This window comes from Saprospiraceae bacterium, from assembly GCA_016719615.1.
Classification (GTDB): Bacteria; Bacteroidota; Bacteroidia; order Chitinophagales; family Saprospiraceae; genus Vicinibacter.
The window spans coordinates 453186-510856 of sequence record JADJYQ010000001.1 but is presented as its reverse complement, the minus strand read 5'-3'; the positions used below and the strand labels follow the sequence as shown (position 1 = coordinate 510856).

Sequence of the window (57671 nt, the reverse complement as noted above, 5' to 3'; positions counted from 1 at the left end):
CAATAAAATAGAAAAAATCAACTTACGTCTATGGCCTCTAATTGATAAACCCCGAAGCACGGATATAGGCATCACACCTGTTATTAATTTCAATAATTATGATGGAATTTCTACAGGCTTGTATATTTCAAGTGCGCTGCTTCCCTTCCGGAAATTTAAAATGCATGTCATGCCATTTTATGGTTTTCGATCAAAAGAGATTTCCGGTTCAGCAGGTTTAAGTTACCATTGGTTTAGACCAGACACCAGAATACATCATTGGAAGTTTGACATAGATTTTAAAAAATACGCCTATGCCAAAAATAAGGATGCTTCTTTCCTCAATTACTATCAACTAAAACCAAGTGTCACTTGTGTTTTTTATCATCTTCCGTCTAGCCAGGTCAAATCACAGATCAGGTATACCATTTTCGCTGAAAAAAATGAGTACGTCGATTATTCAGATACTACAACACCCGGATTTTCCCAAGAACATTTGAATACATATACGCATGTAATCGATTATTCAAGATCAAAAACATCGATATTGGGCAATACCTCGCTTGACATTCGTCTGATCTATTTTAATCAAAAAATGATTTCGCCTCTTCAGCAAAATTTCCTGCGAACGGATATCAGCTTGCAAAAATCATTTTTAATAGCCAAAAACAGATATGCAAACATACGTTCGTATGTTTCGTTCTTTCCGATTAATTCCGAGAGACATTCTACCTCTATAAGTTCCCGCACTTCGCCCTATTACTTCCGTGGTTCAACCGGGCTCACTTTTCAAAATTATCAGGATGAACTTAACGAGTATTATTTTAAAGGACGCACTGAAATTTCAGGCTTTGCATCACAACAGCTATACCTTAAACAAGGTGCTTTTAAATTGCCTTTGGGCTATTCTTACAGGGAAAACATTGGCAATAGCAATTCACTTGCAGCAGCTTTAAATCTGTCAACAGATCTTCCGATTCCCAAAATTGGAAATTATCTTAAACCATATTTCGATTTGGGCTATTACCAAACAAAACCTGTTTCACCCGACGGCAATTGGATTTGGAGCGGTGGCATAGAGCTGGAGTTGATACCAGATATACTTAGTTTTTATTTTCCAATGGCACACTCTACTAATATCCGGAATTTACTTAAAGCAAAGACCGAAAATAATTATTGGAAACAGATCAGTTTTACTCTGAATATTCATATTTCAGAAACAGAGCTTCTGCAAAAAATATTGAGATTCTAGCCGTTTATTTATTAACGATAATATTATGACTAGCCTTCGGTGTTTGTCCGACGAGGCCGGTCATTAATATTGAATATTTTTTGCCCGGTAACAGATTAAAGTTGGTAATATTAGACACCACCGTAGCACCTGCAACAATCGTAAAATCCGTTTTACCCGGAGAAATAGGATTGAATGTGGATACAGCTTTAAAAGCGACCCCTGAAGCCACCGTAGCACCGGATGTAATGTTCAAACTCATGTTATTCCCATTGGGTACGAGGTTGATCAATCGCAAATAGCTTTTTGAAGTATCTGCAAGCTCTAGATCATCTGATACCAATAGCAACTCAGATCCTGCATCTTTATTCGTCAACATAAGCGTATTGTTCGAATTCTTTTTTAAATTAAAGGAATTGGATGCGATGATTGAATCGAGCGTATTATCCCTTATTTTAAACGAGGAATTGCCCGATGCCAGTGATTGGTACAAAGTAAAATTTCCAAAACCGGCTGTTAAAGGAAGCATCAATGAATCATTAACCAATACCGTAGCATTTTTGCCTGAAGTATAGGCATGAATGAACATCAAATTGGCAAGCCCACCTGAATCATCCTCATCTTTAGCGCAGCCAAGGAATCCTGAAAAACATAAGGCCAATAGGAGCAAGCCAAAAAGAAAACGTGTCTTTTTCATGGTAAAAATTTTAGAGTGAAAAAATAGAATAGCTGAAAAGGGTGTAAAGAGGGCTCTAAAGATACGATGCAATTCTGGAAACTTGAAAAATTATATCCATAATTTTATCCTTAACTTTATCATTTAAAATTAAAATAGAAGATTAATAAATCTCAATTATGAATAAAAGAACAAGTGGAACATTGGTCATTGCCTTGCTATTAGCAGGATTTTCATATTTTAAATATTGCAGTTCAAAAAGTTTTAATGAGTATACGCAACAGTATCAACATGTAGGCATAAGTCCTGACCAGGAAATCGCTCTTGGTCTGAATTCTGCACCTTCAATGATCGAACAATATGGAGGATTGCATCCGGACCAGAGGGCACAGGACCTCGTAAAGTCTGTAGGCCGAAAGTTGGTGCAAAATACGATTGCTGCAAAGACTCCCTACCAATATGATTTTCATTTGTTGGCTGATGGAGAGACGATTAACGCCTTCGCATTACCTGGAGGACAGGTATTTATCACAACTGCATTGTTTACAAAACTTGAAAATGAAGACCAACTAGCTGGAGTTCTTGGCCACGAAATAGGACACGTCATCGCCAGGCATGGCGGGGAGCGCATCACCCAGAACGAATTATTCCAGGGGCTTTCGGGGGCAACTACTATTGCAACAGGAGATCATCATGCGGGACAAAGTATGGCTGCGGCCTTAAATCAATTTTTTGCAATGCCCTATGGCAGGGAGCAAGAGTTGCAATCAGACGATATCGGAGTGCAGCTCATGCTAAAATCGGGATATGATCCTGAAGCTATGATTGGAGTTATGGAAATTCTAAAAGCAAATGCAGGCCCGAACCGGGTACCGGAGCGGATGAGTACCCACCCGGATCCGGAAAACCGCATGGCCAAGATTCGAGAAGCCATCCAAAAGCATCAGGCTAAAATTCAATAAATTGAATATTATACATATATATAGTTAATTGATTTACAATTATTTGAATTAAATATTAAAATATGAAAGTTCTTTGCACTTAAATTTGGATTGTTTTTATCTTTGCAGCCTTGAAATTTCCAGTAAGCTGGAATGAAGGATCGGTAGTTCAGTTGGTTAGAATACGTGCCTGTCACGCACGGGGTCGCGGGTTCGAGTCCCGTCCGATCCGCAAGATAAAAAAGCCTCCTTAGGGAGGCTTTTTTTGTTAACCAAATATTTATTTATTTTCTTTTCGTCCGACGATGAACAATTCACTTTGTGCTCATTATAATTTATTCCCAATCGTTGAAGCGAATTGAATTCATATAGCTATAGCCTTTTCGAATTTCCTTCATTATGGAGCTTCAAGTTTGGTCAGCAACTTGAAGTATATCCATTATTTTACGCTCTACAAAGTCCAAATTTGCTGTTTTTTCAACGCACATTTATGTGCGCCTCATTAACTAACATTTGTTAGCTACTCAAGTATTCTCCAACCTCAAATTTATAATTTTCCTGCAAGGCCATTAGAACCAAACAATTTTCCAATCTTGGTACAATTGATAACAATCATGTTGGAGACTGATCAATATCAATGGCCGACATTAAAACTAAAAATACTTTTAGGATGCAATAGCAAATTATTTCACAAAAAAAATACTTCCTATGAAATCTAAATTTTTTGCATTTTTGGCTTTAATTGCATTAGCCGCAGTTTATTGGACCTGTACTCATGACGATGGTGATATTACACCTTCCGGACCTAAAATTACCAGGGGTACAAACATACATCTGCCAGGTTTGACCACAGGAAATCCGGATCAATGGAAATTTGATAAATCACACTCCAGTGCACTTTGGCAAACCAAATATGTTGGTGCTTCAGGCTTATTAACAGGTCGTTTCAATCAATTTGGACTGGCTGAAGTAACAGACGCACTTGCCATAAAGTATGCAGTAACCACTCAGCCTTTACCAGATACATCTTGGGCTTTTTATGAAAACGAACCGGCAAAATCCTATTTTAATGGCTACGTTCAAATCAATACTTCCAACACCGGAGAACCCGGAAGAGATGCAGGATGTAATGTATCTGGAATGGGTACAGTAGCCATTGAAGCGGGTACACAGAATTTGAGCTATCCAAATCTGGCCAAGATCAAAACAAAAGAAATTAAATTTGATCCTTTGAGCAATGGATATATCGTAACACTGGATCTCACTTATCAGGGAAAATTGGCTGCTCCCCTCACAAAGACTTTAATTGGAAAACTTACCTATACTCCAAAACAAAGAGTTCAGTTTGGTACAGCTGCTGCCTATGATGTATTCGGACTTCAGTTAAATTTCCAGTTCAATTGCAGGGACTTTGGAATTACCAGCACAAGTGTGGCAGATGTAATTGAAATCACCTGCAACGCAAACTTCCACAATAAATAATTTAAAAATTAAAAGCCATGAAAAAATTCATTTTAAGTTTCTTTGGCGTATTGTTTATCGGGTTGTTTGTAACATCTTGTTATAAAGATATCATCAGTCCGGAATCAGATCCCGAAGGAACTCCGCAAGCCGTAAGCTTTAAGGAAGACTTGGCTCCACTTTTCAAATCCAAATGCACCAATGCCGGATGCCATGTTGCTGGAGCTCATAAACCTTATATGGAAAAACCAGAAGAGTCCTTTAGAAACATTGTAAATGGTGGCTTCGTAAATACATTCATTCCAAAGGAAAGTATACTATATAAACAAGTAAATGGCGGAATGACTGAGTTTATACCCTCCAAGAGTGACAAACAGTTGGTTTACGATTGGATACGCAATGGAGCACCCAATAATTAATCTCTTAATTTTAAAACAATGAAACTAAATAAATTATATAAATCCAAAATGGCTGCGATCGGTTTGTGTATCATGGCAGTGCTGTTAAGTCAGTTTGCCTTTGCACAAGAAATTGAAGTAGCTCCGGTGGAAACCACCAAAAAGTACGCAAAAAATACTTTTGAAAGTGTTTGGATCATAGATAATCAAACGGTCATCGTTCCAGTGCAGGGTACCTTTGAATTTGATATTGCACATAGATTTGGTATCGTCAATAATGGCTTTGAAGATCTTTATGGACTTTTTGCTCCATCCAATATCAGGTTTGGGGTAAGTTATGTCCCCATTGAGAATTTAAACATTGGTGTAGGATTGACCAAAGAACGCATGATTCTGGATGGAAGTGTGAAATACGCACTGTTGAAACAAACCAGAGATGATTGGTCCATGCCCTTCAGTGTGACTTACTATGGCAATATGGGCTATGATCTGAAAGAAGATCCCGACAACAGTCTTTATAAATACAATACGGATCGATTGCGGTTCTTCAATCAATTGATCATTGCCAGAAAAATCACCGATAAACTTTCTTTGCAGGTTGCACCTAGTATTTCGCATCAAAATTTCACTTACGGATATTTCCATAATATCGACAGTGTAAACAAAGAAGTTCTTGGCGAGATGAAACACGATCATTTTGCAATAGCATTCTCTGGTAGATATAAAATTACTGAATCCATTGCGTTTATTGCAAATTATGATCAGCCGATTACCAAACACACTACAAATAATCCAAATCCAAATCTTTCATTCGGATTTGAATTTAGTACCAGCGGACACTCCTTCCAGTTCTTTGCTGGTAATTATGCGTCCTTGAATCCACAACGGAACAATATGTTCAATAAAAACAGTCCGTTAAACTACACGAATGCACAAGGCAATGAAATAGAAGGTGGAAAATTCCTCATTGGATTTAATATCACCCGTTTGTGGAATTAAAAATATAAAAAGGCTTTGTGTAATTGAAGTCTGGTAAATTAGGAAGGTCCCCGGTTCAAATAAAGCCGGGGATTTTTTTTATAATTGTTTAATTTTAAATCCAATTTGAGTTAATTTTTTTTCAATGAATATTCAAAATCAAAGCAAAATAAATTTGCTATTACTTCTACAGCTTATTTTTATAGTTGCTTGCAAAAATAAAAGTGAAACAACCTTGTCTAGCACACTCCATTCAAAATCAGAGTCCACCAAACCTCCTTCAAGTTTTACTGATACATTTAAAATAACACACGCAGCTGCCATCATATATAAACCGGATTCAATCCAGCTCGAAAAAATAAAAATTGCAACCGAATTCCTAATATTTGACGGGCAGATGCATGAATACGAATATCAGATAAAATATTCAAAAAAAGTGCTCCAAAGTGAATGGCCTGAAATTGATGTTTTAGAACCGATAAATGTCCGCTTCCTGTTATTTCAAACAGATCTGGGCGATTTATTTACGATTGATTTGAATGAATGTAACGACCCATATGGTGTCATTTTATTTAACTTCAAAGAAAAGCCGGTCCTCGCAGACATGACCAATTTTGAACAAGCCATTTATCAATATTTCAAAAACTAAGGCGGTTTAAAATTTACTATATTGCCTCTGGATCTAATCCACAGCTATTCTAACCAAATGAAACATAACAGGTCTTTTCCACTTATCATAGACTTTGGCATCTTGTTGATGACCCTGTTGGCATTCATACAAATCCCAAACATCAAGTTTGATCATAGTTTTAGTAGGCTTTATCCGACTGGAAAAAGTGAATTTATTTTGTTTGAAAAGTTCAAAGAAACGTTTCAAATCCATGATGAAGAACATATAATATTTATTTGTGTAACACCCAAAGCAGGCATATTTAATAAAGAATTTTTAATAAAACTGGATTCCTTTACAAAACAGATTTTACAAAATAAGGACGTTTTTAAAATATATGGACTCACGCAAATTTCGCAATTATACTACGATCAAAATGGATTTGTTTCAAAACCTCTCATCAATATTAATGCAGAAGAAAGCTGGACAAGTGACTCGGTTTTTATTTTTAATTCAATGGAATATTCAAAAACTCTTTTTTCTATTGATAAAAAATCAGTATTAGTAAGTGTATTTCCCAATTTGTACATCCCAGATCCGGATTACAAATCATTACTAAAAAGCATTGAGCAGGAAGCGCAATCGATTTTCTCGAAAACCTATCATGTACTTTCAAAAACAAAATTAGAATCAGCCTATCAGTTGGAAGTCAAAAAGAACATCCAAAGAATATCAGCATTGGCCCTATTGATCATATCCATTTCCTTGATTCTGCTGAGCCGCTCTGTCAAGACTTTATTGACTTCATACCTCGTTATATTTCTTACGATTGCCTGGACATTTGGAATCATTGGACTTTTGGGTGGTATTGTAGATTATCTAACCAGCCTGCTTCCCATCATCCTTGGAATTATTACACTGACGAATGTCGTCCATTTCAGAAACCATTTTCAAAACACTTTATCTGAGATTCACCCATTCAAGAAATCTTTCAGATACATTGGATGGAGTGTTTTATTTGCAAACCTAACAACCGCTCTCGGATTCCTGACTCTTTCCTTATCTGACATTCCCACCTTAAATCAATTTGGTCAATATGCATCCGTAGGTATTCTCATTGGTTATGTATTGAGTTATTACATCGTTTCCCGTGAAGCCAAATCCAATCCATCAACTGAATTTTCATTTATCATTTCAGATAAAAATTTGGTGTCACTTATTCAATACATTATTGGCAAACGCATTTATATTATTGTTGTATTCGGAATGATCACTGGTTTATCCATTTTTTACGCTCAAAAAATCGAAATAAATGGAAGTCTTCTAAACGAATTGCAAGCATCTAACCCCATTGTACAAGATTTTAATTTTTTTGATACTGCATTTGGTGGGTCGAGGATGGTAGAGTTATACGTAAGAAATAACCAAAATAAAAGCAGCTTTAATGAACTCGATGATCTGCTTTTATTGGATACCATCATTCAATACCTCGAGGACAGACTTCAAGTTCATTCAATCCTGTCCCCGCTTACAATGATCCGTGCAGCTCACAAAGCTTATAAGGGTGGAAATCCTTTAGAATATCGTATTCCGGAAACCCAGGCTGAAGTGCAGCGTTACATTTCAGATATTTATCAAACTCCTTACGGAGATGAATTTAAAAGATATTTTAAAGAAGATGGAAAGGAGGTACGAATAAGCGGTCGGCTTAAAGATATGAAACTGTTGGAATCCTATAATTTCGAAAGGAAACTTCAAACATTCATTCAAGAACAGGGGTATGATTTAAAATTAAATTGCGTTCTCACCGGAGAATCTTTCTTAATGGATAAAGTTCCTAAATTTTTGATAAACAATTTGGCGTATGGTCTCCTGTTTTCTGTATTGATAATGAGTCTTATCGGTTATTACATGTTGGGTCGGGTAAAATATATCTTGATCACTCTTCTGCCGAATATCATTCCTCTTATCCTTGTTGCCGGACTCATGGGTATGCTGCAAATATATCTTAAGACAGATACGGCTATTCTGTTTTCAATTGCATTTGGAATGTCGGTAGACAATACTATTCATTTGCTGAATCGATTTCGCCTTGAAAAACAAACTCAAAATTGGAGTACATCTCTTATCAAAAGTTATCAACACACCATTCGACCCATCACTCTGACTACCTGTCTTTTATGCGCCGGATTTGCCAGTTTGATTTTCTCGGATTTCACCAGTTGTAAAAACATGGGCATCTTACTCACCTCCGCTTTGGTGTCTTCATGGCTTACCAATGCTGTACTTTTACCAGCCTTATTGTCGGTTTTCGTTCGATCTAAAACAAGCTATAGTAATGAAAATCATGAAGTTACATGACTTCGATCATCAAGCCCAATTCAAAATACCTGTACATTGCACATGTATTTATGAATTGAACGAATTTATAAAGCAATTTTAATTCCTTTTATCATTCTAAATTAACTGCCGTGAAAATGAAATTATTAACCATTATGACCATTGGTGTTTATTTTTTGACAACAACGGGCTACAATTATGCTCAGGAGCCTTGGGATGCTCCTGCGAAATTTGCCAAAATGGCAAATCCTGTAAAACAAGATGCTGCTGCCATTGCAGAAGGCAAGACTCTATGGGTTAAACATTGTCAGTCCTGTCATGGTAAAAAAGGATTGGGAGATGGCAGCAAAGCTGCACAACTTAAAACTGAACCCGGAAATTTTACCAAAGCAAGCTTTCAAAGCCAAACTGATGGTACACTTTTTTACAAAACACTTGAAGGTCGCGATGACATGCCAAGTTTCAAAAAGAAAATACCAGATCAGGAAGATATTTGGAAACTCATACATTTTATGCGCACGCTGAAATAAGCTAGGATCAAGGCAAAAGGCCTTTCGGTCTTTTTATCAGAATTTAGAAATTTTCAATTTTTTCAAACAGCACAAGGGGCTGGTGAGGTGAAGTGTAGTTCATACTCCCGGGACTTTATTTAGCAACATTTTGGCCTTAAATATTTAATTATAATGTTACCACAAATTAGTCGAAAAAAATTCATCTTGTTTGGAACGGCTGTATTGGGTTTTGCAAGTTTATTTAAACTGAAATTCTTTGGAAGTCCAACACCAAGCAAAAATTCAAAATATCTAACACAAGATGGGAAACTGGTAGAAGTAGAAGATCAGCATGTCACTTCCAGAAATAAAATTTATACTTCCGAAATCCAACATTGGATTTCAAAACGCACAAACTAAAATTAACAACCGTGAAGGAAGAAAAAAATCAAATCTCCGGCAGAAGGGATTTTTTAAAAACAGGCCTTCTTGCAGGTTCGCTTTTAAGCGGATGCAATGCAGATCAAAATCCATTTCAACCATCTGAGCCCGTAATGCCATCTGGTGAAAAGGTTAAATTGCTTTCTGTAAATGGCGAGATTATAGAAGTTGATAAAGCATTTTTAAAACCTGTACCGGATCTGCCTCCCATACCTAATGAAGAAGCGAGAGTAGGTATAGAAGGTAAAAAATTTGTCATGGTCATCGATCTTTCAAGATGCAAAAATCTGAAGCGATGCCAACAAGCCTGTAACCACATGCACCATGTTCATCCGGGCCAGAGTTGGATCAAAATATATTCCATGCAGGATACTGAACATACTGCACCTTACTGGCAGCCAACGACCTGCATGCATTGCGACGAGCCGCCATGTGTAAAAGTTTGTCCGGTTGATGCAACGTTTAAGCGACAGGATGGAATCGTTTTAATAGACAGTGATCGCTGCGTAGGTTGCCGTTTTTGCATGGCGGCATGTCCCTATTCTTCAAGGGTATTTAACTGGGAAGAACCCGATATTCCACTTGAAATAGCGCAACAAGCTTATCAATGTGAAACAAGTACACCACAAAAAAAGGGTACCGTAGGTAAATGCGACTTTTGTCCCGACATGGTTCGCAAAGGTGAACTTCCACATTGCATTACGGCTTGTCCCAACGGAGTATTTTTCTTTGGAGACATCAATGAAGACAGCGTCACCAATGGATCTGAAACATTTAAGTTTTCAGAACTCATCAAAGACAAAGCGGGATATCGACTGATGGAAGATCTCGGAACAAAACCCAATGTTTATTATTTGCCACCGGTCAATCGAAATTTTGAGTATGAAATTGGTTTAGAAAATGAACCAGCTAATAAATCATAGAAAAATTCATCAACGTGAAAGCGGAATCAACAAATCCTTCTAAAAAAATTATACATGACCTGATGCCAAGAGAATTTGGCACGGCAGGAATGATTTGGGTTGCCATCCTCATAGCAAATTGCATTCTGGGAATGTACGCATACTACACCCAATTAAGAGATGGCCTCGTCGTCACAGCCATGGGAGATTATGTATCCTGGGGAATTTATATTTCAAACTTTGTATTCTTTGTGGCGATCAGCCTCGTAGGTTCTTTAATAACAGCCATATTCAGATTGGCTGATATAAAATGGAGTACGCCTCTAACCAGAATTGCTGAGATTATTGCAGTATCTGCCATATTTTTTGCATCCCTGATCATCATCGTTGATATGGGGCGACCAGAAAGATTGATCAATTTATTTTTCCATCCACGACTACAGTCGCCTATCATATGGGATGTAGTTGTAATCGCCACATATTTTCTGATCAGTATATTATTACTCTACCTTCCACTTTTGCCCGACTTAAAGATCATGATCAAAAATCAAGATCCGAAAAATAAATGGCAATTGAAAATGTACAAATTTCTTGGCTCGTTCTGGAAAGGCTCAACAGATCAAAAAAATATAAATGCAAAGTCCATCATGATTTTGTGTATCATGATCATTCCCGTTGCATTCTGTATTCACACCGTGACGTCTTGGTTATTTGCGACAACCTACAGACCTGGATGGGATAGTACAAATTTTGGTGCATATTTCGTGTCAGGAGCATTTCTGGTGGGATCCGGAGCAGTAGTAACGGCTATGTATGTGTTTAGAAAAGTGTATAAACTTGAAGCCTATATTACAGATTTGCATTTTGACAGAATGGGTAAAGCCGTGGTTCTTTTAGCATTTTTATACTTATATTTTAATATCAATGAATATCTAGTACCAGCATTTAAAATGAAAAAACCAGAAGAGGTCCATTTACATGAACTCTTTTCAGGGCATTATGCACCTATGTTTTGGTTCGCCATTTTCGTAGGGATGTTGATACCGATTATGATTCTCGTGACCAAAAAAGGAAGACGTCCACACATGGTCTTTATTGCAGGAATTATGGTGGTGGTGGGTGCCTGGTTTAAGAGATATCTCATTGTAACACCAACACTACTTCATCCATTTTTACCAATGAAAGATGTCCCTGAAAAATTTATGAAATATTTTCCAAGTTGGCAAGAATGGGCCATTGCCAGCGGTTCACTAGCAGGAGCTTTGCTCATCATTACAATTTTTGCAAGATTATTCCCTATCATTCCTATTCATTCAACGATAACAGGAGAAGATGAAAATTCTGAACAACTTATTTAAAACAGCATACATCGCGTGTTGCATACTTTGCTTACAAAGTGATTTGTTAGCACAGGAAGATTCGGTCAAACAAATAATAAGAAAACCTTTTTTGAGTCTGAACTACCACAATGTTCAAAATCAAATTCAAACAATCACATTCAAAGGTTTTATTAAATCTAAGAATAAACTGGAACCTATATCGTCGAGAAATGTAAAAATTTATTTTAATGAAGCTGGTGAGGCCGAAAATCTGATCGGTGAAGTTAAAACTGATTTTTCAGGTAAAGCTGTATTTACTATCCCGCCCAAATTCAATGAAATTTGGAAAGCTTCAAATACACAAACAATAGTAGGAGTCATGGATCCTTTTGATGAATTTGAAAATTTAGAAGCTGAAATAGAAATCACCAAATCAAAAATGTTAGTCGATACTTTAACTGAAGATGATCAAAAAAAGATCGTCATCAAATTTTATGAACAGTCTGATACATCATGGTTGCCGGTAACAGATGTTGAAATGAAAGTAGGCGTGAAACGTTTGGGGTCTATTTTGCCTATTGGTGAAGAAGTAACTTTTACCACCGATTCTACAGGAACCATCATCGCAGATTATATGCTCGATTCTATTCCGGGCAATGAAGCAGGAGAGATTATATTAATAGCTAAAATTGAAGAACACGAAATGTATGGGACAGTCGAAAATGAAATTTCTGTTCCTTGGGGAAATGCATTCCAAACGCACTTCAAATTAGATCATCGGTCACTATGGGCAACCGGAGATAAAGTTCCCATTTGGTTGTTATTTTTGGCTATTACAATTATTTCATCTGTATGGGGAACCATGATCTATATTCTTTTTCAACTCTTTAAAATTATTAAACTGGGCAAGGCCTAAGTCTTAAAATCCATCCAAACAGAAGCCCTGAAACTCAAAACAGGAAGAATTTAAAATTTAATTTATAAATGTAAATATTAAATAATATGTAATATATTGGTTATATTCAATTTACAAATAATATATTTTAACTATAAGTAAAAATTAGTTGGGATTAATTCGGTTTCCACTAAATTGCCCTTTGATTCAGGCTTTCTAAGATTATCGATACCTACTAATATTTTCTTATGATCTTCATGGATTTTGAAAAACCCCTCGAGAACCTCTACGACCAGTTGAGCAAACTTCAGAAAATTGCTGAGGACAGCAAGATTGATATGTCTGAAAAAATTGCGGAACTCGAAGAAAAAATAAAAGAGACTCGTAAACAGATTTACAGCAATTTAACCGGCTGGCAGAAAGTTTCCTTATCGAGACATCCCAATCGTCCTTATACTTTAGATTACATCAAACTGATAGCTAAAAAGTTTATTGAGTTGCATGGCGACCGTTGTGTAAAAGATGATAAAGCCATCGTAGGTGGTCTTGCTAAAATTGACCAATTTGATGTCGTCATTATAGGTCATCAAAAAGGAAATACAACCAAACTCAGACAATACCGGAATTTTGGAATGGCCAATCCGGAAGGTTACCGAAAAGCATTGCGACTGATGAAATTGGCAGAAAAATTTAATTTGCCGGTCATTACGTTTATTGACACCCCGGGTGCTTATCCTGGCATTGAAGCGGAAGAGCGCGGACAGGCAGAAGCTATCGCAAGAAACCTGTTTGAAATGGCCAAACTCGAAGTACCTATACTTTGTTATATCATAGGCGAAGGAGCCTCCGGTGGTGCATTGGGCATTGGCGTTGGCGATAGGGTGTTTATGCTCGAAAATACCTGGTATTCAGTGATATCACCAGAGTCTTGTTCTTCTATACTTTGGCGGAGTTGGAATTTCAAAGAACAAGCTGCAGAAGCACTTAAACTAACAGCAGAAAATATGGAATCCTTTGGTTTGGTCGACGGCATCGTGAAAGAACCCCTTGGCGGTGCACATGCTGATCACGAAGGCATGGCCAAAAACTTAAAAAAACATTTGAAAGCACAATTGGCTGAATTAATCCTTTTACCAAAAGAAGAACTCATTCATCAGCGCATTGAGAAATACAGTAAAATGGGACGGTTTATTGAAGTTTCCAAATAGTGATTAATTTTACATAAATGAATAATTATCAATTCCTCAGAGGTACGGGTGTAGCACTCATTACTCCTTTTGATCCTTCAGGTCAAATTGATTACCCTGCCCTTTCAAAAATCATTGATCATTGCATACAGGGAGGCGTTGAATACCTTGTCTCTATGGGCACGACAGGTGAAGCTGTGACGCTCAGTTTGGAAAAACGTTTTGCCGTAATGGCATTTACGGCAAAAGAAGCTGCCGGAAAAGTACCGGTGGTTGTTGGAATTGGAGGCAATAATACTGCAGAACTTTGCAAAGAACTTCAACAACTAAATACTTCAGGCATCACCGCTATATTATCCAGCAGCCCCGCTTACAACAAACCTTCACAGGAAGGCATTTACCAGCACTATATGAAACTTGTTGAAATGTCTCCATTGCCCATTATTATTTACAATGTTCCGGGAAGAACTGCATCGAACATTCTGCCAGAAACCTGTTTGAGACTTGCGCATGCTTCTACTAAATTTATAGCCGTTAAAGAAGCTTCAGGAGATTTAACGCAAGCAACAAAAATTCTAAAAGACCGGCCTCAAAATTTTTTAGTACTATCAGGAGATGATCCGCTTGCATTAGGACTCATCGGAATTGGTGGTGATGGTGTGATCTCTGTTATCGCCAATGCGTATCCTCAAATTTTTTCTAACATGATCCGTGCTGCTCTCAACAATGATTTTTCTGCTGCAGCACAACTTAATTTCAAATTATTTGATTTGCATAAATGGTTGTACATCGAAGGAAATCCCGTGGGCATTAAAGCCGCCGTACATCATCTGGGTTTATGTAGCCATGATTTTCGACTTCCCTTAGTGCGTATGTCAGCCGCTAATTTTGAAAACCTCAAGGCAGAAATGAACAAGATCCAAAGCAACTAAAAAAAGCCGCCTCCCTCGGCCGGTCAAACTTTTTATCCCTGTTTTGCTGCAAGCATCAACGAAAACTTCAAGACTATTATGTGAAAATTATACATTCGTTGAATGAAAATTTCTACATAAAAAGTTTCATCAATACTTTGCAGAACCTGCAAACAGAAAGCACACCAAACGTTTAGGAGGCAAGCTAGCCTAATAGAAAACTTATTTTTTTGAAAGGGCTTGAGGAGAATACTGAAGTGTTACAGAGCCGTTGATGGGCATATTATACGTTTGTACCGCAAATGCGACCAACAGATCCAGTGCAATGATCTAAAAAATATCTAAGAATAACAAACAACATTGCCGGTTATTTTAAAAAATCAGGGTTTACCCTGAGAGTGTAGTACAATATGCCGGAAGGTACTGAACGGGAATTGTTGGTTAATGAATTACTCCGATTTTATGTTGCAGCAGCTGAAATTGATACCATAATGCTATTGTTAGAGGGTGAGTCCGGAGAAAACTATAAAATGGCCCTTGCCCTTCTGTTGTTAGATCAAGGGGAAATCAGCGAAGCCATTGATGTGGTGGAATCCTTATCCGGTAATTCCAGCGAAACCCAAAGTTTCTCTGAATTTTTCCATATTCTGGTTTATGCTGCACAAAATGAAGTATCCATATCAGAATTGCCACAGTCCAAAATCGAAGATCTTGAAGAAATTGCGCAAATCAGAAACATTGGTGGATACTCTGCACAGGCTATTCTCTCGCAATTTTATAACAGGGAGTTTTTGTCAATCATCGAGACGGATAGCTCTCTGGAATACAGAATTTGGAATGACAAAAAAAGGAATTCGAGTTTAAAAAAGAATTTATTCAGAATTCATCCTGTCCCGGTTATTGACAAATTGAATGTTAGTTATAATTTAGTGGATGAGCCTCTATTCACATTTACTATCCACTCAATCGAAGGAAAAACTTGGTCAAGTGTTAAATCACCACAAGGTAGAGGAACAATAACTATGGTCACTGAAATGCTTCCTCCTGGAATTTATATCTTACAACTAAGTAATGGATCAAAAATGATTGAAGTACAGAAATTTATTAAAAAATAAATTAAATTTGGCAGGCGGTAAATAGTGCCGCCTGCATTTATTATTATGAAAAAGTCTATTTCCATTTTTTGCTTTCTTATAATTTCGATCTTTAACCATTTTTCATTTACCCAAACTTATTTTAATGTTGTATTACCTTCTGATCGAAATTATGTAGATGGATTGTATCATCCTCTGGTTGAGTTATCTCAGGACTCTTTGATTTTTATGACATCTCGAATTTATCTTCGCGAAAGGCATGGTACTCCAAATATAGAAGTCATGAACCGGTATGGATTTGTTTACACTGGTGTCCCATTTTTAGACTCGATTAGTACAATCACTATTTTTGATTCAAAATTAAATGATTCCGCAATTTATATTGCAGGCACAAGGTTTGTTTATAAAGATACAGTAGAGAACTTTTGGTATTGCAAATTGAGTCTTCAGTTAGACACTTTGTGGACAAAGGAGTTATTAACTGATTATAATCGATGTTATGTACAAAAAATATTGGCATTAAGAGGTCAGCGAATTGCATTTTGTGGTGGGAAGGATCAGCGGAGACCAAATTCTACTGCATCATTGACTTCGCATGGCGTTGTAGCAATAGCAGATAGTATTGGAAACCTGATTCACTTTGTTGAGTTCAATGATCTCGATACCACAACACTGGAAGGATATTATGGCTTGGCTGTGGATAAGGATGAAAATATCTACTCATGTGGCATCGTTAAAAAAAGTGGGTTTAATCACGATGCAGTCATTGTTAAAGTTAGTCCAAATGGTAAGTTGATTTGGAGAAAACAGGTACCATCATTGGAATTTTCGGAAGGCTTACTTTATGGCCAAAGTATGCCCAATGGAAGTATTCTATTTGTTGGAGATTCTTATAAACCAAATTTTTTCGATGATGATTTTAGTTTCATTTTATTGTTGAGCCTTTTGCCTGATGGTAATATCGATTTTACAAAGAGAATTATGAAAGGATTTGAAAATTATATTGATAATTGTGTTTCAGATAATGCTGGAAATACAGTTTGCGCCGGCTACTATAAACCCAATCGGGAAACTAAAGCAGATGGATGGATTTGCAAATTCACCCCAACCGGTGACAGCCTTTGGTCACGAGTTATTAGTAAAACTGAACGAACGGAACAATTCTTCAACATTTCGAAAGCTTCTGACGGTGGGTTCTACCTTACAGGACTTAGTAAAATCGATAGCATCAATACTTCTAAATCCTGGATAGTGAAGGTTGACAGCTTTGGTTGCCTGGTACCCGGTTGTCAGAATGTGGTCAATACGAACGATATTAGTAAAAGAAAAGTAGCTGCATTTAAATTTTTTCCCAATCCTGCCAGAGAGGTCTTTTATTTTCTGAGCAGAATTACAGAAAGCAAAAATTATCAAATTAAAGTTATTGATCTGCAGGGGCGTGAAGTTTTTAAGTATTCCTTTCAGCCTGATTCTGGTAAGCAGTATGTCGTTGAAATTCCTGATCAACTGTCTTCTGAAATTTATACATTATGTGTGTTAAATGAAAAGGGAAAAATGGTACAAGTAGAAAAATTGGAGCTACATTGAGCAATTAAAACTAGTGGAAAATTACTATCACAATTTGTAGACTTTCGCTCACAATAGGTGAATCGAGAGAAAACTATAAAATGGCCCTTGCCCTTCTGTTGTTAGATCAAGGAGAAATCAGCGAAGCCATTGATGTGGTTGAATCATTACCGGTTAATTCAAATGAAACACAAAATTTCTCTGATTTATTCTATATTCTGGTTTATGCTACACAAAATGAATTATCTTTATCAGAATTGCCGCAAGCCAAAATTGAAGATCTCGAAGATATTGCGGAAAACAGAAACATTGGAGGTTTTGCGGCACAGATTATTTTGACTCAATTCTATGATAAGGAGTATCTGTCCATTATTGAAACTGACACTTCATTGGAGTACAGAAGTCAAAAGAACAAGAAAGTTGAAAGGAAATTGACGGATAATAAGGTAAGGATACATCCTAATCCAGTTGAAGATCAACTAAGCATCAGTTACTGGATGCCAGTGGGAGAGAATTACTCATTTAGTATCATGGGTTTGGATGGTAGTATATGGTCTCAAATTGATTTGGATCAAAATTCAGGGCATCTGCGTATGAATACCGCAGGTTTACCTTCAGCTGTTTATATATTGAAATCGAGTAATGGCATAAACATGAGCGAATTAAGTAAATTTATTAAAAAATAAATTAAATTTGGCAGGCGGCAATTAAAACCGCCTGCTTTTTATTACAATGAAAAAGTCAATTTCCATTTTTTGTTTTCTAATAATTTCGAGCTTTAACCATTTTGCATTTACCCAAACTTATTTTAATGTTGTCTTACCCTCTGATCGAAATTATGTTGATGGCGTGTACCATCCATTAATTGAGTTGTTCAAGGATTCCCTTTTAATTTTTACGACAACGGCATACGCTAGGAAAATATGGAGGACAGAAAGGGTCTCAATTCTAGACCGAAATGGTAATATATTTTATAAATCAGTATTATTAGATTCTGTTAATGCAGTTACAATTTTAGATGCTAAAAAGTTGGATCAATCAATATTACTTGCTGGAACACGATTTATTAACAGCGATACCTTTGAGAATTTTTGGTATGCTGAACTAAACTTTAAACTAGACACAATTTGGACAAAGGAATTTAAAACAAATTATAATCGTTGCTATGTTCAAAAAATATTGCCACTTAATGGGGGACGCATTGCATATTGTGGTGGAAAGGATCAGCGGAGACCAAATTCATCTGCTTCATTAACTTCACATGGTGTGGTTGCTATTACAGATAATGTAGGAAATCTTATTCATTTTATTGAAGTCAACGACTTCGACACTACTACACTAGAAGGATATTATGGCTTGACTGCTGATAAAGATGAGAATATTTATGCCTGTGGCATTGTAAAAAAAAGTGGGTTTAATCACGATGCGGTCATTGTTAAAGTTAGTCCAAATGGTAAGTTGATTTGGAGAAAACAAATTCCCTCTCCGGATTACCTGGAAGGAGTATTTAATGCCTTTGTCCAAGATGATAATTCTATATTGTTTATTGGAGATTCGTACAATCCAGACTTTTTTGGAGATAAATTTTCTGTGGTATTACTTATCAATATGAGCCCAAACGGTTTAATTAATTGGACCAAAAGAATTATGAAAATTTATGATGGAGAAATAAGGTATTGCGTTGAGGATCCATCCAATAATTATATTTGCTCAGGTAAATATTTCTCGGAGGCAGGAAAAAAAGGTGATGGTTACTTGGTAAAATTTTCGGCAAAAGGAGATAGTATTTGGTCCAGGATAATAAATAAATCTGACCGATCTACAGAACAATTCTTTAACATCTCGAAGGCTTCAGATGGTGGTTTTTACTTAACAGGATTCAGTTGGATAGATAGCATCAATACTTCTAAATCCTGGATTGTAAAGGTTGACAGTTTCGGTTGCCTGGTACCCGGTTGTCATAAAGTCGTCGATACAAAAGATGTTTCAAATGGCAGGGAAAAAGCTTTTGTGCTGTATCCCAATCCGGCTGCCTCTACTGTTTATATTCATGCCAGAACCGGCAGCGGAATGGACATGGAGCTGCGCATCTATGATTTATTGGGAACGCTCGTGCAACGCAAAGTTTTTATCGCGCACTCCGGACATCAGTATCAGCTGGATCTCGATGCTTCCATACCCAATGGTCAGTATCTGATTGCATTTTATAACCGAACGGGGCCTTGTTGCAACAGGATGTCCTGGAGATCATGAGATAAACAATACTCTGCAAAAGCTAATTTCCTAATACAATCATTCGGAAAAAATGAGCGGGTCCACCCTGAAAAAAAATTCCACATACGGATTTTAAACATGAGAACATATGTATCACTAAGTTTTGGGGCAGACCAAACACTTTATTTTATTTGGAGTCTTACAGAAGAACCTTTAACCCATAATAACCAGATATAAACTCTTAATAATTCCATAACCTGCAATAAACAAAAGGGCGGGTTAGTTCAAATAATTTTGCAGAAGAATCCACCATCAAAATGTAAAAGGATTTTCTTCCTCTATGAAATTAACAGTGGATAGCAGCCGACATCTGGTCATAAAAGATGAATTTAAAATAAAAGACCTGACCCGAAGGGAATTTCAAATCCTTTGGCATATGTGCCTGGAACCGGGCCGCGTCTTTACCAGGGAACAATTATTCAGAAAGATTTGGGGCGAAGAACCTAAACTGATGGATCGAACAGTTGATGTTCATATTGTGCAACTTCGTAAAAAAATTGATAAGGCGGTGATCAAGTCGATTAAAGGTGTAGGTTATAAAGTAAATCTTGATAAAGAACAGGTAGACCTTATAGAAAATATTTAAGAAAACACTTTAGTGGGCTTTTTCATAAATATTCAGATCTAAGAGCTGCTCTTGCAGCACTTCGTGAAAAGCTTTTGCAGGTTTCTCCTTGATCACAATTTTCTTATTGAGAAATTCAAAATCCGTTTCATCATACGTGTAAAGAGACCAATTGAGGTCCTGGTATTCAAGCACAGTTAAATTTTCGATCCAGTCTCCAGAATTCATATACGTCAATTGGTAAGACTCTTCCACTACTTCTCTAATGCAGGGTATGTGGATATGCCCGCATACTACATAATCCACTTTGCGGCTTTTTGCAAAGGCGATGGCCTCTTCTTCAAAACTCTGAATAAATTTAATGGCCTTTTTAATTTTACACTTTACATTGTGGGCAAATGAAATTCTAGCCATTCCAAAACGAGTTCTTAGTTTATTGATCATGGTATTAAATCGAATCAAATGATCATATCCAAATCCTCCGAGTTTTGCAAGTAAGGGCGATAATTGTATAGAAAAATCAAAAACGTCACCATGAAAGAACAAATACTTTTTGCCGTTTAATTCAAGTTCCAACTGGTCCCTAAAATAAATATTACCAGAAAAAAAAGGAATAAATTTTCGAATAAATTCATCATGGTTTCCAGCTAAATAATACACCCGGGTCCCCTCCATGGCTTTTCTCATAATTTCATAAATCACCTGAATATGCTGAGCAGGAAAATAATTCCTTCTAAATTGCCACCCATCAATGAAATCCCCGTTAATAATCAATATTTCAGGTTGGATAGACCTTAGGTAATTCAACAGTTCCTGTGCATGGCAACCAAATGTACCCAAATGCACATCCGAAATAACAGCGATTTTTTAATTTGCGCTCCATACTAAAGGGTCTTTAATTTGAATTTAGGCGCGCTTAATTACAATTATTAATAAGTAAGTCATGATATGCAAACTCATTGGCTGGTTTTTTCTCATTGCTCAATCCCATGGGATCCAACCATGAGACTCCATCTAAATTCCAGCAATTCAAATCAGAAGGTTTGCAAATCGATGCGAACAATAAATGATGTAATGCAGTAGTCGCAATATCAGGTTGTACAGGAACATGGTGTTGCAAAGCTGAAATCCTAGGATTGGAAATATCATTGATATTTCCACAATCTAAACCACACAATGTATTCTTTTGAATCCGATCTGAATATGCCAACCAAAAAACTTGCCTCTCACTTGGACTCAATCCTCCATGGCTAAATAAAGTACCGCCATGATCTGTAGTTAATAAAATCAACCAATCTTCATTAAAATAATCTTTTCGCCTCTTTAAACTATGAATGACCTCGTTGACACCCCGATCAATTCCTTCAAGCGTCCATCTGTAAAAGGGATTGTGCGGCGAAAAACCAGAAATATGGCCTACATAATCAGCAGCTCCAAAGTAAACAAAATAGAAATCAAGGTCAGTTTCTATTAGCCATTCAGATGAGCGTTCAGCAGTCTCATCCGTACCTGCTATAGAACCTTTTAGAATTTGATCCCATTGCTGTCCAACAGAGTGTTTGATGAGTTTATCCCATTCCATGTACATACCAAATTTTAAACCAGGTTCATATGATTTTGCAATTATTGGAAGCATAGGATAACGATCATACCTTTTTCCCCTGAATTTATTATTCACAACCCCATGCTTATCATGATAAACTCCACAAAGTATACTGCTCCAGGAAGGACCTGAAATAGTAATGTCCTGGTGCCAGGAAGCAAACGTACCGAACCCATTGCGGTGCAGCCAATCCAAAGTAGGCATATCCGCTCGTTGCAAAGCATCTGCACGCACCCCATCAATTCCAATTAATAATACTTTTCTGGAGCCGGCCAAAACATCCGAAAGAATAAACATAGATAAAAAACAAAAGAAACCCTTTACAAATTTCATGCACATCGGTTTAAATGGTTTTACAAATGAATGGGCAACTTCAATCGTCGCATCAGTATATAAAAATGCTTACTAACATATGTTAGTAACATTCCCAGGTTATGCAACAAAATTAGCGCAGATCGATCAACTCTCCATTAAATACATATTACGTATTTATTAAATGTATAAGTAATCTAATTGTTACCTCAATGTATTTAATAAAAAAGAAATAGATTAAATTATTGTAAAGAAATTTAAATGAGTTGTAGTATTTGTTATCCTGACTTATTTTTAATTTCATTATTCGCAAACATGACAAAATCAAATAAAATAAATTTTACAATCACCAAACACGATCAAAAAAGAATATTTATTCAAAGTACACATTACAACTTGATTCTAAATAATTCTGACCCAATCATTATAGAAAGCCTGATTCAGGATATATTGATTCCAGGGGCTCAGGACCATAAAATCATTAAATATGACTATTCCGTAGAAGACCCCGTTGCAAAAAAATTAAAAACAGATGATTGGATTGAATGGTCAAATAAGGCGTATAATACTCATTGCAAACACATCATCCATTTGTATGTACTCCCAACTTCCGCTTCCATTCATCTGCGACATTGGAAAAAAATAGCTTTTGTAAACCAAGTAGAAAATGCACTCATGCGGAGACTTAAAAAAACAGGTTTCCCTATCTTACTTCTAAAAATGATTCCCGAAAATCGCATAGAAAACAAATTTAAAATTACATCTTTAACAAAAAATGCATCGATTTCAAATCATTCAAATCAATTTGAACTTCGCTGCAGCCATCCTATAATCAAATCTGAAATTTCCGGTATCGAGTCAATCAATGAACTCAGGAGATATATAGCTTCCAGATTTAAGATTCTTGAATCTTCCAAAAGAGAAAGCCTAATCCAGATTTTAATAGATTGGATAGAATCAAAAAAGCCATTGGTCAAAATTCCGGAAACTATCGATCCATTAATTCTTGAACAGGAAATAAACAATCTTTCACCAGAGCATATTCTCATCGAAAATAAACAGCTAATAATAGCAGTTGCCGCTTTTCAGGAAATACCCAATCTCATGTTGGAATTGGGCAGGTTGAGAGAAATTACTTTCCGAGCGCATAACGAAGGCACAGGAAAAGCCATTGACCTGGATTCTTATGATCCATTTTATAAACATTTATTTGCCTGGGATAAAACATCAAGAAAAATATTGGGCGCATACAGAATTGGTGAGGGGCATAAAATTTTACCTATCATTGGCAGAAAAGGTCTTTACATTACAAGTTTGTTTAAAATACATGCTTCTATGGATAAATTTCTTTTGCAATGTGTTGAGTTAGGAAGATCTTTCATTACACCGGAAAATCAAAAGTCCAATCTAATCCTCTTCCTACTTTGGAAAGGTCTCTATTACTACATACTGAAAAATCCAAATAATAAATTCATAATTGGTCCTGTTAGTATCAGCAAAGATTATTCAAAAATGAGCAGGTTACTGATCATGGATTTTCTTTCCAAATATCATGCACATCCGGAATATTCCAAATTTTTTAAACCCAAAAAACCTTACAGATTCTTTAAAAATAATTTATCCACAGAAATTATCATCCGTAATTTTGAAAACGATCTGCATAAATTTGATAAACTCATTTCAGAGATTCAGGCCAATTCTGTCAAAATCCCGGTTCTCTTAAGGCAATACCTTAAACAAAATGCAAAAGTCCTTGCTTTCAACCGAGACCCTCAATTTCAAAATGTCCTTGATGCACTCATCATTTTAGAGTTGAAAAATATCTCCGAAGATTTTCAATCGTATTTCGAGAAAAAATAAACTTATAGAGTCAGGCGAAAGGCTGAAGGGATAAGGCTGAAGGGATGTCCTTACCTGAAATAGGTTGACTTTTTTTAAGTTAAATTAAAGATAGTGATGATGATGATAAGTTTTTCTTTTTTGCTTCTTTTTTTCTTTTTGTTAATTTCACAAATTTCTGTTGAAAACTCTTTAATTCCTTGATTTATAATCATTTTAGGCCTGTCTTTTCTGTCAAGTTTTTAATAAGGTTTTCAAAGTTTTTAGGTGTTAACATTCCTAAGCTTTTATGTGGCCTTTGTTCGTTGTACCAGAATTTTATTTTATTACTCATTTGCATGATATTTTTTGAGGTTATTTCATACTCATTCAAATATTCGTTCTTTATTGTTCCTTGTATTCTTTCTACATAGGCATTTTCTTGAGGATTTAGACACATACTTGGATTCATTTTACTTTCTCGAATTAATTCCTTTAATTCTTTACTTATATATTGACTGCCTCTGTCTGAATGAAATATGCAACCTATTATCTCTTCTTTATTTGATGTGGATTTTATTGCATTTTGCAAAGCTATCACTGTATGCCTGGCTGCTAAGCTTTGTGACATATGTAACGCTTTCAATATTCTTGTATACACATCTTCGATGGTTACTCCATAATCGTTGATCTGCCCAGCCTTAAAATAAAAGATATCAGATTGCCATACCTGGTTAGGACCATTGAGCTGCATTCCTTCGATTAAATTGGGATAGACTTCTACTGCCTGGCTCCACGTAGTCCTAACTATACTGCGTTTTTTACGCATTTTAAAGCCATTGGCATTCGCTATTTCAATTACCTTATCTCTTCCAACTGGCCATTGATTTTCTTCTTTATAATACATCTTTCTACAACCCATTACTTTATGTATTTTTCGTATTTCGTTTAGTTGATCAACTACTGATTTTATGAACTTGTCTTGTTTTGCATTTTTAATCCGGCTTTTCCAGAGTGCCTGTTTGCTTATTCCGGCCAGTTCACTAATTTCCTTCAGTTTATATCTATGTTTTATTCCTTTGTTGATTCGATACCATTCGAAAGTCTTTTTTTTACAGATTGCTTAATATCAATTTTGAATTCTTCATTCGCAATTTCAATCATCTTATTTAAAAACTCAATTTCCATTTGCTTACGACCCAACATAGCTTCAACTTCCTTCAATTTATTCTCCAATTCTTTACTACGATATGCCTCACTTTTATCTTCGACTACCATGCGCTTACTTTGCTTTAAATATAAGCTATATTGGTTAATCCATTTGTATATACTGCCCTGGCTCACTCCTAACTCATTGGATGCTTGAAGAATTGTGCATTTGCCTCGTTCTACATCTCGAACTGTCTTGCGGCGTATCTCTACACTAAAAACACGTTGCACTTTTAGGCTTAATTTTTGCTTATTTTTGGATTCCATTCGGTTGACTTTTGACCAGATTTTGGTCAACCTATTTCAGGCATAGACAGGAAAAACCTTTAGCCTTTAAGCATTAGCCTTATTCCTCTTTCGTAACTGTCAACTCCAAATTATCTGAATCAGGATTTCCAGAATGGAGTATTGGTGTAAAGGCTAAAGGGCCGAAGGGAAAGGTGAATCTTTTTCCTTTTTGTCTGAAGCAGAATTTTCAGAATGGAGTATTGGTGTAAAGGCTAAAGCTTAAAGGCTGAAGGAACAAACCTTTAGCCTTAAGACTTTACCCCTACTTAATGAGATAAGACAAACTTAAACTCAATCCTGTACCCAATTTATTGGATTCCGCAATGTATTCATTGTTTTTAAAATTTTGCGTTTTCTTGCTGATCGTATTTAATATATTCCTGGCAGTAAATCCCAATTGATAGTTATCTGCAATTCTCTTTGAAATCTTAAAATTAAGCAATGGAAATGCCTGCTCATAAACATCCGGAGTCGCAAACAATGAAATATTGTATAATTTTTTTCCACTTACATTAAAAGAAATAGAAGATTCCCATCCTTTTTCAGGATTGATATAGGAGATGATTGCATTTACTACGTAAGGTGCCTGACCCTGAAAAGGCCTCGTTGTAGCATCATAGCTGGGGTCAATGTTTTTTGAATTTTCCACTTCACTGCTTGGAATATCATATACAGAATGGACCAAAGCCAAATTTGTACTCAAATAAAAATTATTCAATCGATTCGAGATAAAATTTAAACTTTTCCTAAACTCTAATTCTACTCCATAAACGGTTGCTTCATCTACATTGACAAATGATAATTCGGGAATTGTTGCGCGTGGGTTAAACTGACGAATGATTGGGTCGTTGAATTTTTTGTAAAAACCACTTACAGCAATTAATTCTCCGGGCATTGGGTAATACTCATATCGCAGGTCATAATTTTTAATCAAAGATCTTTTCAGCTCCGGGTTTCCTACGTGGAAAAAACCATTTTTGGTATCAAATTGAATAAATGGTGCCAACTCTCTCATGTTTGGTCTGGCTAATGTCTGTGAAACCGCTGCTCTCAAATTAGATTTTTCAGAAATAGAATAAATTGCATTTAATGAATACAATATATCTGTTTGATCAATCTTACCTTCCGGTACAGTTGGTTCCTGGCTTTTAACACTCAAATTTGTAGTTTCGACTCTGGCTCCTCCAATGAGTTTAACTTTCGGATGTACATTATACACAGCCATTAAATAAGCCGCTGCAATTTCCTGATCACCGCTATAAAAATTGCGTGCATTGATCTGATTTACATAATGTAAACCGGTTACGTATCTTTGGACACTTCCATTTGGATTAAAAGTCGTATCTACAATGCCAAAATTATCGTAATTAAAAAAACCTTCGAAATCACCATCATATGAGGTGAAGCTGCGATCGGAAGAAGTACCTGAATTATTTAATTGGTAACGGTACTCACTGAAATCGCGTTTGAGTGAACTGAAGTATCCGCCAAACTTTATTTTGTTCGAACTACCCGGATTGCCTCCTGTTAGAAATGGTATGGAAATATCAACTTTTGCCTGTGATAACTGATCATTTAAATTCCTAAAAAAATGATAAGGATAAGCTATTTCTGAATTATTGATATAGTATTCTCTTTCTCCTTCCTCTTCAACAACTGTATAAGCAAAATAACGAAGATCGGGTTCTTTCTGGAATGCATTGGAGGTTCCCGCCATCCAATCAATACTTGAGTTGCCAAGATTTGCAAATACATGTTTGCCTCCCAATTGGTAAGTAGTAACTTGTCTTTGGATGAATTCTAAAGAACTTGTATTAAATTCTGCCAAACTATTCGAGACCTGGCCTAAATACTCACCTGATTGGCTCCGGCTTATAATTTCAGCGTCATTGTTAAATATGACATTTCCGTTGATCACGTGATTCTCAGAGAATTTATAAGCCAAATTAAATAATCCTCCCAACGCCGGATTGTATACACTTTTACTTTCTGTAAGCGATTGGTACGGAAACAAATTTTCAGTATTGTTATTCACATATGTCGATACTGCACCGCCATCATAATGACTGTAATTGGATGAGTAATTTAATGCAAGTGTATAACCAAGATCTTTTCCTAAAAACTTAATCCTATCTCCAACTGAAAAATTGAAACCCAAATTTTGCTTGGTTTTTTGTGCTTCAGGAACAAACTCATTACTTAATGCTTTAGATGTCCGATCAAAAATAGATCGCACACCATCCTTTGACGGATTGGGGTCTCTTGCCTGCAGAGAAGTACTTGATGATAATGGATCGCGAACATTTGGATCCAGGAGTAATTCAGGATGATCGCGTGTACCATCTTCAAATCCGAGCCAATCTGTTTTACCCCTTGTAGGGTGTGTATTAAAATTATCAATAAAAGAAGATTGAGTGTTATATTCAGAACTTATCGAAAATGCCAAATTAAAATTATCAGGTATTGTTTTGGTATTGATATTGATCAAACCTCCGGAGAAATTTCCCGGCAAGTCCGGTGTAAAAGTTTTAATGGTAACAATATTATCGATCATTTGAGCCGGAATCAAATCCAAACTTGTACTGTTGCGGTAAGGATCCGTACTTGGTAAGGTAATTCCGTTCAGTTGAGAAAGAGAATAACGATCACCCAATCCTCTCATGACAATAAATTTCCCGCTTTCTATAACCGCACCTGTAGATTGTCTCATCGCGTCAGCAGCGTTTGAGCTACCTGTTCGGCTGATCTGCTGAGAAGAAACTCCATCCTGAATTGCAAATGCTTTGCGTTGCAAAGCAATAACAGCTGCTTCGGTATTTTTAACCACATTTGCAGTCACTACTACTTCTGTCAATTCGGCGGTTTCTTCTTCTAAGGTAATATCCAGTAAATTTGTTTTTCCTCGAACAATTTCCAAACCTGTAATGGTTTGCTTTCCATAAGAAAGATAACTTACGACAACATCGTAAATTCCGGGAGCCAAGTTCAGATGATATTTTCCATCAAAATCGGTAGTTGTTCCAGTAACTTGCTGGTCGCCCTTATGAATCACAACAGTAGCACCGATAACCGTTTCACCGGTTGTTTTGTCAGTGATATTACCACTCAAAATTCCGTTTTGGCCTGCCAACTGAAAAGAAATAAAAACAAATAATAGACTTAAGATTTTCATTAACACTGATTTCATATTTTAGTAATTTTTATAATGTCAAAGCAGAGGATTCGCGTAACCAAACCCTCTGCTTTGTTTTTTAAAAGAATATCGTCCTTACTCGACAATCAGTTTCCTGACTGCGATTTTTCCGCTTTCGGTTTTAAACTTTATAATGTATAATCCTCTCTCCAAAAAATTCAAAGATTGCTTAACCGCATCCGCAGGAATCAATTGAATGAATTGTCCGTTGATCGTATATATTTCTATTCTGATTTTTTCATCAACATCTGTAGCAATGGTAACTTCTCTTCCCTTTGATACAGTATTAGGATAAATATCAAATTGCGCTAATGTTGGATTTATTTCATCCTCATTTCCTGTTGAAATATCAGCACTTAAATGCCCATTTCTATCCAGCGTTGTCCATGTATGGATCCAGTTTCTTCCCGCATCTGCAGGAAAAGCTCCTTTAAAATTACACATCGTATAAAATCCGTCCATAGGCGCTACAGCTAATGGTGTATTATACGCAGCCCCATTTGCTAAAGGACGTGGGTCCAATTTGCCATCCTGAATACGACTGATGCTGCGTATACCCGGATCATTGATACTGTTTTGATTATTGGTAAGATGTGCTATCAATGCGGCAGCTGTTGCATCTTCTGCTCCGCTGGTTATTCTGATGATTCCTGTAGCACTTCCATCCAATGTTGTGTTGCTTCCGTTTTTCCAGAATAAATTGTTCTGAATTTTTAATTCGCCGGTTCCCAATTTGCTATATGCATCATTCACGCCTGCTGCGCGATCCTGTACTTCGATCGCTTTGTTTTTCATCTCCGTTACAATGGAGTTGGCTACAGTACCTGCAGTTCCCGCTCTAAACAACCAACCCACAGGATTAGATGCGGCAGCTCCAGGACCTGCTCCGATATGTGTCCAGTTGTAAATAGCTGGGCTAGAAAATGGAGTTAAATCATCAGGAGTAGTACCATCCAATTCACCACCCGCATCTGCGATGTCTGGTCTCTGAATTGAAAACCAAAATTGTCCTTTTCCTACATATACTTCATCCCAATCGTAACTGTCATCTTCAGCAAATGCAACGACTGCATATTTTACATTTGGGGCTCCTCCAAAAAATTCAATTCCATCATCTGAATTTGCATATATTTCAATGTATTCTAAAACTGTTTTGCTCCCTACCGCTCCTAAGCTCAAACCGTTCAATTCATTTCCGGAGATGATTTGACGACCACCATGTCGAATGGTCACATATCTCATGACTCCTGAGTCATCATTATTGTCGGTTCCGCCGTATTGACCGCGGGTTTCAGCTAAACTGATTCCTTCTATATTGACTTCTGCGTTTCCGCTTTTTTGTGTAATTCCTTTTCCAAGAATTACAATTCCACCCCATAATGCATTATCTGTCGGACCTAAATCTGTTGGATTATTTACATCATCTGCAATGGCTGTAAAAATGATAGGTGCATCTGCAGTTCCTTCTGCATAAATTTTTGCCCCTCTGGTGATCACTAATGCGGATGGATTTCCAACATCTGCACGATCCGTGAATTTTACAACAGTTCCGGCTTCGATATTTAATACGCCTCCTGTTTCCAAAAATACCAAACCATCTAAAATGTAGGTATTGTTTTTTGTCCAGTTGTAAACTTTGTTTCCTTCAAGATCTGCATCCGTAATGTTTATGGTTGTTCCTGAAGTTGATAAATCTTTTAAATGATTATTTTGATCCAGTGCTGTCCAGCCTTGAATCCATAAATTGTCAGCATTTGAACCAAATGCGCCTTTGTAGTTTACCTGAGTAAAAAATGCGTCATTTGGATATGTTGCCATTGATGTATTATATGCTGCACCACTTCTTAAGGGTCTAGGATCCAGTGTTTCATCCTGAATTCTGCTGATATTCATGATGCCCGGATCATTAATCTCATTTACATTATTGGTAAGATGTGTGATCAGTGCAGCAGCAGTTGCATCTTCTGCACCACTGGTAATTCTAATGATTCCTGTAGATGTTCCATCTAAAGATGTGTTGCTTCCGTTTCTCCAGAATAAATTGTTCTGAATTTTTAATTCACCAGTTCCCAATTTGCTGTAAGCATCATTTACTCCTGATGCGCGATCCTGTACTTCGATCGCTTTGTTTTTCATTTCAGTTACAATAGAATTCGCTATCGTTCCTCCAGTACCAGCTCTCAACAACCAACCCACCGGATTAGATGCTGCTGCTCCGGGACCAGCTCCGATATGCGTCCAGTTGTATACGGTTGGATTTGAATATGGAGTTAAATCATCCGGCGTTGTTCCGTCCAACTCCCCACCTGCATCCGCGATGTCTGATCTCTGAATCGAAAACCAGAATTGTCCTTTTCCTACAAATACCTCATCCCAATCATAACTGTCATCTTCTGCAAATGCTACAACTGCATATTTTACATTTGGTGCTCCTCCGAAAAATTCAATTCCATCATCTGAATTTGCATATATTTCAATGTACTCTAAAACGGTCTTACTTCCTACTGCTCCCAAACTCAATCCGTTCAATTCGTTTCCGGATATGATCTGACGGCCACCATGGCGTATTGAGACATATCTCATGACTCCTGAATCATCGTTATTGTCTGTTCCGCCGTATTGTCCACGGGTTTCTGCTAAACTGATTCCTTCTATATTGACTTCAGAATTTCCACTTTTTTGTGTAATCCCTTTTCCAAGAATTACAATTCCACCCCATAATGCATTATCTGTCGGACCTAAATCTGTTGGATTATTTACATCATCTGCAATGGCTGTAAAAATGATAGGTGCATCTGCAGTTCCTTCTGCATAAATTTTTGCCCCTCTGGTGATCACTAATGCGGATGGATTTCCAACATCTGCGCGATCCGTGAATTTTACGACAGTTCCGGCTTCGATATTTAATACGCCTCCTGTTTCCAAAAATACCAAACCATCTAAAATGTAGGTATTGTTTTTTGTCCAGTTGTAAACTTTGTTTCCTTCAAGATCTGCATCCGTAATGTTTACCACCTGCGCACAGAGAACAAGCGGCAATAAAAAATAGAGTGTAAGTAATAGTTGTTTCATAAAATAGCTTGTAATTTTTTTTAATTTGTTTTTACGTTGCAAAATTAGGTCGTAGCAGATCCCTTAACATGAAGCTATTGTTATGAAATGATTATGAAATTATGGGATAACACTGTTTTTAGAATGCCGTTACAAAAAAAACAGCTGCCCGAAAAACAGGCAGCTGCTGTAAAAAAGTGTTGAAATGAAATCTCTATCTTAATTATGGAAAAACAATTTTCCACTAATTTTAGAATTCTAGGAAACGCAAAAGCAGAATTTGAATTGAATGGTTTTAATCTATTATTGTTGCATAAATCATTTGGGACATTTGTTAAACTTAATCCACATCTCACCCAGCCATTGCATTCCGAGTTTGTATGCGTTGATACAATGGGTTTAAATGATTTACTTATGCATTTATAAGCAAATACATTTTTCAGATGATTCTGCAAACAAGATTTCATTTTCAATTCAATTCACACTTCTGCTGCAAAATTAGTGGAAGTAAGTATGCAGGTGATACATCAGATCGTTATGGAAACATGACTAATTTGTATGATTAATGTAAATTATTAATGAAGTTAATGTTATCTAATGGTAATGTATTTATATCAATTTGAACATCATGTGAAAATGATAACTTCAGTACCTATTGATTGTATAAAATATACTAAGTCCCGATTATCATAACAGATGAAATTTACAAATTGAAACAAAAGCTAAACTTTAACTCCCTAAATTTGGTTTAATCATCGTAAATTTACGATGAAATGGGTACCACAAAATCTGAATTATTCAGCACAACCGATAATGAATTGGCAAAATACGCCAAGGCGCTCGCCCATCCTGCAAGGATAGCTATTCTCAAGATCCTCTTTATGCGGAAACAATGCGTATGTGGCGATATCGTCGAAGAATTACCTCTGGCTCAAAGTACGATCAGTCAACATCTAAAAGAACTTAAAGCTTCAGGACTCATTCAGGGTGAAATAGAGGGTCCTTCAGTATGTTATTGTATCAACATGAAGTCCTGGCTGAAGATCAGAAAGACGCTTTCCGACTTTTGGATCATAATCCGGATGATTCGAAAAATTGTTGCTAAACTTAAACCTTTTATCGTAATATTACGTTTTAGAAATAAACACGAATATGAAAATGCAAATGACCTCAAGCAAATTGTACGCGAAAAGTACGCACAAATTGCGCTTCAATCAAAGGAAACAAACCAATCATCATGCTGTGGATCAGGCGGTTGTAGTACAGAAGTGTACAACATTATGACTGAAGATTATACAGCTTTGAAAGGATATCAAGAGGAAGCTGACCTGGGTTTGGGCTGCGGTTTGCCTACTGAATTTGCCAAAATTAAGGAAGGTAATGTGGTTATTGACCTCGGATCCGGAGCAGGTAACGATTGCTTCATTGCAAGAGATCAGACTGGCCCGACCGGGAAAGTTCTCGGTATCGATTTTACCGTCGAAATGATTGAAAAAGCAAGAATTAATGCTCAAAATCTCGGCTATAGTAATGTGGAATTTCTACTAGGAGATATCGAAGATATGCCTGTTAAAGACAATTTTGCCGATGTTATCGTTAGCAATTGTGTTCTCAATCTCGTACCAGATAAGGCAAAAGTATTTAAAGAAATATACAGAGTTTTAAAACCCGGTGGTCATTTTTCTATTTCTGACGTGGTCCTGCAAGGCGATTTGCCCGATAAAGTTAAAGATCAGGCTGAGATGTATGCCGGCTGCGTTTCAGGCGCAATACAACAAGGTGAGTATTTGGAATATATCAAGAAAACAGGATTTGAAAATTTGGAAATCCAAAAGCTAAGACCCATAGAAATACCTTTGGACATCCTCTCTCAATATCTTGGAGAGGAAGACCTAAAGCGCTATCAAAACAAAGAATTTGGAATTTACAGCATCAGTGTATTCGCAGAGAAACCCAAAGTTAAATCCGGTTGTTGCGCGCCAGGATGTTGCAATTAATAATACTTCATCAGGAAATGGAAACAGGGGGACGTAATATTTTAGTTTTATGTACAGGTAATAGTTGTAGAAGTCAAATGGCAGAAGCCTATTTAAAATATTATTCTCAAGGCCTGCAGATCTTCAGCGCTGGAATCCGCGCAGATGGGTTAAACAAAAATATGATCGAAGTCATGCTCGAAGACGGCATTGATGTAAGTTTACAAACTTCAAATACAATTGAGGAATTCGAAAACCTTAACTTTGAATGCATCATCACCGTTTGTGATCACGCAAAAGAAAGTTGCCCTCTGTTTCCAATTCAAAGCAAATCATTCCACCAAAATTTCACCGATCCTGCAAATGCTAAAGGAAGCTCTGATGAAATCTTGAACGCATTTAGAATGGTAAGAGATGAGATCAAACAATATTGTAAATATTTTATTGCGGAATATTTTCCGAATAATATAAATCAAAGCCAAATTGGAAAAAGTTAACATGAAGAACTAGGAGACTGATATCTTGAAACTTTGATAAATAAAATAGAAACGTTACAGATCCTATTTTTCCTACTTCATTCCCATTTCCTCTCTTGATGATGGATGTTTATTTCTTCCAAGTTCATGATGTAATTCAAAAATGTAGACTGAAGTGAAAAGCAAACATGGATCACCATGTTTAATGGATTCAATAGACGCTCAACAGGTGCTTCAAGGATTTATACATCGTACACTTTGAATTTCACTTGCATACTATAATTCCAAAATTCATCAACTTATTTTAGTCAATAATTATTCTTCTTGTTGCCTAATCAGAATAGCTTCTCACTTCCTCAGCTAATGAATAGATACTTATGCCAAAATCAAGTTAATTTAAAAGTATAAATGTACAAAATAAATTCATCAATCCAAAATTTTCATCAATTTACAAACTCTGATTTTTTCTCTAAAACAACTCCACATTTACTGCACTGGTGGATTTGTATATTCTTATCAAAATATTTATTTATTTCGGATAAACAATGTGGACATTTTCTTTTTTGATCATCCAATTGATAAGGAAAGCTATTATTTGAAAAAATATAATTAAACCATGACCTCAATTTTAAATGAACCCTTTTTGGCAATCTAAGCTTAATATTATTTAATAGATGGATAAAATGCAAGGTATTCAATTTATCAATTTTTACTTTGTAAAACGAATAAATCGTTTGTCCCAGATATGTATCTGGAAATCTGTATGGAAGTCCGAAACCTAAGGGTTTTAATATAGGCCACTTCACCGGTCGCTTTTCAGGTAAAAATGCGGTTCCAAACAACCAATCAAAAAATGAAAATTTAGTTGCATAATTTGCATAAAAAACTTCTTTGTGATTGGCATGATGCCATTGGTGCATCTCTGGTCCGTTAATGACATAAATAGCTTTTCCCAATTTTAAATCAATATTGGAATGGATCCAGATTCCCCACACGGCATCCAGAAATGCTTTAGCGGGAACAATGATGGCCGCAGTTTTTGAATCTAGTAACAAAATGATAGGCGCGAACTCGATCGTCTGGTTGATAAATATTTCCAAAGGATGAGATCTCGAGCCAGCTAACCAATCCACATCTCGCACACTGTGATGCGCTTCGTGCGTTTTCCAAAGCCATTTATTATGATGTTGCCACCTGTGAAACCAATAGATATAAAAATCATGAGTCACCAGGAATAAAAAAACTAAAAACCATATGGGCCAATGACTGATCCACCCTACTCCACTCCAACCCATGTAATTCTTAAATGGCAGAATGACTAAATCAAATATGAACAGCTTCAGCAGATACGATTGAATGAGTGTATACCAAAGCAAATCCATCCAAAAGTCCTTACGAAAAAAATTGACTTCCTTTGTATAAGGCATCTTGCGTTCAAGTATCATCACCAACAAGATGACACCTGCTAAAACAAAAGTCCCGGTTCTTTCAATTTGAAAAGCTTCCAGGTCCCTTAAAAATTCCATTAGCCCAAGTCTCTATCCTATACTAACGAATGTTCGGTGGGTGTTTTGCGAAGTCTTTTCATAGGTCCAACTTCACTATCGTAAACTCTTTTGATCCCGTCACCAGCTGCCTTTTCAATATCGCGAATATCCCTCACCAATCTTCTCATGCCTTCTACTTCGACACTTGCAGCCTGATCTGAACCCCACATCGCCCGATCCAATGTATAGTGACGTTCAATAAATGCAGCTCCCATCGCCACAGCAGCCAGAGTGGTAGCCAGCCCGGTTTCATGACCGGAGTAACCAATAACTGTATTTGGATACAGCTCCATCAGTGAGTGAATCATTCGTAAGTTTAACTCTTCCAGCGAACATGGATATGCAGATGTAGAATGCGCAATAAGTATCTGGTCAAGACCCAATACATCTGTAGCATTCATGATTTGTTCAAGAGTCGACATTCCGGTTGATAACATCAAAGGCTTTCCGGTACTTTTCATTTTATGCAACAAATCCAAATCCGTCAAAGATGCTGAAGAAGCTTTATATAGGACTGGTTTAAATTGCTCCAGAAAATCCACTGATTCTTTGTCCCAGCAGGAAGCAAACCAACAGATATCTAACGAGCGACAATAGTCATCAATTTCCTGGTAAGCTGCGAAATCAAATTCAACTTTATAACGATAGTCAATATACTTCATGCGACCCCAAGGTGTATCGCGCATGCGATCCCATTCATCGCGGGGTGTACATACTTCAGGAGTTCTCTTTTGAAATTTGACTGCATCACAACCTGCCTGGGCAGCCTCAAATATTAATTTTTTGGCGATATCCAAATCTCCATTGTGATTGATACCAATTTCGGCGATAATAAAACATGGATGTCCGGGTCCTATTTGCCGTCCATATGATAAAACAATTTCTTTCATATTATGATTTTTATTATTAAACATTAAATTGCGGTCCAACCTCCATCTACAATAAGATTTGCACCAGTCATATAAGAGGATGCATCGCTTGCCAAATAAATCAAAGCTCCGCGATAATCATCCACATTTGCCATTCTTTGCAAACAAGTTCTTGCAGCGTAATTTTGAACAAACCATTTTTCCTGGTTATTTTCTACACCACCCGGACATAATGCATTGACGCGCACATTATTTTTTCCCCAATAGGCAGCCAGGTATTTTGTAAAACCAATGACTGCTGCTTTGGTAGACGGATAAGCCGGTGATTTATAAAAATTTTGAATACCTTGATCGTCCACATATAACTGCTGATCAGGACCCACCACTCCATAAGTCGATGCGATATTAATAATACTTCCTCCTGATCTATTTGCCATGTGCGAACCAAATACCTGGCTACATAAATAAACCCCGGTTACGTTGACATTAAACGATTTTTGCCACATCTCAATCGGATAGTTTTCAAATTTTGAATTTTCCAAAGCAAGCGCTGGATTTTCAAACATGTCATTTACAGCTGCATTATTTACCAAAATATCAATGGTACCGTACAAGCGTAAAATTTCCTGATAAACAGATTCAATAGAATTCTTATCAGTCACATCCATCTCAAACCGATGTATAGTTTCAGTGGAGGCTGATTCTTCAAATTTTAGATCACATCCGACCACTATCGCTCCAGCATTTTGGAGTGCAGTGCAATGATTTACTCCCAGCAATCCATTTGCTCCTGTTACAATTGCAATTTTATCTTTTAATGAAAATAAATTTTCCATGCTAAAATTTAATCGGACGAAATACGACATCCATAGGTTGCCCTACTAATTTATGGTCCACATCTCCATTTTCAAAACGTTGTTTAAGCAATTTCAAAACCTCATCATAAGCTCTCAAAGTGTAGTCCACATCAGCTTCTGTAAAAGAATAAGTCATATTGTGGAATTTACTCCACAGAATTCCAAATTTCAACAACTCTTGTTGTATATAAGCATAGATACTCAGAGGTGAAGCAACTGAACTCTTTAAACTCAAAAGGGTCCTGCAGGGATAACCTGAGCACTCCATATATTCCTGCAATTCATTTTGTACAATGCGTTGATTCAAGCCATCCTTTAAGAGTGCGCCTATTGATCTTAAATGTTCCGGAACATTCTTTTCAATGAGTTCAGTGATCGTTGCTTTCGCTGCTGCTAAGGACAAAGTCTCTCCTCCGAAAGTAGAGAAAAAGAAAACATCCTTTTCAAACCAGGACATGACATCTTTTCTACCGGTAAGAAATGCAATCGGCATGCCATTTGCAACGGCCTTTGAATAAACGGCAAGATCAGGTTTAACATTAAAATATTCCTGCGCTCCACCAATGGCGATTCGGAAACCCGTCCACATTTCATCAAAAATTAATAAACTTCCATTGGCTTCACAAAGCGCCTTCAATCCTTCCAGATATCCAGGCTTGCATGTTTCAAATACAAAGGGTTCCAAAATTACAGCTGCAACCTGATGATCCAGCTTTAATTTAATATCTTCCAGATCATTATATTTGAATGTCTCTGTAAGTTCTTTCACCGATTGCGGAATTCCATAATCGCGCGTTGTTGTGCCGATATACCAATCATGCCAACCGTGATATCCGCAGCAAAGTATTTTTTCTCTTTTAGTAAAAGCCCTTGCAACTCTTATGGCAGCACTGCAGACATCTGCACCTGTTTTGCTTATCCTTATACTTTCAGCGTTTGGAATAATTTGGTGAATCATTTCGCAAACCTCATATTCCAAATGATGCATCAGAGAAAAGCTTATCCCTTTTGCAAGTTGCTCACGAATGGCATCATCTACTCGATCATAACAATAACCCAAGGAAATAGGTCCAATGGCCGCATAATAATCCAGATATTTATTGCCATCAATATCCCAGATTCTATTTCCTTTTGCCCTGTCTACAAATACCGGACAAACTCCTTCACTAAATTGACCAGGAGCCTTTGCAAGTGTTTGCGATACCGGATGCATGATTTTCCTGGCTTTTAAAAGAAGTTCCCTGGACTTACTAATATCCGGATACTCTGCATTCCATTTAATTGAATTGGACATATTGCAAACAATTTATTTTATTATAAATTTTATGAAACATAGCTTCTGCTGTAAATCCTTCAAATTTCAAAACATCATCCAGGAGTGCAGGCCTGAACCACTGATCACTCAATGCAAAAGGCATCACTTTAGCCTTCACTTGATATTTTAGATAGGTTTCAGCTACCGCAGAGTATAAACCGCCTTTCTGAAAATGGTCCTCCATAGTAATTATCCATGAATTCTGAGCTGCCAATTGCAATAATGCAGTTTCATCGAGTGGCTTCAACGAACGAATGTTAGTAATGCCCACAGATATTCCCTGGGCTTCCAACAATGCCTTTGTTTGCATGGCTTGTTCAAATAAAAAACCTGCAACTATAATATTTACATCACTACCCAATGAAATGAGCTCTGCTTTGCCTTTTTCAAAAACAGCATGTTCAAATTGTGTTTTACGGGTATTGACTCTTATGTATGCTGGTTTTTCAGATTCCCAGATGTCCGGCAACATGGACAACATATCCTGTTCATCGGCCGGACAATATACTTCCATATGTGGGAGGCCACGCATCAAACTTAAATCTTCAAGTGCTTGGTGTGTAGGCCCGTTTCCATCTGAGAGAAAACCGGGAATGTATCCGCTCAATTTTACTGGTAAACCCGGTATGCATATATTGTTTCTGATAAATTCATATGCCCTGAAAATTAAAAACGGAGCTAAAGCATGACAAATGGGAATACGTCCTCTCAATGCAAGTCCTGCAGCCATTCCTATCATCGTTTGTTCTGCAATACCAACATCAATAAACCGCTCACCCATCGTTTCAGGAAGATCTCTGATCAATGCCCTGTTTTCTGCTGTCAAAACAAACAAACGTTCGTTAGTTACAGACAATTCTCTTAAAAGGTCCTGGTAGGTTTTCATCTTACAGTTAAAGTTTCTGATTCAAGTATCGCAGCATGCTGACCATGAAGTTCGTTCTTGAGTTCACTCACTTCCCGTTCACTGAAATTCACAAACCAGCGGTCGGCACGTTTTTCTATACTTGGGAGCCCTTTTCCCCGAACTGTATCGCAGATAATAACACTGGGCTTGTCTGCTGAAAATGGAAGTCTGCTAAATGCAGCGTCCAGTTGCAAAAAATCATGACCGTCAATTCGTTCAACAACAGCTCCAAATGCTTCGAATTTTTGATTCAATGGTTCAAGTGGTATTAACTCTTCTGTTTCTTTGTTCGCTTGAAAATAATTTCGATCGACCACCCAACAAATCCTGTTTAATTTTAAAGCAGAGGCCACTAAAAGGCATTCCCAAACCGAACCTTCATTTAATTCACCATCGCCAACTATGACAATTACATGATTCTGAATATTTCTTATCCTGCAATCCAAAGCTATGCCCAATCCAACTGAAGGCAACTGTCCAAGTGAGCCGGAATGAAATTCTACTCCGGGAATAGATCGATTTGGATGCCAGTAAATAGAGTCATTTGTTTTGAGATGATTCTGCAATCTCCCTTTTTCAAGCAATCCTAATTCAGCAAGACATCCATATAATGCAAATACATCATGGCCCTTTGATAAAAGCAGGATATTGCGTTGGGGATCTCTTAAGTTTTCTTTATCGATTTTTAAAAATTCAAAATAGAGGTAAACCAAAAGATCGGTACACGATAATGAAGCTCCTATAAAGCAACCTCCATTGGTGGACAACTGGATGATGTGCTCGCGGACAAGTAATGCCTGCGATTTCAGATGCTGTAGTTTACTTATTTCCATGAATCATTGAGAATTCTAGTTTCATCTGCAGAAACAGTTTGCAATTCGCTTAAATGATGGCGATACCAATTGACTCCTGCATACATTGCATTTATATCCATCAATTCGGGTTCCCCTTCTAGCAGCGTTAAAATGTCATTCAAAGAGAATTGATGATTGCTCGGGTATAGTTTTTCAAATATTTTTCCAATAAATTGGTAATCTTCTGGATAATCTAAAGTAAACCTGTGGCTCATAGAATAATTGAATCCGGTCTCCCATTTTACATTCCCTATATTAAAAAGGTCCTTGTTTTCCCAAATAAAAGGTGTCGTATGTTCTCTTTCAAAATCGCGTCTTGCAGTCGCCCATGTATATTCCAAAGCATCCATACACATGACTTCAACATCATTTCCATCCGGGTATGTTTGAGGATGTAAATTACTTACATAATCAAATGAATTATTCATGAAGTACTGTACCGTTTTATCTATAATCCCCGGATCAATCAACGGACAATCTGAAGGTATTTTCAAAACTATATCCGCCTTATATTTTTTAGCGGCCTGGTAATGCCTTGTCAACAAATCAAGTTCATCGCCACGAAAACATTCCCATTCGTTTTGTTCACAAATTTTTTCGATGATTCTGTCTTCAGGCAAATCAGTTGTTGCAATTACAATTTGTCCGGCCCATTGAGATTGTCTGACTCTTTCCATCATTCGATATAACATCGTCTGACTGAGAACAGGTTTTAATATTTTCGCTGGAAATCTACTTGAACCTGTCCGGGCCTGGATCAGTGTTACAATACTAGTCATTGAATAATAATTGACTGCTCTGAAAATATTTTACAGCTGGTACAAATTCAAGATCTTCTTCAAGTAATATAGCTTTTGACCATTCAGCAATCAATTTCGCTGAAGTTCCTCCATTCTGAATGGGCATCCTTTCTTTCAGTTGCTCTATTGGAAAATATGAATATACTTTTTTACCCAGAGCCATTCCAATATATACGACCGAAGAAAATTGGGTGATCAACTCCTCGCAATTTGCGATCATATGATCCGTGTTACAAGCCGTATAGACTTCCGCAGTATCTGCAAATACCTTCTCTATTTCACGAATAGCCCGATGAACTTTTTCATTTGGGTGAAGTTTAAAAACAATCTTTCGTCCACCCGCTATATTTTTACAACTTTGCAAAATTCCATTCGATCCTCCTTTCCGCCTACCTCCCGGATATCAGAAGTACAAACAAGTACATAATTGCGAAGCGGAAAATCATTGTTTATGAAAGAAGCAGCATGATCAAAATTTGGAATTCCCGTTACTCTTATTTTATATTCATCAGTACCCATTTCTGTAAAAAACTTTGCATACCCTTCAGATGCTACACAATACAAATCGCATTGATTTGAACATCCGTTCAATGAAGTATCACCAGTCATCCATCCAGGCAACCGTAATTTTCTAACCAACATTGATTTATTAGAAACAGGATCCGTCATTCCTTCCTGAACAAAGACTAATTTAGCATTATAAAACTTGGCAGGCACCATTAAGTCACTGCACATAAATACAAGTTCATATTCATCTCTGTATTGCTCCCCGCGATAATCGTATTTTGCCTGAACTTTTTGCAAATAAGATTTTTGCTCCTTTCGAAAAGCACTGTTAGTACCCATGATGGTCCAATCAACCAAGCCACTCTCTGCTATCCACTTGAAAAAAATTCCTTCCCCAAAATATTGCGTAAAATAATGATCATACTCTGGCATTTCGAGAGAGATCTTATGGAGTTGTTTGGTCTGATTTAGCGAACCAACAATATGTAATACTTTTTTCTTCATGAATTGAATTAGGGCATAAAATTAGATGTGTGATCGTGGTTTACATCTCCATTTTAATTAATTAATGAAAAATAGAACTTAACTTATTTATTACTTTACATAGTGTTGACAATTTACAATAGCCTAAATTTCGCTTCATCAATAAATAATATTGGCATAATATTAATTGTTTTCCTTTTTTAAATCGAATACATCTTTCTAAAAAGTACAGCCACTTATTTTTTAATGAATTAGAAATAATAGTACTGGATTAATAATCCAACACAGCAATCTAAAAAAATAGCGTAATATTACTTCTCCCAAACATTTTTATATCCAATGTTTTCAAACTATTTCAATTTACTTCAGCAAGGATAAATATTGAACTCTTCCTGTATTGCAAAACTCAAGGATGGCTTGCGTTTGGTCTGATGTTCGCATAGCTCTTATCAAATTTCTTAGCTTTGTGTCTATTATAATTTTTACAACTAAACAAATGGATGGTATCAATTCAACAGTTCATCATATGAAGCCTGAAAAAATCCAATTGGTAATCTGGGATTGTGATGGAGTGCTTGTGGACAGTGAACATTTAGCTACCAAAGCTTTCCATAACATTATTTTAGAATTAGGAGGCACCAGTACTTACGATGAAGTATATCATAGCCTGAAAGGTGGCTCTATTTATAAAGCAATTGATTACGTAAAAGCACAGGCCATCGTACCGGAATCATTCTTGATAGAGCAGGAATACCGAAGCCGGAGCTTTGAACTCTTTAAGCAGGAGTTAAAAGCTGTAGCGGGCGTAGAAAGTATCTTACAATCACTGCAGGTCAATCAAAGTGTAGCTTCCAATGGTCCGCAGATTAAAATTCTGCACAATCTTGAAGTCACAGGTTTACTCAAACATTTTAAAAGAGAACATATTTTTTCTGGACACGACATCCAAAAATTTAAACCAGATCCCGATTTATTTATCCATGTAGCCACAACTTTGAATTATGCCCCCTATCAGTGTTTAATCATTGAAGATAGTGAACATGGAGCCCATGCTGCCAAATTAGCCGGCATGCAGTGTTTCGGGTACGCGGCTGAAACCAATGTTGAATCATTCTTAAAATATGACGCCATCCCATTTTACAACATGGCTGAATTGGAAAGGCATTTGGAAAAACTTGGATTGTGGGAAGAAGTCTGTTAGTCTAGCAGGAAGATGTCTGTTTGACTGTTAGTCTGTTAGTCTGATAGTCTGTTTGACTGTTAGTCTGTTAGTCTGCTAGTCTGCTAGTCTGTTAGTCTGCTAGTCTGTTAGTCTGTTAGTCTGTAATCTAATATCCATTATCTATTATCTATTATCCATAATCTTTAATCTAAAAAAACCATCCATCCACTACCACACTTAATACTTTAAATTTGCGACCGTTATACTCAGCTATGAATTGACATTTGGGATGATCACTTAATGTCATAAGTTGAGGTATACTTTCAATTGAATGATCTAAGGGTACACAGTTCTCGCCACCATCAGAGACATACCAAATTTTATTTTCAGTTGCCAGTTTAATATCTTGCAGCACGTAAATAAAGTTAGGAAGAAATGGATTGTAGCTAAGCAACCATGCAAAATGGTCAAGTGCTTTCCCAAGCGTAATTGACTCAATCGCTATATTTGGCATCTGAATAAAAGTACGCGAAGGTGCATCGCTTATTCGTACCGGCGCCATCGAAGGAAAAAATTGAACGGCAGCATGGTAATTCCTGCCCAAGAAGAATTGACTAGGTTGATTCCAAAGGCCGAATTTAAATTCAATAAACAAGCATTTGGTTTTATGAGTCCTGCCATAAAACCAATGTCGATATACGGACATATTTTCTTCTTTGTCCAAAGCCATGCCTAAGTAGATCCAATGATCCGTAACTGAATTTTCTTCAGGCAGGTTTTTTTTTGAAAAGGGAATTCCACTGAAAGTTAAAAGGTCTTCCTTTTCTAAATCTGTTAGGGTCGCAATATGTTGGAATTTTCGGCAAAAAGATATAATTCTCCCAATATCGGAAAACGGTATCCAAACTTTCCTTTTCCTTTGCCAAAACCTCTGGAATTCTTCTCAATTTCCGGGCTACTCCAGGCAAGCCACAATCAACCAATCGGGTTGAAATTTCACGCAGCGATTGTTCTAAATTGAGATTTGAATACAGACCTGTGGTCAGCAAATGATCCAACCAAAGCTGCAACAGTTTTACTCCTGAAAGCAAACTTTCTTCCTTCTGCGCATTGATTCTGGAAAAATATAACACCATTAAGACTTACAATGCTTAGCTATTGGGATACCCTGATTAATTGTCTTCAAAGATCCCCAAATGTTTTAAAGCCATTTGAGAAGCAAATTGCTCTGCACTTTTTTTATTGAAGTCTTCTGCACTTGATACTTCAACTCCATCTATAATGACTCCTATTTTAAAGCGATCTCTTTTATCAGACTTGAATTTGTTAATAACTTTGAAATCAATTTCTTTTGAATTTTTTTGACACCATTCCAACAACTGACTCTTATAATTATCGTCAAATACTTCCAAATGATCGATATTGATAAACTTTTTAAGAATCTTATTTAAAATAAACTGTTTGGTAAATTCAAAACCCTGCTCTATATATATTGCTCCGATAAGGGCTTCGAGCGCGTTTCCTAACATAGATTGCGAAATGGCTGTTTGGTTAAACTCCACCATAAGATGATCCAAACCCATTTGCTCCGCTATATAGTTTAGCATTTTGCGCTTGACAATTTTAGACCGCATTTTGGTTAAAAATCCTTCATTAGCGCCGGGGTATTTTTTAAATAGGTATTCGCCAACCACAAAACTCAGCAATGCATCACCAAGGTATTCAAGTCTCTCATTGGATTGATATAATCCCGGGGCTTCTGAAGTGATATTATTGAGTGTTGATTTATGATAAAAAGATAGTTTGAAAATATACAGATTGGAGGGTGTAAACCCAATCAAATATTGCAAACGCTCAGCAAAATGCTTGTCCTTCGAAAAAAACTTGTGATTTGTCTTCCTATAATACTTGTATAGAAATCCTAACATTTCTTAAGAATCACGGAACTATTATGGCCGCCAAAGCCAAAGGTATTACTTAAGAAAGCATTCACCTTGCGATGTTGAGCTTCATTAAAAGTAAAATTAAGTTTAGGATCCAAATCAGGATCGTCTGTATGGTGATTGATCGTTGGAGGAATAAAATCATTTTGCATCGCCAGAATACCGGCAATAATTTCAACAACACCTGCAGCTCCTAAAAGATGGCCCGTCATTGATTTCGTAGAACTGATATTTAACTTGTAAGCGTCTTCACCAAACACTTTCATAATCGCTTTTGCCTCAGCAACATCGCCCAATGGAGTAGATGTACCATGGGTATTGATATAATCAATTTGGGAAGTGGTCAAACCGGATTCGGCAAGGGCAAGGTTCATTGCAGTGCTGGCGCCCAATCCTTCTGGATGTGGTGCCGTTATGTGGTAAGCATCTGCAGTTGCTCCCGTGCCAACTATTTCTGCATAGATTTTAGCACCTCTTTTTTTGGCCAATTCGTATTCTTCCAAAATTATAGCACCGGCGCCTTCACCCAACACAAAACCATCCCGTTCTTTATCATAAGGCCTGGATGCTGTTTGAAAATCTTCATTGCGCTCTGATAAAGCCTTCATTGCTGAAAATCCACCTACACCTGCTTTGGTTATAGCTGCTTCTGATCCTCCGGAAATCATCATGTCAGCTTTATTAAGTCTGATATAATCAAATGCATTGGTAATAGCATGTGCAGAAGAGGCGCAAGCTGAAACAGTTCCATAGTTGATGCCCATCAGCCCATATTTAATGGAAATATGGCCCGGAGCAATATCAGAAATCAATTTTGGGATCAAAAATGGGCTATATCGAGGCGTACCTTGATGAAGAGCTGCTTCTGAAAGATCATTTTCCAAGGTATTAAAACCTCCTATCCCTGAACCCCAGATAACGCCGAATCTTGCCAAATTGCATTGATCCAATTGAATTCCTGAGTCGGCCATAGCCTGATCAGCCGCAACTATTGCATATTGCGCAAAGGGATCAATTTTTCTAGCTTCTTTTTTATCGAGGTAATGCTCTGGTATAAAGCCCTTTAACTGGCAAGCAAACCGCGTTTTAAACAATTGAGCATCGAAATAACTAATCGGACAAGCACCACTGATGCCCTTTTGGAGTCCTTCCAAATAATCCTTAACCCCCAATCCTATGGGTGTCAAAGCTCCTAAGCCTGTTACGACAACGCGTCTCATACAGTCCGGTAATGCCTATTTCCTCCTAAGGGAAACAGGAGTGAATGAATAGTAATTACTTACAGTTCGCCTCCAAATAAGCAACAGCCTGGCCTACAGTTTGAATTTTTTCAGCCTGGTCATCTGGAATTGAAGTGTCAAATTCCTTCTCGAACTCCATTATAAGTTCAACAGTATCAAGGGAATCAGCACCTAAGTCGTTTACAAAACTAGCTTCTAATGTAACTTCTGATTCATCAACAGCCAGTTTATCGACAATAATTTTTTTAACTCTTTCTGCAATCGTAGACATAATTAGGACGGATTTTATAAATGTTTTAAAACCAATGCGCAAAATAACGTATAAGGCGAAGGAATACCAAAAATATTTTCGCTTTTTTTAATGGAACCACTGTTCCTTTGCGTTGTTATTACATGGATATATTTTCCTATCCAAACAAATGATCACTCTAAATGATTCACCATAACACAAAAATAATCGCAACAGTAGGCCCTGCGAGCAGTAAATATGAGCAACTTCTCGGACTGGCAAAAGAAGGCGTAGCCGTTTTTAGGCTGAATTTTTCACATGGCAGCCATGATGATTATGCTACAATCATACAACACATTCGTAAAATAAATCACGATTTCGATGCTCATTTGGGCATCCTATGCGATTTACAGGGTCCGAAATTGAGAATTGGTGAAATTGAAAACGGGTCTGTATCCTTTTTACCAGGCGATGAAGTTGAATTTGTAAATCAAATATGCCTCGGTAATAAGCATACCATTTATATGAGTTATGAAAATTTTGCCAGAGATGTCAAACCCGGCGAGACCATTCTGCTCGATGATGGAAAATTGGTCTTTGAGGTCTTAGATAGCAACGGAAAAGATAAAACCAGGCTTAAATGCATATTTGGCGGACAGCTCAGTTCCAATAAAGGGGTCAATCTTCCTGATACTGAAGTTACACTCCCCTCACTAACGGAAAAAGATTTAAGAGATCTCGATTTCATTTTAACACAAGCCGTCAACTGGATTGCCTTGTCATTTGTGAGAAAAGCTGAAGATATTGAACATTTACAAGCACTTATCGAAAGTGCAAATCATTCTGCAAAGGTGATCGCCAAAATTGAAAAACCGGAAGCACTTAAAAATATTGATGCCATCATCAAATCCAGCAATGCCATTATGATTGCGCGCGGGGATCTGGGGGTTGAGGTCCCGATTGAAAGACTACCCACACTTCAAAAAGCCATCATTGCAAAATGCGTACAAAGAGCCCGATCAGTTATTGTTGCCACGCAATTCATGGACAGTATGATCAAACAACCAAGTCCGACAAGAGCTGAGGTTACTGATGTTGCCAACACAGTACTTGATGGCACTGACGCAGTTATGCTCAGTGCTGAAACATCTATAGGCGAACATCCCATTAAGGTAGTGCAGGCCATGAAAAAGATCATATTTGAAGCCGAAAAGCACTACCCGATAAGCTCCAAAAGGCCTAAACCATCCGATAAATCTTCCACATTTATTTCAGACGTGGTTTGCTTCAATGCAGCCAAAACAGCAGAAGATATCAAAGCAAAAGCAATTATAGGATTAACCGTATCGGGTTATACAGCTTTTAAAACTTCATCGTATAGGCCGAATTGTCCGATTTACATTTTTTCAAGCGCCGCCCATATGTTAGGTACTTTAAACCTTGTTTGGGGAGTTCGATGTTATTATTATGATAAAATGAGTTCAACAGATGAAACTATAGACGATGTGATTCACATCCTCAAAAAGATCAAAAATTAAAATCAGGAGATCTCGTTGTCAACACTGGAAGTATGCCAATTTTGAAAAAACTGAGAACCAATATGCTCAAAGTTACTGAGGTAGAATGATCTTTGATTTTTATATTAATTTCCATGTATAAGTATTTTCTAATGCAAATTCACAAACTTCCATTGAAAGTATTGCAAATTGTTCTGCCTACATGCTACTTGATAATACTTTCCACAAACCTGCATGCACAAAATCAATCCAGCTCCACAGATAAGGAATCAATGATGATTGAAGCCCTAAAAGAAGAACTGATTGGAAATATTCAAAAATCTATTGACATTTTAGAAAAACTCAAATACGAGGCTGAATTTAAATCTGTGAGCTATTACCTGCTTTCGAGAATGTATTTTTCGCAAGGTAAAAAAGAAGAAGCCCTGAATTCCATCAATCAAAGTCTGATCACCGAGCCAAATAACAAATGGTATCTCTTATTAAAAAGCAATATTGCCGAAAACCTTTCGCTTGCTGAACAAGCAGCAGAATGTAATGTATCTCTGTATCAGATAGAACCCAATATTTATACTTATTATGATAATGCGGCCTATCACTATTTACAGGCTGGTTCTTATCCAAAAGCATTCGAAGTTTTGGATAAAGCCGAATTGGTATTTGGCTTAAGCCCCGAAATAGCTATAAAAAAAGCATTCATTTTAGGAGAGACTCAAAAATTTAAAAAAGCGGTTGAAATACTTGAAAGATGCTTAATACAATACAAAGACCATCAGGAAATCATCGGTCACTTACAAACGATCTCTCAAAAATCAAACGACGTCAAATTAAAAGAATATCTTCAAAACAAATATCCCATCAATAATTCCCCACTCATTTCAACAAATACAACAGACCTAAATCTATTGGATGCGGTTTATGCAAATCCCAATGCTGACATCGACACGAAAATAAAAAGTTTGTTGAATATACTCCAAAACATTGATCAGAAAGACACTCAAAAAATAGCTTCTTTACAGAAATATACGAATCAATTACTAACTGCTTACCCCACACATGTAAAATCACACTGTGTCTCGGCCGATCTTTATTTTTTACAAAACAATTATCCGCTAGCCAAACAACATTATATCCAGGCGATCGGATTAGGCAATGTACCTTATGCCGTTTGGGATAATCTTCTCATATCCCTAATCGAACTCGCACACTGGAACACTTGTATCCAGTATTCAAAAAGTTGTCTAGATTATTATCCAAATCAAAGTAAACCCTATTATTTCCTGGCCTTAGCATACTTTAAAATAAGGGACTACGAAAAAGCAAATTCGCAATTGCTTACACTCAGCCTCATGCAAAGACATAAAAAGAACATGCCATCTGATTTTTTGATTCTTCAAGCTAAAATAAATGAAGCTTTAAAATTAGATGCGCAAAAATTATGGGATCAGTCTATCGAATTAGACAGTTCAAAAACAGGCGAGTTGGAAAGGCTTCTCATGTTATGCAGTTTAAATCCAGAAGAATTTACTTTAACTCAAGAAAAGCCTGAAGGATTCATTTATAAACCCTCATTTCGTACTTATTGTCTGCTCGCTGAATTATATTATTGTGCAAAGAATTATCCATTAGCAAATAAATACATAGAACTTGCTTTATCGCAACATGCATTTATTAATACAGAATTGCACACGTTGGCCGCGAATATTTATAAACAATCAGGCCTTACTGAAAAAAGCAATCAACATTTTCATTGGGCCGAAACATTAAGCGAAAACACAAAAAAGCAATAAATTTTTCTTGAATGCGCAATATATTTCAAGTCCTATTTTATATCATCACTTTATCTTGCTGCGCATTTCTGAGCTGCTCCCGAAAAACAAATACCATACCAGAAGAAAGCTATACACATTGGTTTCAAACTGACTCCATCGATGTTGAAAAAGTAATAAATGCGCTCATTCAAAAAACAAGCTTTGTTTATTTTACCGGCAAAGGTTCTATACTCGTAAACCATGCAGAAAATGATTTAGAATCAAGCATTCAGGCCTCTATTGTCTATGATAGCGCCATGCTGATAAGTTCGAAAAAATTGGGAATTGAAATTGCAAGAATGCTCCTTCATCAGGATAGTTTTAAAATTCTTGATCGAATTGAAAAAACATACTCAGTTGGGAATTTAAAGATCATAGAACAGTTGAAAATGTTATCCCTCCATCAGCAGCTGATACAGGACCTGTTAACCAGTGGATTTCATCTACCCAATTATATGCAATATTGGATAGAAACCAAAGATGATAAATATTTCCTGAAGGGTAGTTCTGAATCTGAATCGATACTGCTCATAGGAAATCTGTACAACCTACAAGTCTCTCATTTCGTTTGGCAAGTAGAAGATCATACATTGGATATTAACATCGAACAATATCAAACCGTTCAACAAAAATATTTTCCTGAACATTTAAATATCCGACTTCTTGCTAACAAGAGTGAAAAATTACATCTACAAATAAATTGGAAACATATTGAAACCAAAGCTATCAAACGATTGGTTTTCAACATTCCGGATCATTATACATTCAAATTACTATGAAAATTCCATCTAAGAGCAATTTTATTATTTTAGCTTGCTTAATGCTGGGGATGGTTTTAGTATTTTCACAAAACAACAAGACTAACACCACTAAAGAAAAAATACAATTAGAAAATATATTAAAGACCATTGAACAAACAGAAAAGCTCCTGCTTGAAGCCAAAAAAAACAAACTTGGTTCATTGAAGCAAATAGAATTGATGAATAGTCAGATCTCTTATAGGAAAGAACTGCTGAATACCCTGGAACAAGAAATGACAACTTATCAAAATGAAATAAAACTGTCCAGCTACTATTTAAATCAGAAACAAGATCATATACTTAAACTTCAGAAAGAATATATACAATTATTAAAAAAGAAATTGATCGATAAAGCGACATTCAATCCTATACTTAGCCTGGTACATCATGAAAACATGGAAAATCGACTAAAGAGATGGTATCTAATTCAATGGGTTGAAAAAAATATGCTGCATGCACTTAAAACATTAGACACTTCGCAGCAATCGCTCATTTATCATCAATGGAATTTGAAAATAAAAACAATCAAACAAGATTCGCTGATCCAACAAAGTAATGATGAATTCACTTGTCTTGAAGAAGATATTAAAGACGTCCGTCAAATGATGAGCAATTTCGAAAATCTAGAAAGTCATTTGCTCAAGGAATTGATTGCCTATAAAAAGAAAAAAGAGGAAATCGGAGAAATCATTTCAGGAAGTATAAAATTTTTGAATTTGAATGCAACAAAGGCAAGTACTAAAAGAGAGGCACTCAAAATGGTTTTCCCGGTAGATTTCCCAATCATTACTTCCCGATTTGGCAAAAATATGGAATCTGGTAATCCGAACCTTCTCATTCGAAACAATGGCTTAGATATTCAATCATCTAGTCCGTTTGTGAAATCAGCTGAACAAGCAGAAGTCATCCAAATTCGAAAACTTCCAACTGCAGATTATCTGGTTATTACTAAATCGGGACCTTATTATTTGGTATATTCAAATCTCCAATCAGTTTTATTGAAGGAAAGAGAAAAGCTCAACAAAATTCGACCATAGGAAAATCAAATATCAATGAAAGCGGTGCTTACGAATTGCATTTCGAAGTGTGGGAAGGTAGCCGACCCGTTGATCCATTGAAGTATTTGAAGTAATTATTGGAAAAAGTTTTTTTGTTCGTATGCTGATGTTGTTTCAATTAGCTATACGTGGGTTTTAGGATTAAGGGAAAAGAAAAGAAGAAAGCGAATAGCTATATGCTTAAAGCTAAAAGCATTGTTTGGTTCTAAAAAATGTAATTGTTACGACTCCATCTTTTAAGTAAATTCCATACTCAATAGTCTTTGATGTTTATAGTATAAATAAAGACTTTATGGTCCTTTGAGCCTTTGTGCCTTAGTGTTTTAAAAAAAAAGCCATCCCTGATCGGAATGGCTTTTAGATTTCATTTCAGGATTGACAATCCCTATACTTTGCTTTTACTTTGCAAGTACAAATTTCTTGACATCTGATTTTTCATTCAGCGTTAATTTTACGAGATAGGTACCGGTGACTAAAGTCTCCATTTGAATCGGTAAATCAATGGCACCATTCATTTGACCATATTCTTTTTGAGCCAAAGTCTTTCCATACAGATCCATAATTTCGATTCCGACTTGAGCTGCTTCATCCAATTGGATATGTACATAAGCCAGATCAGTTGCTGGATCTGCATTTACAAACCAATTGAATTCATTTGCTAGTGGATTTTCATTTGCTGTAAATAAACCAGTAGCTACAGCGTGGTCAAAACTGACTTCAGTAGCATTGATGATTTCACCATTTGGATCTAACATCATTGCGACCAGTTTAATATTAGCTAAAAGATAAGTGGCTGGTATGATGTATTCGTATGCTTTAATGTAGCTTGTATTTGCAGGAATATCATTGGGTAAATAGCCAGGTGTACCTGCCCATCCATCCATAATAGCTCTTCCAACGTGGTTATATACCATTCTCGATGCAGGTACTGGATTGGGCAACAATTCGTAACCTCCCATCACACCTGATCCTCCACCAGCATAAGCGTTAACCTGGTTATATCCGGATGCAGTGCCTTTTACACCATCTTCAACGACTACTAGATTAAACCTGTAATCTCCATTTACTTCTTCAGTGAATAAAGCCTTTGCCTCCATTTTGAGATTGCGCGTAACAGGATCATAAGCAGCTCCAACATCTAGTAATACTGGTGACAGTTCAACAATTTGGTCATAGAATACCGGTTCGATACCGCTGGGATCACCTAAAGTTCGGCGATTGGTCACCACGCTTGGGAAACCCGTAAATCCCGGAAATGTGGTAAGTCCTGCATCATATGCAGTAACAACCATAGGATCGCGATTATGCACGGCAATACCAATAAAATGATCAGGATATAATTTAGAGAGTGAATCCAGATAAACAGCACCCCTTGGGCACCACTGGCACCAAGTTCCCGTTGCTTCTTCAACAACGATTTTTTTGCCAGGTGCAGCTGTAACTCCTTCGAGATTTAATGATTTCGCATTGTTTGCAGCTTTGTCGTCAGCGCCACCGTTAATGGATGTCAAAATAAAGTCAATTTTTGAATTTCCTGCATTGAAAGGAACTGCCTGACTTAAAGTCAATGCATTAGATTCTTTCAAAGAATCCAAACTTAAGGTAAATGATTCTTTAACAGGAGTTCCACCATTAATAGACCATTCCAATTCGGCGGAAGTAATACGAGTTCTACCCACATTTTTGATCTTTATGGTAGCCGGCCATGAAGTACCGGTAAGTGCTTTAGGTCTTACTACCGCAGATGTCAAAGAGGCATCCAAATTAGGCGCTACAAATGGTTCGAAAGTATATTTTACATCGTCCACAAAAAACTCTGACTGGTTGTTAGAACTAATTGGAAACAAGTCCATAGACGATACTGCATTATTTGGATTGGACCAAGAACCCAGCGATTTACCATCCACAAAAGCTTCCCAGTTATTGTCGGTCATATTGGCTACAATTTTCAAATTGAACCAAGTAGCTTTTGGATGAGTGCCTCCTGCAACGGTAGCAGCTCCACCAGTTCCAAGTGTAAATCTCACATCTCCATTCGGGTCAAAAAATGCATCCAGCGACCAAATCTGGCCAACCACTGCATTTCCTTGAAAATTAAAATAAGCGCCTTTATTGGCAACAACATACATCCAAGTTTCAAATGTGAAAGTCCCGGATGTTCTTCTCCCGCCAAAGGGCAAGATCACATCTGCAGGACCACCAGTGGCTGAAGTTGAAAGAAACTTTAAAGAATTCACCCCACTGTAAGCCCTTTCGTTGCTTACGCGGGAGTCATCTGCGCCACCTTTTACACCACTCCAGGTAGTCCACTTTGTGGAACTGGCAGCGATAAAAGCTCCGGCAGTATAAGACTCAAAATCATCAAAAAAGGTATCTTGAGCTACTGCGTTATGGCCGAAAATCAAACAAAAGACAAATAGTAGAATTTGCTTCATATAAATTATTTAACGGTGAAAAATGTAAATAGACCATCAAAATTAACGAATTATTAATGTTCTGGGCCACAGCTCGCCAATTTTAACGAAATTGATTTATAATATTTTAAATTAATAATAATTTATATATTTATATTATTGTATATCAAAGCATTTTACATAATAAATATTATTAATATATTTTGGTTAAATACCGGCAATTTCGATGGGCACAGAAAATCAAGCGCTTATCAGCACTTAAACCAAACTTGGCATTCCCTTTTGAGTTGTAAAAACAAAGAATTTGCAAGTGAGAATTCATGAATGGTTATTGCGGTTCGATAAGCCGAACATTCACCTCTTTAACGAAAATGAATAGGCTGAAACACACGCGAATTTAATTTGTACGAGGGCTTATTTTAGGTTTAAACCTCTGATATTCATACAAAGCAACTCACTATTGTCAATTCTAAATTAGATTAGACTCCATTTATTACGACAATTGTCAAAAATTAGCGATTGCTATACATCAAGCCATTTTGCGATGCAAGTATTCTCCATCTATACCGGATTGATTTGCTTTAAACACTTTACTAAATATTTACTAACACATGTTAGTAAGTTTAATAATGGATGCCCCTACACGAGTACTTAAAAAATAAAATAGAAAGTGAGACCTGAATCTAAATAATATACAGAAAAAATTGAAGAGCACTACCCTCCGCTTCATCATCAAATGGCATTAAAGTATCCGGTATTTCTTTTTGTGATAAGATGCCCAATCTTTTAAGATGCTGTGCTTGTTTGACAACACTTCCTCTACCATCTTTGAGTTGCCCGATTGCCTTGAGGTAACTATCCTGAGTCTTATTGATGTGTTTGCCTACATCTTCCATGGTGTCCAAAAATCCGACGATTTTATCGTATAATTTTTCACCTTGTCTGGCAATTTCAAGCGCATTTTTACTCTGTTGCTCCCGCTTCCACAAATCTGCAACCAATTTTAAAGCAGCTATCAGATTCGTTGGGCTAATCAATAAAATGCGTTTGGCATATGCGTAAGCCCAAAGTTCAGGATCATCCTGGATGGCGATGAGATAAGCCGGTTCTATTGGAATAAACATCATCGTAAAATCCAACGTTCCTGCAACAGCATCATATTTTTTATCACCCAACTCATCGATATGCCTGTAAATAGAAAGGATGTGTTCTTTGAGAGCAAGATCCTGTTCTTCTTTCAAGTCACTTGATGAATAACGATCGTAAGCTACAAGCGACACTTTTGAATCAATAACGATGGCTCTGGATTCAGGCAGATATACAACGATGTCTGGTTGTAATCTCTTTCCTTCATCTGTTTGGACGCTGACTTGAATTTTATATTCTCTGTTTTTGACCAGGCCCGATTTCTCTAAAATACTTTCGAGAATTATTTCACCCCAATTGCCTTGCTTTTTGGATTGCCCTTTTAAAGCTGAAGCCAAATTGTTTGCTTCCAGGCTCAGCTTTTGATTCATGTCAACCAACTCTTTTACCTTTTCTTCCAAAGAAAACCGTTGCTTGGATTCTTTATCGTAAGTTTCTTCCACTTGCTTTTTGAAAGCCAATAGATTTTCTCCGAGCGGCTTTAATATATGATCGATGTTTTCTTTATTACTTGCTGTGAATTTCTGGGTTTTTTCCTCCAAAATTTTATTGGCCAAATTTTGAAATTCCAAATAAGACTGCTTTCTCAATTCATCAAATTCTGATTTTTGCGACTCGAGTTTTTCAGACAAGTGTTTATTTTGGCTGTGAAATTCTGTGATTCTTTGCCGGTATTCTGCGACCTCTTTTTGCAAACCAGTCCAGGCATTTTTTAAGGTGTCAAATTCTCCCTGGGTTTTGTCGAGTAAGTCCTTTTGGTAGACTAAGTTTTGGTTTAAAAGGCTTTTTTCGGTGCTGAGTTTTTGAATTTCCAGCAGTTTACCATCCATTTTTTGATGAATAAGTTCGAGCTCCTGTTGCAAAGTGTTGTTGATTTTTTCAAGCATTTGGCACTTCGTAACAAATTCAGTTTCTCTGCTTCCGGATTCCTCCCGGGTTTTAGATGCTTGTAACCATACCAAAAGAAGAGCTATGAGTCCAATGCAAATTCCAATTCCAAAAGACATGACATCAAACTGTTCCATAGCTCAAAGATAAACCCATTTGAAAGACCAATGGAGGCTATGGCAGTTCACCGTGATGACAGGATTATAGGCAGGTATTTCACTTTGAAAGAAATAATCAAAGAGAATCTTTCAACTTCATTGCACGAAATGCCCTTAAAATACCCATTCCAATACAAGCAAGTGCAAAAATGATATGCCAGGGTGACTGTACGATTTCTGTGTATCCGATAAAAATGCCGATTCCGAAATAGCAAAGTGCTAAAATCCAATAGATCAGCTTCCGGGTAAACATACCACTGCTTAACCTTCGAGTTTAAATCGAATAGGTAAGGTAAAACTTACAGGTACTGCTTTTCCATTATGTTTGCCGGGTTTCCAGTTAGGCATGGATTTTACAACCCTGACGGCTTCTTCATCACATCCGCCGCCAATACCTCTGGCGACTTGAACGCGGTTGATATCTCCGGATGAAGTGACTACAAATTGGATGACCACGGTTCCTTCAATTCCATTTTCTTTGGCTATGGCAGGATATCTGATTTTTTCGCGAATGTATTTCATCATGGCAGCATCACCATCAGGAAATGTTGGCATCTGTTCTACAAATTTAAAAGGCTCATCTTCTTTTTTTTCTTCTTCCATAACCGGTGGTGGTTCTGCAAGCGAAGCATCTATACCATCATCATCACCTTCACGAGTCACATCGGATACATCCTTATCCTCCATTTCTTCGATGGTTGGTGGTGGTGGTTCCTCTTCCTTGACTTCTTCATCTTTCTTCACCTTGGGCGGAACGAATTTTATCTGATCCTTGATGGGTGGAGGCTCAACCTTAGGGGGTGGCGGGGGTGGTGGTTTGTTAGGATCCATTGGCGGCGGCTCAGCCAATACCACTTCCTTCATCATGTCCTTATTCGCCTTTTCAGGTATCCAGCCTCTTACAATTTTAATGATCATCGGGCTACTAACTCCAAATACAAAGAGCAGAATGCCTAAGATCAGGGCTTTAGACATGTTGT

The 57671-nt window shown here is 36.9% G+C and carries 52 protein-coding genes, 1 tRNA gene and 1 pseudogene (2 of these 54 cut by a window edge); 29 read left to right on the top strand and 25 right to left on the bottom strand.

The window, feature by feature from the left end:
- Window positions 1-1231: the 3' portion of a hypothetical protein gene (locus IPM92_02100; GenBank protein MBK9107189.1), read on the top strand. Its footprint begins 1094 nt before the window's first position; 1231 of the gene's 2325 nt are visible here — the last part of the coding sequence; its start codon lies beyond the left edge, outside the window; the stop codon is at window positions 1229-1231.
- A gap of 4 nt (window positions 1232-1235) precedes the next feature.
- Here IPM92_02100 and IPM92_02095 read toward each other — a convergent pair whose 3' ends face one another.
- On the bottom strand, window positions 1236-1907 hold the full coding sequence (locus tag IPM92_02095; GenBank protein MBK9107188.1) for a DUF4397 domain-containing protein: 672 nt from the start codon (window positions 1905-1907) through the stop codon (window positions 1236-1238).
- Between the two features lie 158 nt (window positions 1908-2065).
- Between IPM92_02095 and IPM92_02090 the strand changes: the two genes are divergently transcribed.
- The 19 genes from IPM92_02090 (at window position 2066) to IPM92_02000 (ending at window position 20280) form a co-directional block, all read left to right on the top strand.
- Window positions 2066-2848: a M48 family metallopeptidase gene (locus IPM92_02090; GenBank protein ID MBK9107187.1), complete on the top strand. Its 783-nt coding sequence runs from the start codon at window positions 2066-2068 to the stop codon at window positions 2846-2848.
- Between the two features lie 137 nt (window positions 2849-2985).
- Window positions 2986-3059, top strand: a tRNA-Asp gene (locus IPM92_02085).
- Between the two features lie 476 nt (window positions 3060-3535).
- On the top strand, window positions 3536-4309 hold the full coding sequence (locus IPM92_02080; protein ID MBK9107186.1) for a hypothetical protein: 774 nt from the start codon (window positions 3536-3538) through the stop codon (window positions 4307-4309).
- Window positions 4310-4326: 17 nt separating this feature from the next.
- Window positions 4327-4707 carry a hypothetical protein gene (locus tag IPM92_02075; protein MBK9107185.1) on the top strand — a complete coding sequence of 127 codons (381 nt, stop codon included), beginning with the start codon at window positions 4327-4329 and terminating at the stop codon, window positions 4705-4707.
- A gap of 18 nt (window positions 4708-4725) precedes the next feature.
- Window positions 4726-5685 (top strand): hypothetical protein, encoded by a 960-nt coding sequence (locus IPM92_02070; GenBank protein ID MBK9107184.1) that lies wholly within the window; start codon window positions 4726-4728, stop codon window positions 5683-5685.
- A 214-nt stretch (window positions 5686-5899) separates the two neighbouring features.
- On the top strand, window positions 5900-6313 hold the full coding sequence (locus tag IPM92_02065) for a hypothetical protein (GenBank protein MBK9107183.1): 414 nt from the start codon (window positions 5900-5902) through the stop codon (window positions 6311-6313).
- Between the two features lie 57 nt (window positions 6314-6370).
- The gene (locus tag IPM92_02060) at window positions 6371-8635 is read left to right on the top strand and encodes an MMPL family transporter (GenBank protein MBK9107182.1); all 2265 of its coding nucleotides are present in this window, start codon (window positions 6371-6373) and stop codon (window positions 8633-8635) included.
- A gap of 116 nt (window positions 8636-8751) precedes the next feature.
- Window positions 8752-9144: a c-type cytochrome gene (locus IPM92_02055; GenBank protein MBK9107181.1), complete on the top strand. Its 393-nt coding sequence runs from the start codon at window positions 8752-8754 to the stop codon at window positions 9142-9144.
- Window positions 9145-9297: 153 nt separating this feature from the next.
- The gene (locus tag IPM92_02050; GenBank protein ID MBK9107180.1) at window positions 9298-9525 is read left to right on the top strand and encodes a hypothetical protein; all 228 of its coding nucleotides are present in this window, start codon (window positions 9298-9300) and stop codon (window positions 9523-9525) included.
- 11 nt (window positions 9526-9536) lie between these two features.
- Window positions 9537-10469 (top strand): 4Fe-4S dicluster domain-containing protein, encoded by a 933-nt coding sequence (locus IPM92_02045; protein ID MBK9107179.1) that lies wholly within the window; start codon window positions 9537-9539, stop codon window positions 10467-10469.
- A gap of 62 nt (window positions 10470-10531) precedes the next feature.
- Complete coding sequence (gene nrfD / locus IPM92_02040; protein ID MBK9107178.1) at window positions 10532-11806, top strand: polysulfide reductase NrfD; 1275 nt, start codon at window positions 10532-10534, stop codon at window positions 11804-11806.
- The gene (locus IPM92_02035) at window positions 11781-12683 is read left to right on the top strand and encodes a hypothetical protein (GenBank protein MBK9107177.1); all 903 of its coding nucleotides are present in this window, start codon (window positions 11781-11783) and stop codon (window positions 12681-12683) included. The genes nrfD and IPM92_02035 overlap by 26 nt, the downstream gene beginning before the upstream one ends.
- A 227-nt stretch (window positions 12684-12910) precedes the next feature.
- Window positions 12911-13870 (top strand): acetyl-CoA carboxylase carboxyltransferase subunit alpha, encoded by a 960-nt coding sequence (locus tag IPM92_02030; protein MBK9107176.1) that lies wholly within the window; start codon window positions 12911-12913, stop codon window positions 13868-13870.
- A 17-nt stretch (window positions 13871-13887) separates the two neighbouring features.
- Window positions 13888-14781 (top strand): 4-hydroxy-tetrahydrodipicolinate synthase, encoded by an 894-nt coding sequence (locus tag IPM92_02025; protein ID MBK9107175.1) that lies wholly within the window; start codon window positions 13888-13890, stop codon window positions 14779-14781.
- Window positions 14782-15170: 389 nt separating this feature from the next.
- On the top strand, window positions 15171-15875 hold the full coding sequence (locus tag IPM92_02020) for a T9SS type A sorting domain-containing protein (GenBank protein MBK9107174.1): 705 nt from the start codon (window positions 15171-15173) through the stop codon (window positions 15873-15875).
- 45 nt (window positions 15876-15920) lie between these two features.
- On the top strand, window positions 15921-17441 hold the full coding sequence (locus IPM92_02015) for a T9SS type A sorting domain-containing protein (GenBank protein MBK9107173.1): 1521 nt from the start codon (window positions 15921-15923) through the stop codon (window positions 17439-17441).
- 80 nt (window positions 17442-17521) lie between these two features.
- Window positions 17522-18106, top strand: a complete 585-nt coding sequence (locus IPM92_02010) for a T9SS type A sorting domain-containing protein (GenBank protein ID MBK9107172.1) — start codon at window positions 17522-17524, stop codon at window positions 18104-18106.
- 493 nt (window positions 18107-18599) lie between these two features.
- The gene (locus tag IPM92_02005) at window positions 18600-19673 is read left to right on the top strand and encodes a T9SS type A sorting domain-containing protein (protein ID MBK9107171.1); all 1074 of its coding nucleotides are present in this window, start codon (window positions 18600-18602) and stop codon (window positions 19671-19673) included.
- Between the two features lie 301 nt (window positions 19674-19974).
- On the top strand, window positions 19975-20280 hold the full coding sequence (locus tag IPM92_02000; protein MBK9107170.1) for a winged helix-turn-helix transcriptional regulator: 306 nt from the start codon (window positions 19975-19977) through the stop codon (window positions 20278-20280).
- A 9-nt stretch (window positions 20281-20289) separates the two neighbouring features.
- Here IPM92_02000 and IPM92_01995 read toward each other — a convergent pair whose 3' ends face one another.
- Window positions 20290-21123: a UDP-2,3-diacylglucosamine diphosphatase gene (locus IPM92_01995; GenBank protein ID MBK9107169.1), complete on the bottom strand. Its 834-nt coding sequence runs from the start codon at window positions 21121-21123 to the stop codon at window positions 20290-20292.
- A gap of 52 nt (window positions 21124-21175) precedes the next feature.
- Complete coding sequence (locus tag IPM92_01990) at window positions 21176-22195, bottom strand: alkaline phosphatase family protein (GenBank protein ID MBK9107168.1); 1020 nt, start codon at window positions 22193-22195, stop codon at window positions 21176-21178.
- Window positions 22196-22489: 294 nt separating this feature from the next.
- Between IPM92_01990 and IPM92_01985 the strand changes: the two genes are divergently transcribed.
- Entirely contained in the window at window positions 22490-24034 is a 1545-nt protein-coding gene (locus IPM92_01985) for a GNAT family N-acetyltransferase (GenBank protein MBK9107167.1), read from the top strand.
- Between the two features lie 190 nt (window positions 24035-24224).
- Here the strand turns inward: IPM92_01985 and IPM92_01980 are convergent, their stop codons facing one another.
- The 4 genes from IPM92_01980 to IPM92_01965 form a co-directional block, all read right to left on the bottom strand.
- Window positions 24225-25112 carry an IS3 family transposase gene (locus IPM92_01980; GenBank protein ID MBK9107166.1) on the bottom strand — a complete coding sequence of 296 codons (888 nt, stop codon included), beginning with the start codon at window positions 25110-25112 and terminating at the stop codon, window positions 24225-24227.
- Window positions 25064-25468, bottom strand: a complete 405-nt coding sequence (locus IPM92_01975; protein ID MBK9107165.1) for a transposase — start codon at window positions 25466-25468, stop codon at window positions 25064-25066. The genes IPM92_01980 and IPM92_01975 overlap by 49 nt, the downstream gene beginning before the upstream one ends.
- Window positions 25469-25751: 283 nt before the next feature.
- The gene (locus IPM92_01970; GenBank protein ID MBK9107164.1) at window positions 25752-28661 is read right to left on the bottom strand and encodes a carboxypeptidase-like regulatory domain-containing protein; all 2910 of its coding nucleotides are present in this window, start codon (window positions 28659-28661) and stop codon (window positions 25752-25754) included.
- A gap of 96 nt (window positions 28662-28757) precedes the next feature.
- On the bottom strand, window positions 28758-31754 hold the full coding sequence (locus IPM92_01965) for a T9SS type A sorting domain-containing protein (protein MBK9107163.1): 2997 nt from the start codon (window positions 31752-31754) through the stop codon (window positions 28758-28760).
- Window positions 31755-31958: 204 nt separating this feature from the next.
- Here IPM92_01965 and IPM92_01960 point away from each other — a divergent pair, with 204 nt between their 5' ends.
- The 3 genes from IPM92_01960 to IPM92_01950 all read left to right on the top strand — a co-directional run bounded on the left by IPM92_01960 (window position 31959) and on the right by IPM92_01950 (window position 34206).
- Window positions 31959-32159, top strand: a complete 201-nt coding sequence (locus IPM92_01960) for a hypothetical protein (GenBank protein MBK9107162.1) — start codon at window positions 31959-31961, stop codon at window positions 32157-32159.
- 347 nt (window positions 32160-32506) lie between these two features.
- Window positions 32507-33730, top strand: coding sequence for an arsenite methyltransferase (gene arsM, locus IPM92_01955; GenBank protein MBK9107161.1), 1224 nt, complete (start codon window positions 32507-32509; stop codon window positions 33728-33730).
- A gap of 17 nt (window positions 33731-33747) precedes the next feature.
- Window positions 33748-34206 (top strand): arsenate reductase ArsC, encoded by a 459-nt coding sequence (locus tag IPM92_01950; GenBank protein MBK9107160.1) that lies wholly within the window; start codon window positions 33748-33750, stop codon window positions 34204-34206.
- A 422-nt stretch (window positions 34207-34628) separates the two neighbouring features.
- Here IPM92_01950 and IPM92_01945 read toward each other — a convergent pair whose 3' ends face one another.
- The 9 genes from IPM92_01945 to IPM92_01905 are packed head-to-tail and all read right to left on the bottom strand — an operon-like array spanning window position 34629 to window position 42345.
- Window positions 34629-35711, bottom strand: a complete 1083-nt coding sequence (locus IPM92_01945; GenBank protein MBK9107159.1) for a sterol desaturase family protein — start codon at window positions 35709-35711, stop codon at window positions 34629-34631.
- Between the two features lie 17 nt (window positions 35712-35728).
- Entirely contained in the window at window positions 35729-36622 is an 894-nt protein-coding gene (locus IPM92_01940; GenBank protein MBK9107158.1) for an N-acetylneuraminate synthase family protein, read from the bottom strand.
- Between the two features lie 23 nt (window positions 36623-36645).
- A complete protein-coding gene (locus tag IPM92_01935) occupies window positions 36646-37437 on the bottom strand; it encodes an SDR family oxidoreductase (GenBank protein MBK9107157.1) in 792 nt (263 codons plus the stop codon).
- 1 nt (window position 37438) lies between these two features.
- Window positions 37439-38752 (bottom strand): aminotransferase class III-fold pyridoxal phosphate-dependent enzyme, encoded by a 1314-nt coding sequence (locus IPM92_01930; protein MBK9107156.1) that lies wholly within the window; start codon window positions 38750-38752, stop codon window positions 37439-37441.
- On the bottom strand, window positions 38736-39659 hold the full coding sequence (locus IPM92_01925; protein ID MBK9107155.1) for a transketolase: 924 nt from the start codon (window positions 39657-39659) through the stop codon (window positions 38736-38738). The genes IPM92_01930 and IPM92_01925 overlap by 17 nt, the downstream gene beginning before the upstream one ends.
- The gene (locus IPM92_01920; GenBank protein MBK9107154.1) at window positions 39656-40513 is read right to left on the bottom strand and encodes a transketolase; all 858 of its coding nucleotides are present in this window, start codon (window positions 40511-40513) and stop codon (window positions 39656-39658) included. The genes IPM92_01925 and IPM92_01920 overlap by 4 nt, the downstream gene beginning before the upstream one ends.
- Entirely contained in the window at window positions 40504-41313 is an 810-nt protein-coding gene (locus IPM92_01915; GenBank protein ID MBK9107153.1) for a glycosyltransferase family protein, read from the bottom strand. Before IPM92_01915 ends, IPM92_01920 begins: the two co-directional genes overlap by 10 nt.
- On the bottom strand, window positions 41306-41698 hold the full coding sequence (locus IPM92_01910; GenBank protein ID MBK9107152.1) for a hypothetical protein: 393 nt from the start codon (window positions 41696-41698) through the stop codon (window positions 41306-41308). Before IPM92_01910 ends, IPM92_01915 begins: the two co-directional genes overlap by 8 nt.
- The gene (locus IPM92_01905; protein ID MBK9107151.1) at window positions 41677-42345 is read right to left on the bottom strand and encodes a hypothetical protein; all 669 of its coding nucleotides are present in this window, start codon (window positions 42343-42345) and stop codon (window positions 41677-41679) included. Before IPM92_01905 ends, IPM92_01910 begins: the two co-directional genes overlap by 22 nt.
- A 445-nt stretch (window positions 42346-42790) precedes the next feature.
- On the opposite strand from IPM92_01905, the gene IPM92_01900 reads away from it, so the two are divergent.
- The gene (locus IPM92_01900; GenBank protein MBK9107150.1) at window positions 42791-43525 is read left to right on the top strand and encodes an HAD-IA family hydrolase; all 735 of its coding nucleotides are present in this window, start codon (window positions 42791-42793) and stop codon (window positions 43523-43525) included.
- Between the two features lie 169 nt (window positions 43526-43694).
- Here the strand turns inward: IPM92_01900 and IPM92_01895 are convergent, their stop codons facing one another.
- The 5 genes from IPM92_01895 to IPM92_01875 all read right to left on the bottom strand — a co-directional run bounded on the left by IPM92_01895 (window position 43695) and on the right by IPM92_01875 (window position 46941).
- Entirely contained in the window at window positions 43695-44192 is a 498-nt protein-coding gene (locus IPM92_01895) for a hypothetical protein (protein ID MBK9107149.1), read from the bottom strand.
- A 61-nt stretch (window positions 44193-44253) separates the two neighbouring features.
- The gene (locus IPM92_01890; protein ID MBK9107148.1) at window positions 44254-44622 is read right to left on the bottom strand and encodes a hypothetical protein; all 369 of its coding nucleotides are present in this window, start codon (window positions 44620-44622) and stop codon (window positions 44254-44256) included.
- Window positions 44623-44658: 36 nt separating this feature from the next.
- Window positions 44659-45336, bottom strand: a complete 678-nt coding sequence (gene rnc / locus IPM92_01885) for a ribonuclease III (GenBank protein ID MBK9107147.1) — start codon at window positions 45334-45336, stop codon at window positions 44659-44661.
- A 71-nt stretch (window positions 45337-45407) separates the two neighbouring features.
- Window positions 45408-46649 carry a beta-ketoacyl-ACP synthase II gene (fabF, locus tag IPM92_01880; GenBank protein ID MBK9107146.1) on the bottom strand — a complete coding sequence of 414 codons (1242 nt, stop codon included), beginning with the start codon at window positions 46647-46649 and terminating at the stop codon, window positions 45408-45410.
- A 55-nt stretch (window positions 46650-46704) separates the two neighbouring features.
- Window positions 46705-46941, bottom strand: a complete 237-nt coding sequence (locus IPM92_01875) for an acyl carrier protein (protein MBK9107145.1) — start codon at window positions 46939-46941, stop codon at window positions 46705-46707.
- Window positions 46942-47102: 161 nt separating this feature from the next.
- On the opposite strand from IPM92_01875, the pseudogene pyk reads away from it, so the two are divergent.
- The 4 genes and pseudogenes from pyk (at window position 47103) to IPM92_01855 (ending at window position 52064) form a co-directional block, all read left to right on the top strand.
- Window positions 47103-48526, top strand: a pseudogene (gene pyk, locus IPM92_01870) (pyruvate kinase).
- Window positions 48527-48550: 24 nt separating this feature from the next.
- Window positions 48551-50206, top strand: a complete 1656-nt coding sequence (locus IPM92_01865) for a hypothetical protein (GenBank protein MBK9107144.1) — start codon at window positions 48551-48553, stop codon at window positions 50204-50206.
- Window positions 50207-50217: 11 nt separating this feature from the next.
- On the top strand, window positions 50218-51006 hold the full coding sequence (locus IPM92_01860; protein MBK9107143.1) for a DUF4292 domain-containing protein: 789 nt from the start codon (window positions 50218-50220) through the stop codon (window positions 51004-51006).
- Window positions 51003-52064 (top strand): hypothetical protein, encoded by a 1062-nt coding sequence (locus tag IPM92_01855; protein ID MBK9107142.1) that lies wholly within the window; start codon window positions 51003-51005, stop codon window positions 52062-52064. The genes IPM92_01860 and IPM92_01855 overlap by 4 nt, the downstream gene beginning before the upstream one ends.
- A gap of 419 nt (window positions 52065-52483) precedes the next feature.
- Here the strand turns inward: IPM92_01855 and IPM92_01850 are convergent, their stop codons facing one another.
- The 4 genes from IPM92_01850 to IPM92_01835 form a co-directional block, all read right to left on the bottom strand.
- Window positions 52484-54520 (bottom strand): Omp28-related outer membrane protein, encoded by a 2037-nt coding sequence (locus tag IPM92_01850; GenBank protein MBK9107141.1) that lies wholly within the window; start codon window positions 54518-54520, stop codon window positions 52484-52486.
- Between the two features lie 662 nt (window positions 54521-55182).
- Window positions 55183-56670, bottom strand: coding sequence for a DNA recombination protein RmuC (gene rmuC / locus IPM92_01845; GenBank protein MBK9107140.1), 1488 nt, complete (start codon window positions 56668-56670; stop codon window positions 55183-55185).
- A 97-nt stretch (window positions 56671-56767) separates the two neighbouring features.
- Window positions 56768-56944, bottom strand: coding sequence for a hypothetical protein (locus IPM92_01840; GenBank protein ID MBK9107139.1), 177 nt, complete (start codon window positions 56942-56944; stop codon window positions 56768-56770).
- Window positions 56945-56952: 8 nt separating this feature from the next.
- On the bottom strand, window positions 56953-57671 hold the 3' portion of the coding sequence (locus IPM92_01835) for an energy transducer TonB (protein ID MBK9107138.1). The gene runs 100 nt beyond the window's last position; only the last 719 of its 819 coding nucleotides appear in the window; the start codon falls outside the window, past its right edge; the stop codon is at window positions 56953-56955.

Coding starts and splice junctions, on each gene's coding strand:
- IPM92_01915 (MBK9107153.1), bottom strand. CDS start 41,313: ATGACTAGTATTGTAACACTGATCCAGGCCCGGACAGGTTCAAGTAGA.
- IPM92_01940 (MBK9107158.1), bottom strand. CDS start 36,622: ATGAAAGAAATTGTTTTATCATATGGACGGCAAATAGGACCCGGACAT.
- IPM92_01850 (MBK9107141.1), bottom strand. CDS start 54,520: ATGAAGCAAATTCTACTATTTGTCTTTTGTTTGATTTTCGGCCATAAC.
- IPM92_02020 (MBK9107174.1), top strand. CDS start 15,171: ATGCCGGAAGGTACTGAACGGGAATTGTTGGTTAATGAATTACTCCGA.
- arsM (MBK9107161.1), top strand. CDS start 32,507: ATGGGTACCACAAAATCTGAATTATTCAGCACAACCGATAATGAATTG.
- IPM92_01895 (MBK9107149.1), bottom strand. CDS start 44,192: ATGTCCGTATATCGACATTGGTTTTATGGCAGGACTCATAAAACCAAA.
- IPM92_02075 (MBK9107185.1), top strand. CDS start 4,327: ATGAAAAAATTCATTTTAAGTTTCTTTGGCGTATTGTTTATCGGGTTG.
- IPM92_02035 (MBK9107177.1), top strand. CDS start 11,781: ATGAAAATTCTGAACAACTTATTTAAAACAGCATACATCGCGTGTTGC.
- IPM92_01970 (MBK9107164.1), bottom strand. CDS start 28,661: ATGAAAATCTTAAGTCTATTATTTGTTTTTATTTCTTTTCAGTTGGCA.
- IPM92_01840 (MBK9107139.1), bottom strand. CDS start 56,944: ATGTTTACCCGGAAGCTGATCTATTGGATTTTAGCACTTTGCTATTTC.
- IPM92_02060 (MBK9107182.1), top strand. CDS start 6,371: ATGAAACATAACAGGTCTTTTCCACTTATCATAGACTTTGGCATCTTG.
- IPM92_01945 (MBK9107159.1), bottom strand. CDS start 35,711: ATGGAATTTTTAAGGGACCTGGAAGCTTTTCAAATTGAAAGAACCGGG.
- fabF (MBK9107146.1), bottom strand. CDS start 46,649: ATGAGACGCGTTGTCGTAACAGGCTTAGGAGCTTTGACACCCATAGGA.
- IPM92_01920 (MBK9107154.1), bottom strand. CDS start 40,513: ATGGAAATAAGTAAACTACAGCATCTGAAATCGCAGGCATTACTTGTC.
- IPM92_01905 (MBK9107151.1), bottom strand. CDS start 42,345: ATGAAGAAAAAAGTATTACATATTGTTGGTTCGCTAAATCAGACCAAA.
- IPM92_02070 (MBK9107184.1), top strand. CDS start 4,726: ATGAAACTAAATAAATTATATAAATCCAAAATGGCTGCGATCGGTTTG.
- IPM92_01855 (MBK9107142.1), top strand. CDS start 51,003: ATGAAAATTCCATCTAAGAGCAATTTTATTATTTTAGCTTGCTTAATG.
- IPM92_01975 (MBK9107165.1), bottom strand. CDS start 25,468: ATGGAATCCAAAAATAAGCAAAAATTAAGCCTAAAAGTGCAACGTGTT.
- IPM92_02055 (MBK9107181.1), top strand. CDS start 8,752: ATGAAATTATTAACCATTATGACCATTGGTGTTTATTTTTTGACAACA.
- nrfD (MBK9107178.1), top strand. CDS start 10,532: ATGCCAAGAGAATTTGGCACGGCAGGAATGATTTGGGTTGCCATCCTC.
- IPM92_02050 (MBK9107180.1), top strand. CDS start 9,298: ATGTTACCACAAATTAGTCGAAAAAAATTCATCTTGTTTGGAACGGCT.
- IPM92_01930 (MBK9107156.1), bottom strand. CDS start 38,752: ATGTCCAATTCAATTAAATGGAATGCAGAGTATCCGGATATTAGTAAG.
- IPM92_01950 (MBK9107160.1), top strand. CDS start 33,748: ATGGAAACAGGGGGACGTAATATTTTAGTTTTATGTACAGGTAATAGT.
- IPM92_01990 (MBK9107168.1), bottom strand. CDS start 22,195: ATGAAATTTGTAAAGGGTTTCTTTTGTTTTTTATCTATGTTTATTCTT.
- IPM92_01865 (MBK9107144.1), top strand. CDS start 48,551: ATGTATAAGTATTTTCTAATGCAAATTCACAAACTTCCATTGAAAGTA.
- IPM92_02095 (MBK9107188.1), bottom strand. CDS start 1,907: ATGAAAAAGACACGTTTTCTTTTTGGCTTGCTCCTATTGGCCTTATGT.
- IPM92_02025 (MBK9107175.1), top strand. CDS start 13,888: ATGAATAATTATCAATTCCTCAGAGGTACGGGTGTAGCACTCATTACT.
- IPM92_02000 (MBK9107170.1), top strand. CDS start 19,975: ATGAAATTAACAGTGGATAGCAGCCGACATCTGGTCATAAAAGATGAA.
- IPM92_01860 (MBK9107143.1), top strand. CDS start 50,218: ATGCGCAATATATTTCAAGTCCTATTTTATATCATCACTTTATCTTGC.
- IPM92_02015 (MBK9107173.1), top strand. CDS start 15,921: ATGAAAAAGTCTATTTCCATTTTTTGCTTTCTTATAATTTCGATCTTT.
- IPM92_02080 (MBK9107186.1), top strand. CDS start 3,536: ATGAAATCTAAATTTTTTGCATTTTTGGCTTTAATTGCATTAGCCGCA.
- IPM92_01965 (MBK9107163.1), bottom strand. CDS start 31,754: ATGAAACAACTATTACTTACACTCTATTTTTTATTGCCGCTTGTTCTC.
- rmuC (MBK9107140.1), bottom strand. CDS start 56,670: ATGGAACAGTTTGATGTCATGTCTTTTGGAATTGGAATTTGCATTGGA.
- IPM92_02090 (MBK9107187.1), top strand. CDS start 2,066: ATGAATAAAAGAACAAGTGGAACATTGGTCATTGCCTTGCTATTAGCA.
- IPM92_01890 (MBK9107148.1), bottom strand. CDS start 44,622: ATGGTGTTATATTTTTCCAGAATCAATGCGCAGAAGGAAGAAAGTTTG.
- IPM92_01935 (MBK9107157.1), bottom strand. CDS start 37,437: ATGGAAAATTTATTTTCATTAAAAGATAAAATTGCAATTGTAACAGGA.
- IPM92_01985 (MBK9107167.1), top strand. CDS start 22,490: ATGACAAAATCAAATAAAATAAATTTTACAATCACCAAACACGATCAA.
- IPM92_01960 (MBK9107162.1), top strand. CDS start 31,959: ATGGAAAAACAATTTTCCACTAATTTTAGAATTCTAGGAAACGCAAAA.
- IPM92_02030 (MBK9107176.1), top strand. CDS start 12,911: ATGATCTTCATGGATTTTGAAAAACCCCTCGAGAACCTCTACGACCAG.
- IPM92_02010 (MBK9107172.1), top strand. CDS start 17,522: ATGGCCCTTGCCCTTCTGTTGTTAGATCAAGGAGAAATCAGCGAAGCC.
- IPM92_01875 (MBK9107145.1), bottom strand. CDS start 46,941: ATGTCTACGATTGCAGAAAGAGTTAAAAAAATTATTGTCGATAAACTG.
- IPM92_01925 (MBK9107155.1), bottom strand. CDS start 39,659: ATGAAAACCTACCAGGACCTTTTAAGAGAATTGTCTGTAACTAACGAA.